We start from the raw sequence: 53,261 nt of genomic DNA, 5'->3' as shown, positions 1-53,261 counted from the left end.
CGCCGCCAAGCACTGGGTAATGGTTATAGTGAGGTGAGCGTTGGCCGCGATAGTCGCTTTGCCGAAGATGCCGAGGCAGCCATAGTATTAGACCAGCATATTATTCCGGCCAAGGGCACAAAACAAAACCTTGCGCTGGCAACATGCATGTCGCCTATTACCCTTAAGCAGATGTGCCAATGGCAACTAGGCGATGTTAGCTTAAAGAGAACATTCATCGAAAAAGGCAAAATATTAGTCGAAACAAAGCGCACCTATGCCGGCCGCGAAATAGAGCGCACGCAAAGCCCACCCAATAAAGCCCTACTGCCTTTTGCCCTAAGCGAATTAATATTGCGCAATAAAGTCTTCCCTAAAGTGGCCGCACAATTGCACGCCGACTTACACGCTTGGGCAATTTATTTAAACCTAGAAAAGCGCACCGACGAGGTACCCGAGCCCGGCACTTATTTGGCTAATAAACTCGTGAGCTTGGGGCTTGAAACCGTTGACGATATTCCCTTAATCGATGCCGATGATTTAGCCTTTGATGGCGTACCTGATTGGCAGCGGGCAGCGATAGATGAGCAATACCCTCAGCACCTAGCACTGGCTAATTTGCAATTAAAAATGGACTACCAGCTCGATAAAAAGACAGTCATTATGGAGCGCGTTGCCGGCCTACGCAAAACCGACCCCAAGCGTTGGGAGCTACCGAAATGGCAAGGTCTAAAAATTCGCTACAAAGTGGCGAGCCGAGTGGTCGATGTGCGCTGAGGGTCGTGTGGGTGAGTGACGCGAAAAGCCGGTTCAATAAATGCCTTAAATTTAGGGACGAGGAAAAAATACTGACTCTAGAAATCAATATGCCCGTGGCGTTAATCATTAAGGCAGGCTATTAGTTGTTGCTCAAGATTAGCCGGCAGGGCAGGTGTGATGATTTCTAAGCGGCTTTGTGCGGGTAGGTCGATGCTTGCTTCTTCGTGGGTGTCTTTTGTTAAGTTAAAACTAATACCTCCTTGCGTGCTAATAATCGTGGCTTTAATGCGCTCGGCGCTGGCTAGTTGCGCGAGTAAAAACGCTTTAATTTTTGCGTAATGAAATATTTTGCTGGGGGCAAAACGCCAACCAATACTATAAAACCCTTCGGCTTGATTACTGGCCGATAAATAACCGCATTCAGGGAATGCTTGTTGGTTGATGTCGGGTTTTGGGGTGCTTTTGTGATGGCTGGGGCTATTATTGTGTTTTACGTTACTATTATGCTGGTTGTACTTCGTGTGTCGCAGTTGTGTAGTGCCTTGCAGCCAATGATCTTGCAGTATGGCTTGCTCGGTAAAATACACTTTAGTTTCTACGCTGGCGTGCTCGCTAATATATTGCATTAATGCTGCTGGCTCAGCGGCACTGTATAAATCTTGTTTATTACCTACAATCACATCGGCAATCGCTATTTGCTCGTTAAAAGTACTGTGCTGGGTATAGCGTGTATCGCTGAGTTTACGGGCATCCACTAAGGTTACAATCTTTTGAATGTCTAGTACGTCGCTATAATGCTCTGCGCTGAGTGCCGCGATGATTTCTTTGGGGTGGCCAAGGCCGGTGGGCTCTATTAGTAGGCGGTCGGGTTTGGCACGTGCGAGTAATTGATTAAGTGCAATTTGCATAGGCAAGCCTGCTGCGCAGCACATACAGCCCCCGGGCACTTCCCGAATAAAGATATTCGAACTGTTGGTGTGAGTGTTTTTATTAATATTGCCGCTGTTATTAATATGGGTACTGGTACTGGTATTAGTCCAGCCTTCAAATAAGCTACCGTCAATACCTATCTCGCCAAATTCATTGACTAATACTGCCCAGCGTTCATGGCTGGGTTTGTTTTTGAGTAGGTTTAAAATAGCTGAGGTTTTACCTACACCTAAAAAGCCGGTAATAATATTACACGGTACTGCTTGAAGATGGCTCACAATGATTACCGAACTGTATAGAATGAATAATAGCAAAAATTATTTAATGCATGTATAAAATAAAAATGCTGGATCAATAGTAAAGTTAGAAAAAATAAAATATGTTTTTTGCTTTTAATGACTACTGCATGAGCAGTTTTGTTGCCGGCATAGCCGATGGTTTTTAATGTGCGCGAATATAATAAGCAGCGACCCTAGCACCGATAGTGTTTTTTCGATCAGGGCTGTGTGTGGTAATGACATATGTAACGGCAGTGTGTGTAATAGGGGTGAGTGAAAAATGGCATCAGCGCAAGCGGCAAGCACAATGATACTCACGCCTGCTGCCCCTGTTAATATCACCGAGAGCCTTTGGTGCTTACGGCATCCTAAATACAAACCAGTCATACTGATAGGCAGGGTGATAAACACCAAGGTTTTATGAAACGACTCATCAGCGAGTGCGAGGCTGCCAAGCATAGAACCAACTATTATAAATAGCGGTAATACCAAACAATGTAATGTGCATAAAAAGGCTAGCGTTACCGCAGAGATATCGGCTGCGCGCTGCAAATGTGTGTTGGTTATAGCGGTAAGGTATTTCATAAGTGTCGTTTGAAAGCGCAGGCTATTGAGTGCGCAATATTAAAGTAGAGTGAGAGACTTAATGACAGTACGGTATTCGATGACAGTACGGTATTACATTATAGAACTGAATAATTATACACAGCGTTAGGCCGCGCAGCGTTGGCAGTGGCAATCGAGCTCTAGTTGGGGCCTGATTAAGGTGTAGCCAGCGTTGCTCACTTGGGTGCTGAGCTCGTCGATAATGTGTTTTGAAATGGCAATTTCTTTAACACTTTGGCATTTACCACAAATTAAAAATTGCGGTACATTGTGGCCGTGTGAACACGTAATATGCGAGCATGCTACATATTTATTGGTCGAGCTAAGCTTGTGTGCAAGCTGCTCGGACTCGAGGAAATCTAATATTCGGTAAACTGACATTGGCGGCATTGAGGTGTTTGATGAGCGGTTGTAGGCATCGGCGACTTCGTAAGCCGACAGCGGTACTTCAGACATTAATAGCAGTTCTAAAATACGTTGCCGTTTATCGGTTAAGCGGCTACCAGATTGTGAGCACATGGCTTGTGCTTTGCTGAGGGTTTTGCTGAGCTGTTGTTCATTCATAATAATCGGCGTTTTTAAGGTTATTCGATAAAAGTGTTATGCAATCAAAATACTACCCCATAAAAATACCTGCACCGTATTGGCTGCGGTGCAGGTGCTGTATGGGTTAAAACTTGGCGCTGAAGCCGAGTTTTATATTGCGCCCAGGCAATGGAGCTTGTTTTTTGAGAAATGATGTATGCGCGCGCGCTTGTTTGTCGCTTAAATTATTACCCGCTAAATACACTTGGCTGTTATTGCCAAAAGGTAGAGTGTATTTGATGCGGGCATTCAGTAAGGTGTAACCCTCAGAGGAGGTTTCATTGATTGCAGTTTTGTTTTGTTCAAAATATTTAACGGCGTCTATTTCAATACCCCACGCGTTATAGTCAATATTGAGTTGGTTCGCTAAGCGTGTTGGTGAGGTGCGTGGCAAGTAACCCCCGTTATCGAGTTTGGCATTCACCGTATCCCCCCAAACAGTCCACTTGGCATTGCTGTGAAATTGCCAAGCGAGTTCTGCTTCAAGCCCGCGGATTGTGGCATCTTGTTGGCTAAATATGTGTATGGGTAATACGCTGGCGCCGTGGTCGTGCTCTTCTTCGGCTTCGGCCATACCGGCTGCGTGCTCGTCATGTTTATCGCTAAACAAATCTTCGGTGGTTAAACCTGTATGAGTCAGTGCGTAGTAATCGGTGATTTGGTTGTAAAACAAGTTAATTACAAAGCCGAAATCGCCTTCAAACTTGCGAATAGACAGGTCGATATTATTCGAGACCTCTTTTTTGGCTTCGCCGTGATAGTCTAGGTGGTACTCAGTTTCTCCCTCGTGCTCTTCTTCGTGGATGTCAAACAATGCGCCGACTTCAAAGGTACGTGTGGCAATATGCTCACCCGCTGAAAAAAGCTCTGCTGCGCTAGGTGCTCGCTCGGCATGCGCTAAAGAGATACCCATGTTATAGCCGTCAGCAAAATCCCAAACGACACCTGCCGATAGGCTAAAGGGGGTGAAGTCTAGGTCTTCAAAATGCACCGCTTCATTGTGCTCTTCACCGTGCTCGTCGTCATGCTCGTCTTCAAGCTCTTCTTCATGAGCGTGCTCTTGGTGTGCGAGGTGTAGATCATCAGCTTTTAAAGAGACGCGCTCGATACGGGCACCGAGTTGCCACAGTAATGAGCCTGCATGTTTTTCTTCGATAACAGCAAAACCAAACTCTTGCGTTTGTGAGTTAGGTGTAAAGGCTTCGGCGCCGCTGGCTTCAAAATCGATGTTTTTATTTTCGAGCGAAAAAGCCCCTTTCCAGCCGGCTATTTCATTATGGTGAAAGTTGACGCGCAGTTGCGTGGTGGTGCTGTTGAATACCGTACCTTCGTCGTGCTCGTCTTCATGTTCGTCTTCATCATGCTCTTCATGCTCTTCTTCATGAAGCTCGGCATGTGTATAGTCGGTGTAGCCGGCGCTGGCACTTATTTTATTTAAAAAATTTCCGTCAACTTGGTATTCACCGAGGAGTTGCCAGCGGTTTTGGCGATAGTCCGAAAGAATGTTTTCTTCTGCGTGTTCTTCGTGTGAGTCTTCTTCGTGTTCGTCGTTGTGATCCTCGTCCTCGGCATGCTCGTCTTCATGATCTTGCTCAACGTGACTATGGCCGGGAATGCCGTTTTGGCGCTCTAGATGGCCATAAGATAGACCGACAAAACCGTTATCTAATAACCAGCTGCCACCAAGGTTAATGCCTTTCCCCTCTGAACCGCTGTTAGCTAAAGTACCGCGGGCATGCTCTTCGTGCCCCTCTTCTTCGTGTTCGGCGTCGGTTTCGTGGTCTGCATCGTAATCGGCAAAGCCCGGAATATCATAGTCCTTACTGTTACGTGCAAACATATCAATATGTGCAGCAAATAGGTCGTTGCCTCCAGTCATGCCGGCGGCTATTAAACTTTCGTTATTGACCGAGTTATACTCGGTGGCGACAGCGGCTTTAAAATCGCTATTTTGAGGGACGCGATCATCAACAATATTGATGACACCACCAATAGCGCCAGAGCCATAAAAGAGTGTGGCGGGGCCGCGTAAAATTTCGATTTGCTGGGCGGTACTGGCTTCTGTTGTGACTGCGTGATCGGGCCCGATACGTGATACATCGCCAGTATCTAAGCCGTTTTGGGTGACCAGTACGCGAGGGCCGTCGAGGCTACGAATAATAGGGCTAGCCGCTACACCGCCATATGAGGTGCTTTGTACACCCACTTCATTTTTAAGGGTCTCGCCTAGGGTTGAGGCTTGCTTTTTAATGAGCTCTTCACCGCTCAATACCGAGATGGGCTGCGCTGACTCAATTTTAGAGGCATGAATGGGCAAGCCAATCACGTCGACAACTTCAATAATTGCCCGCGAGAGCTCAACAGTGAGTGCCCCTTGGTGCTTCCCGTGCAAGTGAAAAACTTTATGGCTAAAGCCAGGAGCCTCGATATGAATTTCATCAATGGTCTTTCCTGGTATATTAAACTCGCCGCGGGCATTGGTAAGGTATTTTTGGTGACTGCCAATCGCTTCAATTTGGGCGTTGGCAACAGCATCGCCGTTTTGATCAACAACTTTTCCGCTTAATGCGTGGGCGTTAGTCGATACCGTGGCTATGGCAGTTGTCAGTAGCGCAAGGGGCATCAAAGGGTATTTCATGGTGGCTCCGAAGGGTTAACTGAATGATATGTTGTATCTTTTTTCGGATGATACAGTATATCTTCTGTGTAGCAAGTGTCATTGCGGGCGCCGTGGTTTTTATTTATGGCTGTCTTTGTGTATGTTTATCAGTTACACATTGCCAGTATCGGCATTAGGCGCTAATCAATTAGAGTTTGGGTTGCGTACACTATTTACGATTTTGCGCTCTTTGGTTGTATGCTCGTGCAAAGTCTCATCTTGCCTGTCCTTATGCTGGTACAGTCCTTATGCTGGTACAACGTTATGCTGGTACAGCGTTTCAGTCCTCTTTATCTGCAAAGCCCAGTGCTTAAATATAGAAAATAACGGAATCTGCTCTGTTAGGGTGGTGTTTTCAGCTGGGCTGAAATAGTTGCGCTTTAAAGGGGGGATACAGAGGGGTTTGAATAGGTGGTTTTGAATAGAGGGTGATGCGCGATGATTTTATTAATAGTGACTGTTGTGTTGGTATTGTGCTCTTTATTGCCGCAATTTTGGGTGCGCTATACGTTGTATAAATACAGTACGCAGTTGCAGGGGATGCCCGGTACCGGTGGCGAGCTAGCACAGCACCTGATTGAGCGCTTTGAGTTAACCGGCGTGACACTTGAGCAGTGCACAGAAGGTGCCGATCATTTTGACCCACAAGCAAAAGCTGTGCGCTTAAGCCCTAGTTATTTTGAGGGCAAATCACTCACGGCAGTGGCGGTGGCGGCACACGAAGTGGGGCATGCTATTCAGTATCATCGGCATGAGCGAGTATCGCAGTTACGGGCCAAGTACATGCCGTTATCACTGAAACTGCAAAAAGCCGGTACTTGGGTGTTAATGGCTTTGCCTATCATTGTGGCTGTTGGCAAAGCGCCTGGGGTTTTTATGGCAGCGCTAGCGCTAAGTGTATTATTACAGTTGGCTGGTGCCTTGATGTACTGGGTCGTCTTGCCCGAAGAGTGGGATGCAAGTTTTAATAAGGCGCTGCCAATTTTGACTGAAGATGGCTACTTACCTAAAGAGTACCATGAGCCTGTACGCAAGATACTTAAGGCGGCTGCGCTCACGTATTTTGCTGCCGCGCTGGCCAGCTTACTCAATATAGGCCGCTGGCTTATGATTTTGCGTCGCTAGTTGTCGTATAGGACCCGATTTCTGGGGCTTTGAATAGTGACTAATTTTTTTACTAATCATCTACCCAAAAACTGATAGCGTATTATTATGATACAACAGATGATTAACCTGCCGTAATTGGCGTGAGTGAAGGGTAAGTAATTATGGATGCATTCAAAGATTTGCAGGTGCCAGTGGGGATATCGGCCTGCCTTATGGGGCAAGAGGTGCGTTATAACGGAGGGCATAAGCGCTCGGTATTTTGCATGCGGGAGCTAGCGACCTATTTTGATTTTAAAACGGTGTGCCCTGAGGTGGCTATTGGTATGAGTATACCGCGCCCAGCGATAAGGATGCAGGGCGATTTTAATGACCCGCGTATTGTTGGTAGCGATGGTGGTGATCTGGATGTGACCGATGCACTTAAAGACTATAGCGCCAAAGAGGCTGCCATGGCGCACACGCTCAGTGGTTTTATTTTCATGAAAAACTCGCCAAGCTGTGGCTTATATAGCTCTAAGGTATATACCGAAAAAGGAGTACATCCTAAAAAACGCGCAGGCGTATTTGCTAGCGCCATTGTGGCGGCTAACCCTAATCTGCCTGTTGAAGAAGAGGGGCGATTGAACGACCCTGTTTTAAGAGAAAGCTTTATTGCTCGCGTATTTGTTTATCATGAATTGCGCATGTTGGCGCAAAAGGGAAAAACGGCGGCTAAGTTGGTGGCCTTGCATTCTAGGCTTAAATATTTTGTGATGTCTTATGGGCAGTCGTTGTATAAAACGCTCGGGCAGTTAGTCGCGCGCGCGGGGGTGGGGAGTATTGATGAGGTGTGGGCTGAATACGAAACCACGTTAATGCAAGGTACTCAAAAGCCGCCCAATCACCGCGGCCACAGTAATGTACTCTATCATTTGTTAGGGTATGTTAATGATGAAGTGAAGGGGCCTTTGCGCCAAGAGCTGGTTGAGGCTATTGAAGAGTACCGCAAGCACCAGGTGCCATTGGCAGTACCGATGAAGTTATTGGGTCACTACTTAGATCATTACGCAAGTGACTATATCAAGCAACAAGTTTACTTGCGTCCGCACCCGCGAGAGCTGGGTTTGCGCAATGCACTGTAGTGTTTGGTTTTACCGGCGTGCGCTCACCGTTGATGTTATGTACGTTAAGTAAGCGTTGAGCGTGTATTTTGTGCGTTTGCTAAGTTATTGAAGTATATTAAGAAAATATTGCATAAAGAGGTTGACGAGGGAGCGCTTCCTCTCTAGAATGCGCGTCATCGGAAGGGGCAGCCACTAGGATCAAAGCGAAATGTTACATATCGCGGCGATGTAAAATAGCTTAACCGGATGTCTCAGGTGCGGGGTGGAGCAGTCTGGTAGCTCGTCGGGCTCATAACCCGAAGGTCGTTGGTTCAAATCCAGCCCCCGCTACCACTTGAGAGTAGGCGTTTTTAATTACGCTTAAGGGCTTGTTACCCTGGCTAATGCTATCCTTGGCCAAATCGGTATTTAAAATATCGTAAACTTCAAGAAAACCCAGAATAAGCGTTTTTTTGACGATTATTCTGGGTTTTTTTATGCCTAAAATTTGATGGTTGTCGTTGTGGTCTTGCTATCGCGTAGCAGGGTCACTATAATTTGCGCCGATCGTTGTTTGCATTTAACGATGTTGTATTTTTAACGTAGCATCTGTTGTATGTATTAAAAGGCCCCATTTTTGGGGTTTTTTGTTATCTGGAGGCCCTTTATTATCGACCAAGGCCCCGATAAATTCATGGGCTATAGGCCCATTTTTTGTTTGTTTCTTTTACTTATTAGAGAGTACCTATTAAATCTATGGCATCTATCCAGCAGCGTTTAGAAGACATGCTTGGCCCCGTTGTGGCCTCGTTGGGGTGTGAGTTGTGGGGGCTAGAGTATCTACCCCAAGGCAGTCACCGCGCATTATTGCGCATTTATATTGATAAAGCCGACGGTATTGGCGTTGACGACTGCGAAAAAGTCAGCCGCCAAGTCAGTAGTGTGTTGGATGTAGAAGACCCTGTCAGTAGCGAGTATACGCTAGAGGTGTCATCGCCTGGAATGGATCGCCCATTATTCAAACTAGAGCAATTTGTCGAGAGCATTGGTTTAAAAGCCAATGTACGACTGCGCATTGCTTTCGATGGTCGCCGAAACTTCAAAGGTCTATTAAAGGGTGTGGAAGGGGACGAAGTGGTATTGGAAGTCGATAGTGAAGAGTTCCTCCTTCCTTTCGAATTAATTGATAAGGCAAATATTATCCCTACGTTTTAGGGATTAATTAGAGGCTATCCATGAAGAATAAAGAAATTTTATTAGTTGCAGATGCGGTATCGCACGAGAAAGGCGTTGATCGTGAAGTGATTTTTCAAGCCATTGAACTGGCACTGGCATCGGCGGCTAAAAAACGTTTTGACGAAGAGTCAAATATTACTGTGACCATCGACCGCAGAACTGGCGATTACTTAACCGAGCGTAGCTGGGAAGTAATGGCTGATGACGTCATGGCGGAGTTGGGTACCCAGTTAACGACGGAAGAAGCGCACGAAAAAGATCCGTCACTGGTGGTGGGTGATATTTGTAAAGAAGTGATCGATAATGCTGAGTTTGGTCGTATTGCTGCACAAACGGCCAAGCAAGTTATTGTGCAAAAAGTACGCGAAGCCGAGCGAGCACAAATTGTTGATCAGTATCGCGACCAAGTGGGCGAATTAATTTCGGGCTCGGTCAAAAAAGTGACTCGCGATAATATTATTGTGGATTTGGGGAATAATGCCGAAGGCTTATTGCCACGCGATCAATTGGTTGGCCGTGAGATCTTTCGTATGAACGACCGGGTGCGAGCAGTTTTGCTCGAAATTCGATCGGAGACACGAGGCCCGCAGCTATTTTTAAGTCGCTCTTGCCCGCAAATGTTAGTGGAACTGTTTAAAATTGAAGTGCCAGAAATCGCCGAAGAAGTCATCGAGCTTCGCGGTGCTGCGCGTGACCCAGGTTCGCGTGCCAAAATAGCCGTATACACCAACGATGGTCGTATTGATCCGGTTGGAGCCTGTGTGGGTATGCGGGGGTCACGAGTACAAGCTGTCTCTAATGAATTGGCCAGCGAGCGTATCGATATTATTTTGTGGAATGATAATCCGGCGCAATTTGTAATCAACAGCATGGCGCCAGCCGAAATTGAATCGATTGTGATTGATGAAGACACCAACAGTATGGATGTCGCGGTTGTCGAAGAAGGCTTGGCGCAAGCCATTGGCCGAGGCGGCCAAAATGTGCGTTTAGCGTCTGAGCTAACCGGTTGGGAAATCAACGTCATGAGCGTTGACGCCTGGAACGAAAAGCAAAAATCGGAAACAGGCAGTGTTGTGGAAACCTTTATGGAGGCACTCGATATTGATGAAGAGGTTGCCGAGGTTTTAGTTGAGGAAGGGTTTACCACTTTAGAAGAAATTGCCTACGTACCGATGGAAGAATTTTTGGCTATTGATGGCTTTGATCAAGATGTGGCCGAAGAGTTACGCAGCCGTGCCAAAGACGCTTTATTGACTAAAGAGTTGGCCGCAGAAGAAGAAATTGATAAAGCCGAGCCGGCCGAAGACTTGTTGAATATGGAAGGCATTGATCGTGCGTTGGCCTTTACGTTGGCCCAACGTGGTGTGATTTGTATGGAAGACCTTGCCGAGCAATCTGTTGATGAATTGATGGATATTGACGGCATGGATGAAGAGCGCGCAGCCGCGTTAATTATGAAAGCGCGCGAACCCTGGTTTGCCCAAGAAACCGAATAAGTAACGACTGAGGATTTAAAATGGCAGAAGTAATCGTAAGTGAACTCGCCAAGTCTGTTGGCACCTCCGTCGAGCGTTTATTAACGCAAATGGGGCAAGCAGGTTTGTCACAACAGTCAGCCGATGATGTTGTATCGGATGATGAAAAACAAAAATTATTAGCGTTTTTGAAAACTATTCATGGTGGCGAGCAAGCTACTGAGCCTAAGAAGATCACGCTAAAACGCAAAACAACTTCTACATTAAAAACCGGTAGCGGCGCTAGTCGTAAAACGGTCAATGTCGAAGTGCGTAAAAAACGTACCTACGTTAAGCGCGATGAGGTCGAGAGTCAGCCTGAGACTGTTGAAGCCACTAATGCCGGCGAGACACCCAGTACTACAAAAACTGCAGCACCTAATTCTAATGTAGTGCCTAATGTAGTACCTAAGGTTGAAGAAAAAACCACACCCGATGTGGCAGTGCAAAAAAAACCAGAAGTTAAAGCACCAAAAACAGAGCCAAAAGTGGATGCTACACCTGTTGTAGAGCCGGCTGTAGAACCTGTTGTAGATGAGGTTGTTGATGCTAAGGTTGAGCCTGCTGAAGAGGTTGTTAAAGCGAAAGTAGAGCCTGTTGCCGTGAAAGCCGAGAAAAAACCAGACCCCGTTGTTGAGGCTGCTGTTGAGGCACCTAAAGTAGTCGAAAAAGCTGCTGAGCCAAAAACGGAAAAACCTGTAGAAGAGAAACCTAAGCCGGTTAAAAAACGCCAGCCTATTCGCTCAAGCTTCGTGGATGATGCAGAAATTCTGCGTCAACGCGCTTTGATTCGTCGTAAAGCGCGCGAAGAAGAGGAGCGCCTTGAAGAGGTGCGCAAGCGCGAAAAATTAGAAGCTGAAAAGCTTAAAGCGGCGGATAAAATCAAAAAAGCAGCCAAGCCTGTGCCTAAAAAGCCAGAGGCGCAAGTGGCAACGCCGGAAGAGTTGGCGGCTAAGGTCGAAGCTGAAAAACACAAGCACGGTAAAAAGAAGGTTAAACCAGAAGAGCCTATCGAAGAAGAGACCGTTAAAAAGCACAATAAAAAAGCCGGTAGAGCGATTAAGAAAACAGAAACGCCTCTGCCCAAAAAAGGCTCAGCGGTATTGAGCTACCTGGATGAAGTGAACGGTGATGAAGATGTGGGCCGTAAATCACGTGGCAAACGTCGTAAAACTATTAAAATTGCGAATAAACATGGCTTCCAAAAGCCTGCGAGTAAGTCTGTGCATGATATTAAAATCCCCGAAATGATCACGGTTTCTGAGCTTGCTCAGAGCATGAACGTTAAGGGTGGCGAAGTAGTTAAGCACCTTATGAAAATGGGTGTTATGGCGACCGTTAATCAGCCTATTGAGCAAGAAATTGCACAGCTGGTTGTTGAGGAGCTAGGCCATAACGCAGTTTTGGTCAGCTCTGACGCTGTCGAAGAAGCTTTCCAAGAAGAAATCATGAAAGCCAGTGTAGGCGAGGAAGTGACACGCTCGGCGATTGTGACTGTCATGGGTCATGTTGACCACGGCAAAACCTCATTGTTGGATTACATTCGTAAGGCAAAAGTTGCCTCTGGCGAAGCGGGCGGTATTACGCAGCATATTGGTGCTTACCGTGTGCCTACGAGCCATGGTGAGCTTGCTTTCTTGGATACGCCTGGCCATGCGGCGTTTACCTCGATGCGTGCTCGTGGTGCGCAGTGTACCGATGTTGTGATTTTGGTTGTGGCAGCTGATGATGGTGTGATGCCTCAAACAGAAGAAGCCATTCAGCATGCCAAAGCTGCGGGTGTCCCTATTGTTGTTGCGATTAACAAATGTGATAAGGAGTCTGCTGACCCTGATCGCGTTAAAAACGAGTTAGTAGCGAAAGATGTGATCCCCGATGACTGGGGTGGTGATACTCAGTTTATTCAGGTATCAGCGTTAACTGGCGAAGGTGTTGATCAGTTACTTGAAGCGGTTGCTTTACAGTCAGAAATGCTTGAGCTTAAAGCCGAGATTGGGGTACCCGCACGCGGTGTTGTAATTGAATCGCGGATGGAAAAAGGTCGCGGTGTTGTAGCTACTATGTTGGTGCAAAGTGGTACCTTGCGTACGAGTGATGTATTGCTTGCTGGCCAAAGCTTTGGCCGTGTACGTGCCATGAGTGACGAGCGTGGGCAAGTGGTCAAAGAAGCGGGTCCTTCGACACCGGTTGAAATTTTAGGCCTAGATTCTGTGCCGCAAGCGGGTGATGAATTTGGTGTTGTACCTGATGAGCGTAAAGCGCGTGAGGTGGCTGAATTCAGGACTGAAAAAGAACGTCAAGAGCGTTTGGCGCGTCAGCAAGCGGCTAAACTCGAAAATATGTTTGCGGGTATGGCCGACAATGGCGAGAAAAAAATCTTGCCTGTGGTACTTAAAACCGATGTGCGCGGCTCGTTAGAAGCGATTTCTGCAGCCTTATTAGACATGGGTAATGATGAAGTTCAGGTGAATATTGTAGGTGATGGCGTTGGGGGAATTACCGAAAACGACATCAATCTTGCATTGACTTCGGGCGCTATTGTTATTGGTTTTAACGTACGTGCTGATGCCAGTGGTCGTCGATTGGCTGAGCGTGAATCGATTGAATTGCGTTACTACAGCATCATTTATCAATTGATTGATGAGGTGAAATCTGCACTCAGTGGCATGTTGTCACCTGAGCGCGTTGAAGAGATTGTAGGTATTGCTGATGTTCGCGAAGTCTTCCGCTCGCCTAAGTTTGGCCAAGTGGCGGGTTGTATGGTGACAGAAGGTACCGTATACCGTAACAAGCCTATTCGTGTACTGCGCGATAACGTGGTTATTTTTGAGGGCGAGTTAGAGTCACTTCGTCGCTTTAAAGATGATGTTAACGAAGTGCGTAACGGTACCGAGTGTGGTATCGGTGTTAAGAACTACGACGTAAAAGTCGGAGATCAGATTGAAGTCTTTGATGTGAAGGAGGTGGCGCGCGAGCTTTAAGCGCGCCCGCTTTTTTTATGGCAAGAGAATTTACTCGCTCTGACCGTGTTGCTGATGCTGTGCAGCGTTTGCTGTCGCAGATGATCGCAGCTGAAATTCGTGATCCACGTGTTGGCATGGTCAATGTCAATGATGTTGATGTTGCGCGCGATTTGTCAATCGCAAAAGTCTATATCACTGTGGTGGGTGCTACTCAAGAAGAGTGTCAGCAAGCCGCAGCGGTTTTAAATAAAGCGGCGGGCTTTTTGCGCAGCTTAATCAGTAAAGAGCTCACTATGCGCTCTACGCCTAAATTGATGTTTTATTATGACAAAACAGCACATCAAGGCGGCATACTGAGCGGTCTTATTGATAAGGCTGTTGCTGCTGATAAGGCCAACCAGTCAAGTGAAGGGCCCAATGACTCTGATGACTCAAGCCCGAGCGAGCAATAGCCTTGGGACGTCGACGTAAAAATGGCCGTGCTGTGCACGGCGTTCTTGTTTTGTACAAGCCGCAGGGCTTAACATCCAACCAAGCCTTACAGCGCGCGCGCTACCAATTTGATGCGAACCGTGCGGGCCATACCGGTGCGCTCGATCCATTGGCTACGGGTGTTTTACCGTTGTGCTTTGGTGAGGCCACAAAATTCTCGCAACACCTCCTGGATGCTGATAAAGCCTATTTGAGTACTTTTACGTTAGGGGTGAATACCTCGACGCTTGACTCTGAAGGTGAGGCGCTTGAGGTACGCGATACGAGCGCCTTAACTGAGGCGAAGATACGTGAAGTCATAGCTACTTTTGTAGGCCCCATAGCGCAAGTGCCCCCAATGGTTTCTGCGTTAAAATACCAAGGTCAACCACTGTACAAGCTGGCGCGCGAAGGTATAGAGGTTGAGCGAAAAGCCCGCAATATCATCATTTATAGCATCGATGTTTTAGCAATACGCCTAGGCGATAGCGCTGAAGTGGATGTCAATGTTAAATGCAGTAAAGGCACTTACATTAGGAGCCTTGCGCAAGACGTTGGTGAAAAGCTCGGTGTTGGTGGGCATGTGAGCGCATTGCATCGCAGCCAAGCTGGCCCCTTTGTTGAAGAGGATATGGTAACTATTGAAGCTTTAGAGGCCAAGCGCGAAGGTGGCGGCCCGGAGCGACTAGATGAGCTGTTGGCACCTGTGGATGCGACTATTTCTGATATTCCTGAAACAATAATTGATGCCAATACAGCGCACTACTTTTGTATGGGGCAGGCGGTGATGGATAACAAGGTCTATCAAGTCGCTGAGCAAGGTGATAAAGTGCGTGTTCGCCATGAAAATGGCCAATTCCTAGGCGTTGCAGAAGTGACCGATGACGCGCGTTTAGCACCAAAGCGTTTGGTGGTTTATTAACTACTGCACTTGACTGACAGCTAAAATACTCGCGGGTACATCGCGGGTGCACTTTGTGGGCTGTATTGTTATGGCTGGGTGTTGTTGTGCTTAGGTATTGTTGTGCTTAGGTATTGTTATGGCGTTGTACTGCTATCATCCAGTGTTGTTATGGGCTCGTGCTGATAACTGTACTAAGCTTATATTTCGATGAGCCCTTGTATTGTGTTGGGCTTATCACGTTTTTGTTAGTTGCCTTAAACTGCCGTTATGCGGTGTGTAAGTCACGCTAGCAAACCGACCTGACTGTCGATATGCACGGTCAGGCCGCGTATTTCCTGCTGGCTTAACGCTGTTAAGCGGGTAGGTGCATATTCTACTTTAAATTAAGAGGAAATGACTATGGCACTCAGTGCTCAAGAAAAAGCAGCAATTGTTAAAGAACACCAACAAGCCGAAGGTGACACTGGTTCACCAGAAGTACAAGTGGCTCTTTTAACGGTCAATATCAATAAGCTTCAAGGTCACTTTGCTGACAACAAGCAAGATCACCATTCACGTCGTGGTTTGATCCGCATGGTAAACCAACGTCGTAAGTTGTTGGATTACTTGAAGTCTAAAGATACTAGCCGCTACTCAGCATTGATCAAGAAACTTGGTCTACGTCGCTAGGTTAGCAGCCATTAAAAGTGCCCGCATTGCGGGCACTTTTTTGTCTATTGATGGCTTATTTTGCTGTAATTGATTGAGGGCACGTTAGTGGTGTTGGAATGGTTTGATGAGTGAAACGCAGCTTGTAGCGCGTCAATCAAATCATTATCAGGTCTAATCACTCAGAGGTTGAGTGAACAAAATTGTAAAGGACGTTATAGGATAAGCGTGCAGCATTCTTCGCATGTCAGCCCGTTTTATCGCTGAAACCTAAATGATTAACATGACGTCTGAGCCTTTGAGGCTGGGTTTTAGACCAGTGTCTAGGTGCTGGTTGAAATGCTTGGCTGTAATATTGGGTTTGGGCTAAACGCATTTTACCAAAGTACGTTTTTAGTTAGAGTAAGTTTGTTATTGTAGTCAGTTCGGCTTGCCGACCAATATGTGTCATGCCGTAGGGCTAATAGGGTCAGGTTTTACGGTACATTACGCTGTAAACGATTATGAAAAATGACCACACAAAAAACCGTTTGATACGAATATATAAAGGATAAAAAAGTGAATCCTGTAATTAAGCAATTCCAATACGGTGACAGCACCGTAACATTAGAAACTGGCCGCATTGCACGTCAAGCTACGGGTGCGGTATTAGCAAGCATTGGCGAAACACGCGTTTTATGTACTGTCGTCGGCGCTAAAACAGCAAAAGCGGGCCAAGATTTTTTCCCGTTATCTGTCCATTATCAAGAAAAAGCCTATGCAGCGGGTAAGATCCCTGGTGGCTTTTTTAAACGAGAAGCACGCCCAAGCGAAAAAGAAACCTTAACGTCACGTTTAATTGACCGTCCTATCCGCCCATTATTCCCTAAAGGCTTCTTAAATGAAGTGCAGGTTATTTGTACGGTGATTTCGGCTGAAAAAAATGTAGACCCTGATATTTGCGCCATGATTGGTGTATCAGCTGCCTTATCTATATCAGGCATTCCGTTTAACGGTCCTATTGGTGCGGCGCGCGTTGCTTATACCCAAGACGGTGGCTATTCACTCAACCCCACTTATTCTGCATTGGCTGAATCAGAGCTGGATATGGTTGTTGCGGGTACTAAAGATGCTGTATTAATGGTGGAATCTGAAGCGAATGAGCTGCCAGAGGATATTATGTTAGGTGCTGTACTTTATGCGCACCAAGAAATGCAAGCGATTGTTAGTGCTGTGAGTGAGCTCGTTAAAGATGCGGGCAAGCCGCGTTGGGAGTGGGCCGCACAAGAGATCGATACCGCACTGTACGCTAAGATCGAAGAGGCTTTTGCCGAGCCCGTATCAGCCGCTTACCAAATTACCGACAAAGCTGAACGCTATAATCGTTTAGGTGAGTTGCGTAGCCAAGCGGTCAGCGAGTTAGCACCAGACGATAGCGATATTGATGCCGATGCGGTCAGTGGTTTATTTGCCAAATTAGAAAAAGTTACCGTTCGCAATGCTGTTGTTGAAGGTAAGCCGCGCATCGATGGCCGCGACAACAAAACGGTACGCGGTTTACAAGTCGAAGTCGGCGTATTGCCAACAGCGCATGGCTCAGCACTTTTTACCCGCGGTGAAACTCAGGCCTTGGTTGTGTCAACTTTAGGTTCAGCACGCGATGCGCAAACCATCGATGCCTTGGAAGGTGAGCGTAAAGACAACTTTATGTTGCATTACAACTTCCCTCCTTACTCGGTGGGTGAGTGTGGTCGTATGGGGGCTACTGGTCGCCGTGAAATTGGCCACGGTCGTTTAGCGCGCCGCGGTGTCGTAGCAATGTTGCCATCAGCCGATGCCTTCCCTTACACCATTCGTGTGGTCAGTGAAATCACTGAGTCTAATGGTTCTAGCTCGATGGCCTCTGTATGTGGTGCGAGCTTGGCATTGATGGATGCAGGTGTTCCGCTGAAAGCGCCTGTTGCCGGTATTGCTATGGGCTTGATCAAAGAAGGCGATAAGTTCGCTGTTCTTACTGATATTTTGGGTGATGAAGACCACCTTGGCGATATGGATTTCAAAGTTGCCGGTACTGCTGATGGTATTACTGCGTTACAAATGGATATCAAGATCGAAGGTATCACTGAAGAGATTATGGATATCGCACTTGAGCAAGCATTAAGTGCACGTTTGCATATTCTTGCTGAGATGAACAAGGTGATTGCTGCACCGCGTAAAGATCTTTCTGACTCTGCGCCGCAATACCACACCATGAAAATTGACTCTGACAAGATTCGCGACATCATCGGTAAAGGCGGCGCAACCATTCGCGCGCTCACCGAAGAAACCGGCGCAAGCATTGATATTGAAGATGACGGCACAGTTAAAATTTATGCTTCTGATGGCGAGGGGTTAAAAGCCGCTATTGAGCGCATTGAGGCGATTACAGCAGAGGCTGAAATTGGCGCCATTTACGAAGGTAAAGTAGTACGCATTGTAGATTTTGGTGCGTTTATTAACTTTTTACCCGGCAAAGATGGTCTTGTGCATATTTCACAAATTGCTCATGAGCGCGTTAACGCAGTCTCTGATTACCTAGAAGAAGGCCAAATGGTCAAGGTTAAATGTTTAGATGTGGATAACCGCGGCCGTATTAAGCTGTCTATTAAAGAGACTTTACCCGCGCCAGCGCCTAAAGAAGAAGCACCTGCTGAAAACGCCGGTGAATAAGCTTTTGAGTGATGAGTGATTTAAAAATCCCACGATTTAGTGGGATTTTTTTTGCCTAAAATTTAACACATACAGAGCTTGATTGTGGTTATGATCCAGTCATTTAACATTAAGGCTGTGCTTGTAGGCTTGAGCGGCCAGCCAATAATGCATGAGCGCCTAATGTTGATTATTGAATTGTTGCATTAGCCCATATCTTGCGGATCAACATCGATAGACCAGCGTACTCGCTTGCTCAGTGGCAGCTTGTCGATCTTTAATATCAACGCTTTCAAAAGTTGGGCGCGGACTTGGCGGTTGCTAAACTGCAGTTGTAATTGAAAGCGAAAGCGATCGTTTCGTCGCTCCATAAAGGCTGGAATAGGGCCTAAGTAGCGGCAGTTGTCGCTCGGCGGCATAATCTCACATGCCAGTTGCGCCGCTTGTGTCAATAGACCGCGTGCGCTATCGGGATGCTTTGCCTCTGCACGTAATAATGCCATAAAGCTAAAGGGCGGCATGAGGCTTTGTTGACGCTCGAGCAGTAAGCTTTGGGCGAAATTGTGGTAGTTTTCGGTGACAAGCTTTTCGAGCATTGGGTGCTCGGGGCGATAGCTTTGTATAAGTACGGTGCCGGGTTTTTCTTCGCGTCCTGCGCGCCCTGCCACCTGTACAATTAATTGCCCCATGCGCTCAATGCCGCGAAAATCCCCGCTCATCAAGCCCTGATCAGTATCAACAATGATCACCAGTGTCACATTCGGAAAGTGATGACCTTTGGCGAGCATTTGTGTACCGACCAATAAGCACGGTTTGCCTTCATTGAGTTGGGTGGTGAGCGCCGCCATGGCATTTTTGCGCTGCATAGAATCTTGGTCTACACGAATGACTTTGTATGACTTGAAGCTGGTTTGTAGAACGTCTTCGGCGCGCTCTGTGCCTTGACCGAGCGCGGTGAGTGTGGGGTTATAGCAACTGGGGCACTGGCTGGGGGTTTGGCTTTGATTGCCGCAGTGGTGGCAGTGCAGCTTACGTGGCTTGCTGTGTAATGTCATGCGAGCATCGCAAAATTTACACGCGGCAGACCAGCCACAACTTTGACAAATATACGAGGGGGCAAAACCTCGACGATTGATAAAGACAAGCACTTGCTCATCGCGTGCAAGGGTAGCGCCTATAGCATCGAGGCTGGCTTGCGCAATGCCACAGTGCAGGGTTTGTTTGCGCATATCGATACGCTGCATGGTAGGAGTACTAGCACTGCCGGCGCGCTCGGTGATGCGCAGGTGCTGGTAGCGACCGCTGAGCGCATTGTGTAGCGATTCGAGTGAGGGTGTGGCAGAGCCCATCAGCACAGGGATGTTATTGTGTTTTGCTCGTAAAATAGCAAGGTCGCGAGCGTTATAGCGTAGGCCCTCTTGCTGCTTAAATGAGCTATCGTGCTCTTCATCGACAATAATAATGCCTAAGCGCGGTGCTGGTGCAAATACGGCCAACCGCGTGCCAATGATAATGCGAGCTTGGCCGGTTTGTGCTGCATGCCAGTTTTCGAGTCGAGCACCTTTGGCCACGCTTGAATGCAATTGGGTAATAGGCACACCAAAGCGCGCAGCAAAACGCGCGACTGTTTGTGGTGTGAGGCCTATTTCGGGTACTAAGACTAAGGCCTGTTGGCCTGCGTGTAATACGCGCTCAATAGCATGTAGGTAAACCTCTGTTTTGCCGCTGCCGGTAATCCCTTCTAGCAGACTGCACTGAAAGCTATTAAAAGTGAGCGCATCAAATGCCGCTTGTTGCTCGGTATTGAGTATGCGGTGAGGCTCTTTCAAAATAGTGTATGTCGCGGGTGTACTAGCGCAGGTTGAGTGGGTTTGTTGAAAGCTCTCGGCAAGGCCCTTTTTATGCAGTTGCCGCAGAGTGGGCTTATCGATATTTAAAGCGCTGAGTGCGGGCTCACTGATTGGCGAGTGTGTGAGTAGCGCTTGCCAAGCACTTTGCTGCTTAGGGCTGCGTTTTAAGCTGTTGGCGCTGAGTCCTTTGCCTTCGGTGGTGAGCTGCCAGTAAGTCGTCTGCGGGAGCGTGCCGTCGCTTGTGCGCAACTTTTGAGGAAGAGCGCTTATCATGACATCGCCGAGTGGATGTTGATAATACTCGGCAGCAAATTGGCATAGCGCAAGTACATCGCCGGTAATGATGGGCGTGGTATCAAGTACCTTGTGGGCTGGCTTGAGCTTGTGAAGAGGATAGGTCGATTTATGACTAATGCTGAGCAACACACCGACCAAGGTTTGTTTGCCAAAAGGCACTTCTAGGCGCACGCCGGGGCGCAGCGCTTTACGCTCGTCAATATCGAGCTTAAGAGGTGCCAAGTACTCAAAGTGACGGTACAGTGGCGTGGGTAATGCCAAGGTTAAAACGAGGGGCGGTTCGGGCATTATCAAGGTTTTTAGTCCTAGTTGAATTTAAAGACTTTGCTTAGGGTGAGCGTTCTGCTAAGATTCGCCCTCGTTTTTAAGCCCCTTTCACTAATTGTGCGGTACTTGGCTTGGTGCGTTGGATACAATAATGCAATTTAAGATCAAGTGGCGGCACATAATATAACCGAGGCAATACCATGCAAGCAGATATTCAACCTAAATACGGCGTAATGGTCGCAACATGTAGTTGTGGCAATGTAATTAATACACGCTCTACCATGGCTAAAGAAATCACTTTAGACGTTTGTTCTGAGTGTCACCCTTTTTATACTGGTAAGCAAAAAACTGCTGACACCGGCGGCCGTATTGACAAGTTCAAGAAGCGTTTCGCAGGTCGTCGCGCTAACTAATAGCCAGCTCTTTGAGCTTTATCCTATTAGTTTCTTTGCTGCTTAGTCACTGTTTTTAATCAATTTTAAGGTAAGCTGTTAAAGTAAGTTATTAAAAATAAGTCTGATAAAACTAAAGCACCTAAACCCCAGTCTCGCTGGGGTTTTTTGTTTCTACCGTTGTAACTTTCAGAGATCCCAAAATTAGGGCACCGATGGTATTACCTAGGCTACTCAAGCCTTCTAGAGGTTCGATAAGGCGCTCTCGATGGTTTCTCTTGCATGTCTAATCCTTGTTTCCCCTACAAGGTTTGGTCTTTAAATGCCCAGAAAATAATCTATCAATACCCTATCAGGTAAAATGTGTCAGCTTGGCTAAATAGTTACCGGTAGTTTTTGTTTCTTTTATTCTGTTATTGTGGATTCGTTACTTGCCATATAAATGTTACTTCGTTCCTTGTTGTGGGCGAGTGTTTTTTGTACTATTGATTGTGATCTACTGCATAAAAATAAAGGTCATTAAGACTGAGTTATACACCTAATAATAAATAAAGAGCTTAAAGCTCATTGACTTACCGAGGGGCAATCTATGTTTAATTTTTCATTACACCAGGCGGTTTTACGTCATTGGCGCTTAGCGTTAATGGCTACCGCTTCTGTCGGGTTATCGGCGTGCGTGGGTAAAGGTAGTGGCGAGTCCAGCGCTACACAATCTTCTAGCGTTAGTGTCGAATCCAGTTCGGCGACTGTATCGTCTGAGGTGTCTTCAGAGGCATCGAGTGTTGTCGTTGTTAGTTCTTCTCAAGCTAGCAGTAGGTCTTCTGAAGCGAATAGTAGTTCTTTTGACAGTAGTTCTTCTGAGATTCAAAACAGCTCTTCGGTTGTTGCCAGTAGCTCTTCGGTTGTAATAAGTAGCTCAAGTGCTGCGGCTGATTGTGTTAATAAAGATCAGGCGGTATTTGATATTGGCGCCACATTGTATGCCGATAATTGTACCTTTTGCCATGGCGGGCCTCTCGAAACCGGCAAAACAGCAGGTGCTTTACAGGGGCCTATTGATGTGGCTAACCCACCTTATGGGGAAACAAACTCTGCCAGTCTAGCTGGCTATATCCAAACCGGTATGGGTGGGTTCTTAAATACCGGTTGCACCGATAAAGCCTTATGTTCCGACCAAATAGCGCACTACCTAAAAATGGCGACGAAAGCTGTCAATGAGTGCGCGACAGCGCCGGCCAGTTCTTCTGTTGCTAGTTCTTCGGTGGCCAGCTCTTCTGTTGTTAGCTCATCGAGCGCACCGACAGTGGGTAGCTGTTCAGATGCGATGCTGTGTGAGGACTTTGAGGGCGATTTAAGTGCATGGAAGGTGAGCGGTAATACCGAATTAACCTCTGAAAAAGTTTTTAGTGGCTCTAATGCGTTAAAAGTGATGGCTCGAGGTGGTGGTTACAACCGCAACTATTTGAGTTTGGATTTGGGTTCATTTACCAGCTTGCAAGATAAGATGTACGGCCGTCTGATGATGCATGTGAATACGCCAAGCGGTAATGGTGGCGATTTTGTGTTTGTGCAGGCTGAGGGTGCGCCCGATGCCGCCGATTCAAATGCGCCTGCTGGTACTAATGTTATGTACCGCTACCGCGTCAATGGTTCAAATGGCAACCTAATGGCCAACTACGATACCTACAATGGCTCCAATCCTTGGAGTACCGATTGCTGGGATCATTCAACGGTTAAGTTGCCTACCAACCAATGGTCGTGTTTGGAGTGGCATTTTGATGCCGATGCCAATGAGTTGAAATTTTGGTTAGATGGCTCTGAAATTACCGAATTGCATGTTCAAGGTTCAGGTGAAAACTGCATTGGCAATCAAGAAATGGGCGAATGGCAGGCACCAGGTAAATTCGAAACACTGCATTTGGGAGCTGAGCAATATCACGCTACTGCGCCTGCGCGTACGATGTATATCGATGATGTAAAATTAGATACTCAATATGTGGGGTGCCCTGAGATGACTGCGCCAACCTCGAGTAGTGCGTCTTCTCAGTCGTCGACACCTGCGATGGGTGGATCGTCTTCCGCAGCTTCTGGTGATGTAGCTTTGAGTTGTGATTTTACGATCGCACAAGACGGCGGCTATTACTTTGAAGTTGATCCTATTGCTGTCACCAACACAGGCGCTACGGCATTGGCGAGCTGGAGTGTTGATATTGACTTAGGTCATGCCGGTAGAAACTTTCAGGTATATGACAAGACAGGTATTGATACCGCTGAGGTTTCGGCTGCCGGTATACTGACTTTAACCGGTAGCGATTTGGCGCCCACGGCTACTGCCACGATTAAATTTGGTTTAGGTTTTGATAATCACAAAGTCGGGGCTTTATCGTGCGGTAGCGCTGCGGGTGATGGCGGTGTAGGCTCTTCAAGTTCGGCCCCATCAAACGGCGGCGGTGACCCATCTATCCCTGTGGGTGATGGTAATGAAATTGCTAATATTGATTTTGAAAATGTGGCTATAGATACGGTGCCTGCAGGCTGGGGAACATTTATCGGGTATGTCCCAAATGGCAATAACAACCGATCAGCCTCTGGCCCTTTTGCCTTAACCGATAATACGCGCGCTCATAGTGGAACCCAGTCTCTGTATGTCAAAGGCGGGCAACAGCCTTCTGAAATTGTCAAAAAACTACCCGTGGGTCTTGATCGAGTTTACACGCGTATGTGGGTCTACATGGATCAATCTTTAGGTGATGATGCTTCAGATAATCATGAGCACTTTAGCGGTCTTAAAGCTGACGAAGGTGGTGGTCGACCTTATTCGGCCGATAAAGAAATTCGCATTGGTACCGGTAAGGGGCATTTAGGTTTTAATATTGTACCTGATAGTGATGCTATTTCTCCAAACCAAGGAAAGTGGTACTCGGGTCCAACCACCCCAAAAAACCAGTGGTACTGCGTAGAGGTCGGCTACCATGCCGATACAGCGTATAACGAAACATTTTTTTGGCTCGATGGCGTACTGGTTAACTCGGTGACTAAAGCCAGTGATTGGCATGCCCCCGTGGATGCCGATTACTTAAAAGATAAAATGGGCTATGCAATGTTTGGCTGGCATAGCTTTAGCTCGACCGAGGTGAATATGTGGTTAGATGATATTGTAATATCGACCGAGCGTATTGGTTGTGAGTAGCTTGTAGTTAAAAACCCGCGCATTGCGCGGGTTTTTTTTCGGCTATGGGGGGCGCAGATACGGCCATTGTTGTTGCCGATTGACATGTGTATTAGGGGGGGCAAGATGCTGCTCAATATATTGACATGTATATTGTCAAGCTGCAATTATGGGTTTTATAGCTTGTTAGTCACTTATTATTGGTTAGAGGGATGGAGATGAATATATTGCTGGAGTATGCGCTAACATTTCAGTTTGCGTTTTTTGTACTTATTATTGTTGCGTTAAAAATGTCGATCAAGTTTGTGCCGCAAAATAGAGCGTATGTGATCGAGCGTTTTGGTAAGTATCAGTCAACCAAAGAGGCGGGGTTAAATTTTATTCTACCGATTGTCGATAAGGTAGCGGCTGATCGCTCGTTAAAAGAGCAGGCGTATGATATTCCGAGTCAGGCGGCGATTACGAAAGATAATATTTCGCTGACCGTTGATGGTGTGTTGTATTTTCGGGTATTGGATCCTTATAAAGCGACCTACGGCGTTGAGGATTATACCTTTGCGGTAACGCAGTTAGCGCAGACTACGATGCGTTCGGAATTAGGTAAAATTGAGCTCGATAAAACCTTCGAAGATCGCGATGCCTTAAACGCACAAATTGTGACAGCCATTAATGAGGCTGCGGCCACGTGGGGGGTTGCGGTGTTGCGCTATGAAATTAAAGATATTGTGCCTCCAGCCTCTATCATGGATGCGATGGAGTCGCAAATGCGTGCTGAGCGCGAGCGCAGAGCTAAAATTTTAGAGTCAGAAGGTGAGCGTCAAGCCGCGATTAATATCGCCGAAGGTGAAAAACAATCGCGTGTACTGGCTGCAGAGGCCGAGCGTACCGAGCAGGTGTTTGCCGCCCAAGGTGAAGCCGAAGCTATTAAAGCGGTGGCCGATGCCCAAGCACAGGCGTTGACGGTAGTGGGGGATGCTGCTGCAACAGATGAGGGGCAAAAGGCTGTGCAGCTTGATCTGGCGATAAAGGCGATCGAAGCTAAGCGTGCTATTGCTAAAAACTCTAGTGTTGTATTACTGCCCGATAGCACCACCGAGGCGTCTTCGGTGGTGGCACAAGCAACGAGTATCATTAGTGCCTTAAATGGAGGTAAATAGTGGAGGCCTTTGTTAATTATATCCCTCAGTTAATGATAACAGCCGGTCTTTTACTGCTGATTGTAGAGGTGGTTGTACTGGGGTTTGCTACGTTTATATTGCTTTTTTTGGGGCTTGCGTTGGTGCTTACTGGGGTTATGGCTTGGATGGGTGTGATACCAGTGAGTTGGCCGATGCTTATGCTGACTAGCGGCGTATTCACAGCTGTACTAGCTGCTGTGTTATGGCGACCATTACTCCGTTTGCAAGGTGATACCGATGATAAGTGCACTAAAAGCGACTTTGAAGGTTACCGCTTTGTGTTAGAGGCTGATATTGACGGAAGGGGTCAGTACAAGCATCGTTACTCAGGTATCGAATGGGCGTTAAAAAGTGAGCGCCCACTTATCGCTGGCTGCCATGTTGAGGTGGTTAAGGCTGAAGTGGGGATTTTGTGGATAAAGGAAGTTGCTGATTGAGTATGACTGACCTGCGCTTTTAGCATAATGCATTTTTAAAAACCCGGCATTGGTAACTCCAATACCGGTTTTTTTGTCACTATTCAGCGGCAGCGAAATTGGGCGCTAACGTATCACTGTCTGGGTCGCTCAAGCCTTACACCTCTCTAAAACTTATCCTCGCCTCAAATGCCCAGAAAACAACTCATCAGCATCTTATCAGGTGAGTTTTTTCAGCTTGGCTGAAGGGTTTCGTTTTTTTATCTTTAAGTCGATATTTTATTGCCAAGTTAAAATTTGGTGTTATAGTTATGTATATCACTGGTTGGGTGTGCATGCCTGCGAAGTGAAATACATTTTTTTGGGCGTTATTAGAGGCGAGGAAAGAAATCATGAAGTATTTATCGGTTGTTATTGGTGTTTTGTTGGCTTGGGTTATGGTGGTTTGTACGCAAACGGTCGTTGCGCAAGAAGGGGTGGGTGCTGAGGTACTTATTGAGCGTACTTATGCTATTGCTGATGTGGATGCGCTATCTATTGGGGGGCGTGGCACTATGGAGATTACTTTTGGTGATCAGGAACGGTTAGAAATTACGGCCGGTAAGCGGGTCTTAGAGCGTATAAAAGTTGATGCGAAAGGGAATGAGTTACGCATTCATCACAAGGCTAAGTTCTGGGGTGGCAATGACTACGGCCGTCTAAGTGACAAAACGCATTATCGCTTAGTGCTTAAGCGTTTGCATAAAATTAATGTGTCGGGTGTGATGAGTGTAGCTGTTGCAGCAGGCATAAAGTCGCGTCATGTTACGCTTAATATGTCTGGGTCTTCAGTGATTAATATCGCTGATTTAGCGCATGTAGAGCATTTGAGTGTCAATACTTCGGGTCCTAGCGAGTTATCGATTGGAGGTGCAAGCTTGAATGTCTTAAGTCTTCAAATGTCGGGCCCAACACGTGTTGAGCTGGCTGGTAAAACTGCGCAAGCGAAGATCAATATGAGTGGCCCATCGAAGTTGCTCGCAGCGGCATTCAAAGCCAGCCAGGCTAGCGTAGGGATGTCTGGCCCTAGTAATGCGACGCTTACCGTGGAGCAAGCACTGAATGCTTCATTAAGCGGTTTGGCGAAACTTGATTATTATGGTGAGGCTAAAGTGCAATCCAATGTTACAGGTTCAAGTCATGTTCGGCATTTAAGTGCTGAATCCGCCATGGTGAATAAAGCACAAAAAGACTATTAAGCGAGAGTATTTATGCCAGAACAGTGGAATGACAGTCAGCCTATTTACCGGCAGTTGCGGGATAAAATGGTAGGTTTGATTTTGGAGGGGGCTTTGATTGAAGGTGAGTCGATACCCTCGGTCAGAACGGTATCTAGCGAATACAAAATTAATCATTTAACCGTTTCGAAAGCTTATCAATCTTTGGTTGATGAAGGTTTGTTAGAGAAGCGAAGAGGCTTGGGTATGTTTGTACTAACCGGTGCAAGACAAAGGATTTTGCAGGCAGAAAAAACACAGTTTTTAACCGTTGAGTTACCGCAATTGGTCATGCGTCTTAGCCAGTTAGGTATTAGTCCCAATGAGTTGATTACGCATTTGCAATCTTTGGGTGCGCAAGCCACAAGTGGTGAAAAGGAGTAAATTATGATGATGGAAAAACCGATAATAAAGGCCGAGTCATTAAACAAAAGCTATGGCGCTTTTAAGGCGCTGGATAATGTGAGTTTTACTGTGGGTGCCGGTAAAATAGTTGGCTTAATCGGTCCTAATGGTGCAGGTAAAACAACACTACTGAAAAGTATTTTGGGCTTGACTGCGGTTGAAGGCTCGCTTGAAGTGTTGGGCTTAAACCCTAAAGTACAGCGTACAGCTCTTATTGAGCAGGTGAGTTTTATTGCTGATACCGCCATTTTGCCGCGCTGGCTTAAAGTGAGTCAGGCCGTCGAGTATGTTGATGGTGTACATCCGCGTTTTAATCGTGAAAAAGCGCAGCAGTTTTTAAATAAAACAACCATTAAGCCCAATAGTAAAATTGGTCAATTATCTAAGGGGATGATTACGCAGTTGCACTTGGCGTTAGTTATGGCAATAGATAGCCAGATACTGGTGCTCGATGAGCCGACGCTGGGGTTGGATATTATTTATCGCAAGCAGTTTTACAGTAGCTTACTGGCCGATTATTTTGACGGGCAAAAAACCATTGTGATTACAACGCATCAAGTTGAAGAGGTCGAAAATATTTTGACCGATTTAATATTTATTGATCGTGGTCAGCTGGTTTTAAATACGCCTATCGACACAGTGGGTGAGCAATTTTGTGAGCTTGCTGTGACCACGGCGGCCAAAGAGGCCGTTAGAGCTGCAGGCTTTAAGCCGCTCTATGAGCAAATGCGTTTGGGCGGGGCGAGTTTGATTTTTGAGGGGGTTTCAGCGGCGCAATTGGCGGTATATGGTGAGGTGAGCGTGCCGAGTATTGCTGATTTATTTGTCGCTAAAATGTCGAGTGGTTTGGACGGGGTTGGTGCGGGTGGATTAGGCCGAGGTGCAGTGTCATGAATATGAGTCAAAAGTATATTGCGTCGATAAAGCGTGAAATATGGGAGCATCAAGGAGCTTTTATCAAGGTGCCTATTATTGTGATGGTCATATTGGCGGTGGTCTTAATTGTGGGGGGAATAATCGGTAGTCATTATGCAAAAATTGCTCAGTATGATTACGCCTTTTCGAGCTATGAGCAAATTGAAGATGGTGGTGATGCACGGGTGTTTGAATACGCCGATAAAGTCGTCGGTGAGGTTAATGATACTTGGGATGCAGTACCAGATGATGAGCTGTCTTTGTCGTTGGATACGCAGAGGGAGTTTGGTGGGGTTTCGCGTGTTCCTTTTATTGTATTTGATCATTTAATGGCGATTGTTGTTTTTATGTATTTATTATCGTGTTTGTACGATGATCGTAAAAATAGCAGTATTTTATTTTGGAAGTCACTGCCAGTGAGCGAGGCGCAAAATGTATTCACTAAAGTCATGATGGCTACTTTGGTGGTCCCTTTTATTGCGTGGTGTGCGGCACTCGTCTTTGGGGTGTTTTTACTGCTTTATGCTGTGTTGGGCGCGGCTTTGAGTGGCCATGAGGGAGCTGTGGGTTTTGTGTTGCGTGAGCAGATGCTTATGGGAGTTGCGATACAATATGTGGGCACTCTTTTGGCGACAGCTTTGTGGCTGCTGCCTTTGATTGCATGGCTTTTATTGGTGTCGGCATATGCTAAAAATGCTGTTTTTTTGCATGCCACTTTGCCTTTAGTTGGTGTTGTGATGATTGAGTCTATTGTATTTGGCAGCAATGGTTTTGCGCGCTTATTTGGTTGTTACATATTGAATACTGGCCCCAATGGCAGTAGTAATATGATGTACGATCCTAGTTGGTGGTATTTGCGAGATATTTTGTTGAGTGCGCAGTTTTGGGTGGGCTTGATCGCTGCAGGGGGAATGCTGTGGGGTGCCGTTTATCTGCGTGAAAATCGCTTCGAAATCTAGTCGTAGGCGCCTGCTTACATTAACACCTCAATCGCTTTTGTGTTTGGGGTGTTGTTTGATTTATGCTTGAGGTGAATCGATAGCGTTGGGGGATGAGCCGATAATACTGGGGATGAGTCGATAGTGCTGAGTGGGGTTTTCATTGGGTGCTTATCAGATAAATGCGGGTATTGCTTTTGGAGTAGGCGCTTTGGGTGGCAACTCTAGCCACACCTCGGCACATAATTATACTGCTACCGTTGCTCCCTTCCGGGCCTGGCGGAGTTTACAGCGAATTATTGCGAAGGGACCAGAGTTACCATAATGCGACCAATAGTTTGGTCATAAACGCAAAGATGGTGGCTAGGGGGAGACTTGAACTCCCGACCCCAGCATTATGAGTGCTGTGCTCTAACCAACTGAGCTACCTAGCCATCTTGCTAGCGAGGCTGCTGCCCCGCTGAGGGCGCACATTCTCTTCATTTGCTTATGTAATGTCAAGCGCCATGTGTGTTTTTTTTTATTTAGTATTTGTCTTGCACAAAAAACATTCGGCTTTGCCTGAAAAGTATTCAGCTTGGTTGTGTGATGGCTATTTGCTGAGTTTGATTGTGGTGCGATCTCCCTTATTTTGAGGATCTCTGGTAAGATTACCGACCTTTTTTGTTGTAGCAGTGTGCGTGAGCTGTGTGTGTTTTGACGGTATGAAATAGGTGTGATGCAAATGCGAACACGCATTAAAATTTGTGGTATTACCTCGGTTGAGGATGCCCGTAAAGCCAGTGATGCCGGTGCTGATGCTATTGGCTTGGTTTTTTATCCACCAAGCCCTAGGCATTTAGACGATTTGGCTTTGGCGCGTGATATTGCGTTAGCGGCGGGGCCTTTTGTTACTGTGGTGGGCTTGTTTGTTAATCCGGCGCCGACTGAGCTCGCGCAGGTGTTAAGTCAGGTGCCGATTAATCTGGTGCAGTTTCATGGTGATGAAACGCCCGCGTTTTGTGAGCAGGCTGGGCGTCCATACATTAAAGCGCTACGTATGAAGCCCGATACCGATATTGCGGCTCTGGCTAATCAATATATGGGTGCGCGAGGTATTTTATTAGATGCTTACCGCAAAGGCGTGCCCGGTGGCACTGGTGAAACGTTTGACTGGAGCGCCATTCCTCACAATATAGCAAGCCCGTTGATATTAGCAGGTGGCTTAACACCCGATAACATAATTAAGGCGGTGGCTGGTGTGAGGCCTTGGGCTGTGGATGTGAGCGGTGGGGTTGAGCAGGCCCCTGGTATTAAATCATCACATAAAATGAAAAATTTTATTATCAATACGCTAAGCGTAAAGCCCTAAAGCTTGCTGGCGTGTTATAACAATGAGCAAATAAAACCAGATTGAGGGATACCGTGAGTACAATTGAGCAATCAAAAGATCATAATATAGACTTTAATGCCATGCCTGATCTCAAAGGCCACTTTGGGCAATTTGGTGGTCGCTTTGTGTCGGAGACACTGATTCACGCCTTGGATGATTTAAGTGAGATGTATGAAAGCCTTAAAAATACCGAAGGTTTTCGCAAGGCGTTTGATCATGACATGACACACTATGTTGGTCGCCCTTCGCCGTTGTATTTTGCCGAGCGATGGACGCAAAAAATAGGTGGCGCACAGTTATATTTGAAGCGTGAAGATTTAAATCATACCGGCTCACATAAAGTTAATAACACCATCGGTCAGGCTTTGTTGGCTAAACACTCGGGTAAGCGACGAGTGATTGCCGAGACGGGTGCAGGCCAGCATGGTGTGGCAACGGCCACTATCGCGGCTCGCTTAGGCTTGGAGTGTGTAGTCTATATGGGGGCTGAAGACGTGAAGCGCCAAGCGTTAAATGTTTATCGCATGAAGCTGCTAGGTGCTACAGTTGTGCCGGTTGAGTCGGGCTCTAAAACATTGAAAGATGCGATGAATGAAGCTATGCGCGACTGGGTGACCAATGTTGATGATACTTTTTATATTATTGGTACAGTTGCAGGCCCGCACCCTTACCCTAAGCTTGTGCGTGACTTCCAAAGTATTATTGGTCGTGAGGCCCGTAGTCAGTGTCTAGCGCAAACAGGGCGCTTGCCTGATGCCTTAGTGGCTTGTGTGGGTGGCGGTTCTAATGCAATCGGTTTGTTTCACCCGTTTTTAAGCGACAAAAACGTGAAAATGTACGGCGTAGAAGCCGGTGGTGATGGCGTCGAAACCGGTCGCCACGCCGCACCGCTCACAGAGGGTATACCCGGCGTATTGCATGGGAACCGCACTTATTTAATGGAAGACGAAAATGGCCAAATTATTGAAACACACTCGGTATCAGCGGGTTTAGATTATCCGGGTGTTGGCCCTGAACATGCCTGGTTAAAAGACATTGGCCGTGTACAATATGCACCTATTAATGACGATGAAGCAATGGCGGGTTTTCGTAGCTTAACGCGCGTAGAGGGTATTATGCCTGCACTTGAATCCAGTCATGCCATTGCTTATGCCGAACAGTTGGCCGTGCAAATGAATAAAGACGACATTATTATTGTGAATTTATCGGGCCGTGGTGATAAAGATATTTTGACTGTAGCCGAAATCGACGGCATTAAGGTTTAGTATGAATCGTATAACAGCAACGCTTGAACGCTTAAAAAGTGAAAATCGCAAAGCTCTTGTGACTTACCTTGTCAATGGTGACCCCGTGCCTGATGTGACATTGCCAGCGATGCACGCCATGGTTGAAGGTGGCGCCGATATTATTGAAGTGGGCGTGCCTTTTTCTGACCCTATGGCCGAGGGTCCGACTATTCAGCGCGCTCATGAGCGCGCCTTGGTGCACGGCATTAGCCTTAAAGGCACAATGGAGTTGGTGGCGCAATTTCGACAAACTAATCAGCATACACCTATTGTGTTAATGGGTTATGCAAACCCTGTTGTGCGTATGGGCTATGCAGAATTTGCCAAGCAAGCCTGTGCCGCGGGTGTTGACGGCTTACTAACGGTTGACTTGCCACCAGAAGAGTCAGCCGATTTAGATAAAGAGCTACAAGCGGTCAATATTCACAATATCTTTTTGATTGCGCCAACAACGTCTTCGGCGCGCATTGCGCATGTTACCGCTAATGCCTCTGGCTTTATCTATTATGTATCACTCAAAGGTGTGACAGGCGCGGCGAATATTGATGTTGAGTCGGTTGCTGAAAAGGTCGATGCGATTCGCGCAACAACAGGCTTGTCTGTCATGGTGGGCTTTGGCATTAAAGATGGTTCCAGTGCTAAGGCTGCTAGTCACAACGCCGACGGAGCTGTTGTCGGGAGTGCGTTAGTGTCATTGATGGCCGAGGGTGATGCGGCTGTTATCACAAAGCGTGTCGGTGAGTGTGTAGCAGAAATACGTCAAGGTTTAGATGCATAGGGTTTAGACGCATAAAGTTTAATGTTACTGTGCCGCTTTGTATTGTTATGTGTTAAAGGTGATGACATTAAGGGTCATGGCGTAAAATGCCACACAATACAGTGTGTTAAAATCCAGTAGTGATTCAACAGTAATCATAGAGATAATGAGTTTAAGCCCCTAAAATGATGGGCAGAGGCAAAAAAAGCATGAGTTGGTTCGACAAAATTGTTCCTAAGGTTGTTCGCTCTGAAGGACGCAAAAACGCAAGTAGTGTCCCTGAAGGTTTATGGATTAACTGTCCAAAATGTAGCTCTGTATTATACGGTCCTGAGCTCGATAAAAACTTAAAAGTCTGCCCAAAGTGCGATCATTACATGCGCTTAACAGCACGTTTGCGTTTAGATACCTTTTTGGATGAAGGCTCGCGTGAAGAGTTTACTCAAGAAGTAGAGCCTATCGATCGTTTAAAATTTAAAGATATCAAAAAATATAAAGATCGCTTGTCGGCTGCTCAAAAAGATACCGGCGAGAAAGATGCCCTTGTTGTGATGAGAGGCGAGCTCAAGGGCATGCCTGTTGTGGCAGTTGCTTTTGAGTTTAAGTTTATGGGTGGCTCTATGGGTTATGCGGTCGGTGAGCGCTTTACCCGTGCGGCTAATCGAGCACTAGAAGAAGGCATTCCCTTGGTCTGTTTTTCGGCGACCGGCGGCGCGCGTATGCAAGAGGCTTTAATTTCATTGATGCAAATGGCTAAAACCAGTGCAGTGATTGAGCGAATGAAGCAAAAAGGCTTGCCATACATTTCGGTTATGACTGATCCTGTATACGGTGGTGTTTCAGCAAGTTTGGCATTATTGGGTGATATTAATGCGGCTGAGCCGGGTTCACGAGCAGGCTTTGCAGGTCCAAATATTATCGAGCAAACGATCCGTCAAAAATTACCTAAAGGCTTTCAGCGTGCTGAATTTTTACTAGAGCACGGCGCGATTGATATGATTATTGAACGCAAAGATATGCGCGATACGTTAGCGCGCTTGTTGGCCAAAATGACCGGCCGCAGCCCTGTAGAGCGTGAGAGCGCTGTACCCGAGCAGCCTGCTGCTTGATGGTTGCGCGTTGTCATACACTCGCCGAGTGGTTAACTTGGCAAGAGTCGCATCACCCGAATGCCATTGACCTAGGCTTGGATCGGGTTAAAACAGTGGCCGAGCGCCTGGGAGTACTGAATCCTAAGGCGCGTATTATTACGATTGCAGGCACCAACGGCAAAGGCAGCTGTGTTGCGGCCTTGGAAGCTTTGCTGGCGGCTAGCGGTAAAACTTTTGGGGCTTATACTTCGCCACATTTTTTGCATTACAACGAACGTATACGTTTAGCGGGTCAGCCCGTGAGCGATGCGAAGTTGTGCGAGGCATTTACGCGTATTGATCATGCCAGAGGTGATATTTCGTTAACGTATTTTGAATTTGGTACGCTAGCGGCAATGGATATTTTTCATCGCGAGCCACTTGATTATTGGCTAATGGAAATTGGCTTGGGTGGGCGTTTAGATGCGGTGAATATTATCGCCCCGCATGTGGCGGTGCTTACCTCGATTGCGATTGATCATGAAGCTTGGCTGGGTCATACCCGTGAGCAAATTGGTCGTGAAAAAGTGGGTATTTGCCGATCAGGTATTGACTTTGTGTGCGCCGAACCCGATCCGCCACACAGCGTTGTGGCACATGCGAATGCGCTTAATTGTAATAGTGTGTGGTTGGGGCAAGATTATAGACTTGACGATGTCAGTGTGAACGGTGAGAGCCAGCAGCATGTGGTTACTAGTCGAGCTCAGACGTTTAATCTGCACTCGGTGAGTCTACCAAAGGCGAGTGTGGCGGCGGCTATCGAAGTCTGTTTACTTGAACGGTGTTTGCCACAAGACCCTGTTGGTATATTGGCGCAAGCGACCTTAACCGGTCGCATGCAGTTTGTTTCTTTGCCGCGTGGGCGCTTGTTGTTGGATGTTGCTCATAATCCGGCTTCGGCACAGCTGCTAGCGGATGAGCTTAAGCGCAAACACTTTGATGCGTTGCCAGCAACCGTGGCTATGATGGCAGATAAAGATATTGCTGAAATTTTAGCGCCACTGCAAGGGCAAGTGAGTCATTGGTATTGCGCTGATTTAGTTAATAACGCGCGTGCGGCCAAAGCGACTGATATTGCCGACGTTTTAGCTACTTTAGGCGTACCTACTAGCGCCATTACCTGTGTTGAGTCAGTCGAGCATTCGGTGATGCAATGGCAGTCAAGCAGCGAGGCTGATGAGTGCTTATTGGTTTTCGGCTCATTTTTTACCGTTGCTGCAGCACTAGAGCATTACGGCTAGTGCAGCGGTGCTCTTCACATTAATCAATAATAGGCACGGCAATGATGGATGATGGTTTAAAGCAGCGGCTTATTGGGGCCATTGTGTTGTTGGCAATTGCAATAATTTTCATTCCCGCTTTATTTGACCGCCAAACACTGACACCTGTCGATACAGTGACTCAAATACCGCCGATGCCAGTCATTACTATTGAGCCTATTGAGGTTGCTGAGCCTCCGGTTGTTGAGTCGCCCGCGCCGATACCTGAGAAAATGTTTGTTCCTGATGCGGATCAACCCGAACCAGCGACTCCCGAGCCGCCATCACTCAATGAGCATGGGGTGCCTAAAGGTTGGTTGTTGCAGGTGATTAGTTACGTTGATGTTAAAAAGGCAGAGCATTTTCGCGATACACTCATTACTGATGGTTACACGGCTTATTCACGCAAGGTGAAAACGAGTAAAGGCATTCGTTATCGCGTGTATGTAGGTCCTAAACTGGATAAAAATGCGATTTTAGCAATGCAAGAGGCCATTGATAAAAACTATAAAGTACAAAGTATTTTGTTAGATATCACGCCTAAGCAATAGTCAGCAATAGCGCGAGTGTTTAAGCATGGCTCAGCGCCTCGACAAACTCGACTAAAAACTCATTGAGCTTTTGCGCTTGTGCTTCCAGTTGCAGAGCGTTTTTTTGTGGGTCATCGGCGAGTAAATCCTCCATAAGAGCGCACTGGCGCTGTAATGCGATACCCCCTAAATTAGCGCACACCCCTTTAACGCTGTGTATTTCGGCTTTTGCTTGAGCGTATTTTTGCTGTTGAAGATAAAGCGCAATTTGGGTTACTTTAGGAGGGACATCTTCTATAAACATTTCAATAAGCTGAGTCAGGCGGTGGGCTTTATGCTTAACCCGCTTTAATACCCCGGCTTTATCCCAAACATCAGGGTGAATGGCTGTCAAGTTAGCGCCTTGGGTATGAGGCCCTGCTGATGTTTGTAGGTGCGTACCTTGTGGTGTATTCACGGGTGCCTCTGGTTGTGTGATGACAGTTTGTTGTGAGGTGTGTGTGTTTTGTGTTGGGTTTAACGGGGTTTGCGGGGCCTCTAGTGTGATGTTTGCGCGTAGTGCTTTTTCTAGTACGTCGGGGTCGATAGGCTTGCTCACATAATCGTTCATGCCCGCTTCTAGGCATTTTTCTTTGTCACCGGTCATCGCATTGGCAGTCATCGCAATAATAGGGATATGCATATATTTTTGGCCAGCGGCTTTAGTACGAATTTGTCGTGTCGCCTCATAGCCATCCATGACAGGCATTTGGCAATCCATTAAAACAGCTTTAAAGGGCGGGATGTTGGCGGGTGAGGAGCTTAAAACCCTGATGGCTTCGTTGCCATTATTTGCGAGCGAGACGGTCAAGCCTAAGTCTTGCAGTAAGCCTTGAGCAACCTCTTGATTAATGGGATTATCCTCGACCAATAAAACGCGGCAGGTTTGAGAGGTTAAGCGTTCGGGCTTAAACGGGAGTGGTTCTGGGATATTAGAAATAAACCCATTGTGGGCATCATTACCGGTGAGCAATCGCAGTAACGTATTAAATAAACTCGAAGGCGATAGTGGTTTGGTGATGCTAGCATTAAAGCCAAAGTCAATAAATTCGTTATCGTCACCCCCTTGGCCTTGGCTGGTGAGTAGTATGCGATGTTGTGGTTGGCAATGGGGCATCTGGGTAATTTTGAGTGCTAGCTGTGTTCCACTCGCATCGGGTAGCTGCATGTTAATAATTAAGATGTCGATACCATAAGATGTATTTAATAAGGCTAACGCTGTTTCGCTGCTATCGGCTTCGTAGGTGTTAGCCTGCCAGCTTTGCAACATAGAAACCGTTTGCTCTCTTTGTGGGATGCAGCTGTCTACGACTAAAACATGGTGCTTTTTTAAATCTAGCCAAGGTAGGGGTTTAGGGGGTTCATGGCAGCTGTTGAGGTGCGCATAGAAGGTAAAGTCTGAGCCTTCATCGATTTGGCTAGAGGCTATAATCTTGCCACCCATTAATTCGCAAAGACGCTGGCAAATGGCTAAGCCTAAACCGGTGCCGCCATATTTACGCGTGGTGCTGGCATCAACTTGTGTAAAGCTCTCAAATAAAACACTAAGCTTATCGTTGGGTATACCTATGCCTGTATCTGAAATTGTACATTTTAAATGCGCGTCGTTATTGTCAATGCTGAGTACTGGAGTGATTTTAATAAAACCGCTTTCGGTAAATTTAATGCTATTACCGACTAAGTTAATAATCACCTGCCTAAGCCTGCCGGGGTCGCCAACGAGTTTACAGCGTGCAATACCGGTGTAGTCAACGACAAGTTCTATGCCTTTTTCTTGGGCGCGCAGGGCTAAGGGGGCGCTCACTTCTTTAAAGAAGTTATGGATATCAAAAAGGGTTGCCTCTAACTCCATTTTGCCTGCTTCAATTTTAGAAAAATCTAGAATGTCATTGATCAGTGTTAACAGTGACTTGGCACTATTGAGTGCTAGCGTTGAGAAATGATTTTGTTTTTCGGTGAGCTCTTCACGCATTAACAGGCTAAGCATACCAATAATACCATTCATGGGTGTGCGAATTTCGTGGCTCATGCTCGCTAAAAATTCACTTTTTGCCTTGTTGGCTATAGCGGCCTCTGTTGCCATACTGTGGGCATTGATAAAAGCAGATTGCAGATCTTGATTAGCCATTTGTAAGGCTTGAGCGGTTGCTTTGCGGGCGCTAATATCGGTGTGTGTACCGTACATCATTAAGGGATTATCCTCGGTATCACGGGTAATCACTTGACCAATGTCTTGAATCCAAACCCATTCGCCGTTTTTGTGTTGCATACGCACTTCCACCTCGTAAACGGGGCTTTTACCCTCAAGGTGCTCTTGCAGTTTGACGAGTGACTTTTGATAGTCCTCAGGGTGCGTTAATTGCTCCCAGCTATTGAGTGTGATGGGTTGTAATTCGGCTAAGGTGTAACCAATTAATTGTGCCCAGGTTTCATTGACCGAAGCTTCTCGGGTTTGTAAGTTCCACTCCCAAGTACCTGCATTTATCCCTTGAATAATACTTGCGAGTCGTTGCTTCTCGTTTTGGAGCTCTAGTTTTGAGTGTCTAATACGAATAATGTTGGCGGAGGTGTGTTGTACTAGATAAGTAATACCGGCCAACAATAAAGAAAATGTAATGCCGGTGAATAAAAACATGATCGATGTTTGATCGATGAAAGCGGTATACGCGGCGCGTGGCTGGCTTAGGGTTATAGTAAAGAGTTTGTTGTATATCTCGCGTTGTGTACTGGCTTGAATTAAAGGCTGCTCGCTCGTATCCTGCGCATCGTTATACAATACGGTGTTTTGAAGGCTAATCGTGCTCTGTATAGGTGTTAATGCATGATCCTTATTAGCTTGTCGAACAAGCTGCTCTAGCCAAGTTTGAGCCTTGTAAACCGCCACGACAAAACCGGCAAAGCTGTCAGGTGTTAAAATAGGGAAGTACACAACAAGTCCGGGCTCGCCTTGGGCTAAGGTCACCGGTGGTGTCATAGTTGTAATCGCGTGCTTGTAGGCACGCTCTAGGGCCACTTTTTTAGCGGGCTCATTGTTAAGGTCAAGACCAATAATCGCTTTGTTGCCCTCAAGTGGTACTGCCCAGCGAATGACTAAATTGGCATCGATCCACTCGATAGCATGATAGCCTTTTTCGTCTTGCATAATATTTGTAGCGTCGGCTTCAAATTCGTACTGCGATAAGCCGTTATGTGTTGCCCAGCGTTTTGCCAGGCGTTCAAGTGATCGAGAGCGCTGGTTGAGGTCAGTAATCATGCTATCGGCTAAATTATTGGTATAGTAGTTGAGTCTATTTTTTTGCTCTTTTTTGTTTTGCTCAATTAATAAACCAAAAAGCAGCAATGACAAAAAACACGCTGTTGCGCCAATAATAAAGGGCAAAAAGCGTGTGCTTAAATGAGAGTGCACAATGGATTGAATATTAGGCATTGCCTTTAACTATCTCCTAACTATCTCCGGTTAATCGTTAGCTACAGCTCATAGCAAAAATCTAAAATCAAATTGTGCCTTGCTATTGTTAACGGGGCTGTTCTCGCCCCACTGTATACCTCTCTACACCATACCTCTCTACACCGTTTAGCTGTTCCTCTGTGCTGGCTAACTCATGAGGACTCTCACTTTAGGCTCAGTGCTTAACTCCAGAGTTTTCATTAGCATCTATTGGGTTAGCTATTTAACGTGTAGGCGATGCTTTTATTTTGGTACAGGGGTAATATTTTTATTCTTTGTCTGTTCTTTGTATATTAGCTCTATTAAGCTCAAGCGCCACTGGCAGTAAAAAGTCCATCATTCATCACCTGTAATGACCAAGTCTGTGCTTTGGGTGCGGGGTTTTTAAACAATGGCGTTATTATGTAATGATCTTGTGCTCTATTTGGTAAGTGTGTTTTGCGATGATGCATTGGTATATTTTAGGTGTGGGAATAAGATGAGTGGCGATGGCTAAAAGGTGTGTTTTGGTTGATTCACTACAGTTAACGCCTAAATAAAGGGCGGCAATACTCCCCGGCGCTAACACTTTTTCTTCTTGATAGGGGTGCGCTGTTTTTTGGAAACTGCTGTCTCTTGGGGTTAAGGCACGCCATTCACGCTCGGCTTGTAAATGCTTGGGCTTATGCAATAGGTTTTGCGTAAAGCGCTGATGGACTTGATTGTTATGGTTGTACAGTAAATCGGCCACTTGCTCTTTGACGGTGGTGAGCTGAATGCGCTCGGGGCTATAAGTCACCGGTTGCGCATGGTGAAGCTCATTTTCTGCATTAGGCGTGAGACTGATCGCTATACCTTGATGATGATCGGCAAATTGTGTCCATGCGCTGGCAACATGAGCCTCACTACAAAAGCAGCACACCCGAATAGACTCAGCAAATTGCTGCCACTGTTGTAGTGTGCTGTAGAGCTGCTCTTCTTGTTGTTCTACCCGTTTTCTGAGCAAGCCTTTTAATACCGCTTTGGCCTCTTCCGGAGTGTCGAAGCGCTTTTCATCGCGCCAACGGTTGATGGCGGAGATGAGTGGTGTATCGCCGATGGCTCTGTCATTATTAAAAATGAGCGAGCTAGCAACTTTGACTGTAGTGTCTAAAAGCTCATGATTATTGAAGGGCATTTCATATCGCCCGTTCATCTCAAACGGTGACCGGAAGCGGTTGGGGCTACTCCAGAGTAAACTGTGAGATTCTAGCGCTTGAATACCTGCGGCGGCATCCAGATATTTAATAAGGTGCTTGGGGCTTGTGGGTTGGCGGGAATCCTTTGAGGGCTCTGAAGTCACAGTCTTCTCTTATCAAAAAATCAATGTATGTCTACTTATCTTAGACTAGGCGGTTATGTTTGCGCTGTTTTTGATAAAATCTTGCGCAAATGCGGCGTGTCGTTAAAATACCGCCCATTCGATCTAGCCGTTGCCCACCCGAGGAGTCTTCAATGCAGCTATTAGGTGCACATATACTGTCTGTTAATCAATTTGAGCGTGGTGATATAGAAGGCGTCTTTAACGTTGCCGATGCTATGGCACCTTATGCCGCTCGTCAAAAAGTAACCCGTGTGCTAGAGGGTGCTATTTTAGGTAATATGTTTTTTGAGCCCAGTACTCGAACCCGTGTCAGCTTTGGCTGCGCTTTTAATTTACTTGGGGGAGATGTACGAGAAACCACCGGTTTTCAGAGCTCAGCGATTGCGAAGGGTGAATCGTTATACGATACGGCTAGAGTGCTGTCGGGCTACAGTGACGTGATTTGTATGCGCCACCCGGAGCCAGGTTCGGTGGCAGAGTTTGCTGAGGCGAGCCGAGTACCGGTTGTCAATGGTGGTGATGGTGCAAACGAGCATCCCAGCCAGGCACTCTTAGACCTTTACACGATACGCAAAGAGTTAGAGCATAAAGGCCGCGCTTTAGATGGCTTAAGAATCGCGATGATTGGTGATTTAAAACATGGTCGTACAGTCCATTCGCTCAGTACATTGCTGACGCTTTACCGCAATGTGCAAGTGACGTTGATTGCGCCTGATGAGCTGGCTATGCCGGAGAAGTATGTTGAAGCGTTACGTCAAGCTGGCCATCGAGTGACGATTTCATCGGAGCTTTCGAGCAGTATTGGCGAAGTGGATATTGTCTACTCGACACGCATTCAAGAAGAGCGCTTCACCTCAAAAGAAGAAGCTGACATGTACCGTGGCCGCTTTCGGTTAAATCAAGCTATTTATACCCAGTACTGCGAGCCGAATACGGTCATTATGCACCCGCTACCCAGAGATTCGCGCGCCGATGCTAACGAACTGGATAACGATCTAAATCAAAACCCTAATTTGGCGATTTTTAGACAAGCCGACAACGGAGTGCTGGTACGTATGGCATTATTTGCCCTCATACTCGGCGTTGAAAAAACAGTCGATGACTATGCCAAGCCGGTTAATTGGTACCATCGTCGCAGTGCGCCTTAATAGACCAGCCTCTTATAGACCAATGACCCTTAGGTCCAGGCTTGCGGGTCGCTTTCTAACTACTGGCCCACGGTAAATGCGGTTTTGCGCGGTTTGTGCTTGTTGTGCTGGCGCCTTGGTGACGGCAGTATCCTGGTCAACGAAAACCGTACCTAGTCTATGCGGTACTAGTGGTGGCGAGTCGGTAAAGCATGAGCGCCTTACATGAAGCGCTTGGCAAGTATCTAAAGCGCGATTAACTCGCTACAATGCTCAGCTTTACTTGATTGGCGCACTGTATCTTCATGTCTGCATCTTTTGTTCATCTTCGGGTTCGTACCGAGTTCTCCCTCGTCGATAGTATTGTTCGTATCAAACCTTTGGTTAGCACCGTGGCGAGTATGGGCATGCCGGCGTGTGCTATTTCTGATTTGACGAACTTTTTTGGTCTTATTAAGTTTTATAAAGCGGCGCAAAATGCCGGTGTTAAGCCGATTGGCGGGTGTGATTTTTTGCTGCGTGGCGAAGATGACGCTCCGCCTACGCTTTTCACCCTTTATGCAATGAATAATGAAGGCTATAAAAACATTATCGAGCTGATCTCGCGCGGCTATCAAAAAGGCCAGTATGGCGGTCAAGCACTTGTTTCTAAAGAATGGGTGACTGAGTGCAGCGATAATGTCATTGCCTTGTCGGGTGGCCGTGATGGTGAAATAGGCATGGCGCTAGTGGGCGACCGAGGCTCACAAGCGCAAGAGTATTGCCGTTGGTGGCGCGATACTTTTCCTAACCGATTTTATTTAGAGCTACAGCGTACTGGCCGCGCGAATGAAGAGTTTTATTTGCATGCGGCGGTGAATTTAGCCAGCGTGATGCAAGTGCCGGTTGTGGCAACTAATGATGTTCGCTTTTTAACGGCAGATCAATTTGATGTGCATGAAGCCCGTGTATGTATTGGTGAGGGGCGGGCATTGGATGACCCCAGACGTGAGCACCGCTATAGCTCTGAGCAGTTTTTACGTACCCCCGAACAGATGGCCGAGCTGTTTAGTGATATTCCTGAGGCATTACAAAATACGGTCGAAATCGCCAAACGTTGCAATTTAGATATTGAATTAGGGTCTTACTTTTTACCAGAATATCCAGTGCCTGAAGGCTCGACGGAGAATGACTTTTTTAGAGAGTTGTGCGCCAATGGTCTGAATCAACGCTTGGCGAAGTTAATGGATATCAGCGCCCCAGACTTTGCCCAAAAGCGCATTCCTTATGATGAGCGCTTAACATTTGAGCTGGATATTATTATTCAGATGGGGTTTCCTGGCTACTTTTTGATTGTCATGGACTTTATTCGCTGGGCGAAAGAGCATGATATTCCGGTAGGGCCTGGTCGAGGGTCGGGTGCGGGGTCGCTGGTCGCTTATGTGCTGGATATTACCGACCTTGATCCACTGGAGTACGACTTACTATTTGAGCGGTTTCTTAACCCTGAGCGGGTATCGATGCCGGATTTCGATGTCGATTTTTGCATGGATAATCGCGATAAAGTCATTGGTTATGTCGCTGATAATTATGGCCGCGACGCGGTCAGCCAAATTATTACCTTTGGTACCATGGCGGCCAAGGCGGTAGTGCGCGATGTGGCGCGGGCGCAAGGCAAGTCATACGGTTTAGCCGATAAACTGTCTAAGATGATTCCTGCCGACCCAGGTACCACCTTGAACAAAGCGTTTGATCAAGAGGAGCCTTTACGCGAGTTTTTAAAGGTTGACGAAGAAGCCCAAGAAATTTGGGAAATGGCGCTTCAGCTCGAAGGTATTACCCGTAACGTCGGTAAGCATGCTGGCGGTGTAGTGATTGCACCGACTAAGCTGGTTGACTTTGCGCCTTTATATTGCGATGAAGTCGGTGCAGGCTTGGTGACTCAATATGATAAAAATGATGTTGAAGATGCTGGTCTTGTTAAGTTTGACTTTTTGGGTTTGCGAACGCTAACAATCATTGATTGGGCCAAAAAGATGATTGATACGCGATTGGCAGCTAAAGGCGAGCCGCTACTCGATATTACGACGATTGACCTTAAAGATGCTGCCACCTTTCAGTTGTTAAAGCGCGCCGAAACGACGGCGGTTTTTCAGTTGGAGTCACGCGGGATGAAAGACCTCATTAAGCGTCTTCAGCCCGAAAACCTCGAAGAAATTATTGCGTTGGTGGCACTGTTTAGGCCTGGGCCTTTGCAATCGGGCATGGTTGATGACTTTATTAACCGTAAGCATGGCCGGGCCCCAGTAGCTTATCCCGATGCTAAATATCAACATGAGTGTCTTAAACCTATATTGGAGCCAACCTATGGCGTGATTGTTTACCAAGAGCAGGTGATGCAAATTGCGCAGGTATTGGCGGGCTACTCGCTCGGTGGCGCTGATATGTTGCGCCGAGCAATGGGTAAGAAAAAACCCGAAGAAATGGCCAAGCAACGCTCAACGTTCCAAGATGGCGCAAAAGATAATGGCATTGACCCCGAGTTAGCCATTAAAATTTTTGACTTGGTAGAGAAGTTTGCCGGTTACGGATTTAACAAGTCGCATTCGGCCGCTTATGCGTTAGTGAGCTATCAAACAGCCTGGCTTAAAGCGCATTACCCGTCACAGTTTATGGCAGCGACAATGTCATCGGATATGGATAAAACCGATAAGGTCGTAACCTTTATTGAAGAGGTACGCAACATGGGAATTACCCTGTTGCCACCCGATGTGAACAACGGCGATTTTCATTTTACGGTAGATGCCGACGATAATATTATTTATGGCTTAGGTGCTATTAAAGGCTTGGGTGAAGGCCCCGTAGAAGCGATTATCACTGCGCGTGCTGCTGGGCCCTTTAAAGATCTTTTTGACTTTTGCGAGCGCGTTGATGCCCGTAAAGTCAATAAGCGTGCATTAGAGGCCCTAGTGCGCTCGGGAGCCCTTGATAACATTGGCCCAAACGTAGATTACGATTATGACCGTGCAGTCCTGTGGGCTGCCATTAGCGAGGCGGTAAAAACCGCTGAGCAAAGTGCCAAAAATGCCAGTGCCGGAATGACCGACCTCTTTGGCTCGGTGGTGCCCGAGGATCAAAGTCGCGAAGATGCGTACCGCGACTTTAGGCAAGTTCGCAGGCAATCGATTAAAGAGCGTTTAAACGGCGAAAAAGACACGTTAGGTTTGTATTTGACCGGTCATCCTATCGACGAATACGACAAAGAGCTCAAGCATTTGGTGGGTACGCGTATTGTAAATGTTGTGCCCGATAAGAGTAAGCAAACACTTGCGGGTATGGTGGTGGCATTTAGGGTAATGAAAACCAAACGCGGTGACACCATGTGCTTTATTACCCTTGATGATCGTACAGGCCGTATTGATATTGCTATTTTTGCTGATACTTACAATAACTACCGCGATATTGTTGTAAAAGATGCCCTGCTGGTGGTAGAGGGGCAAGTTAGCAATGATGACTATAGTGGAGGCTTAAAAATGCGCGCTGATAGCATTCGCGGTTTTGAACAGGCGCGTGCAGCCAAGGCGCAAGGTGTACGCTTAAACCTTCATAAAACTGAGCTGCTCGAGCTAGGCGTCAAACCCATTACAGAGCTAAAAGAGGCATTGACGGGCTATAGTGGAGGCTCTTGCCCCGTACATATTCGTTACCATACGGGTTATGCAATGGGCGATATTACCTTAGGCACTCAGTGGCGTATTGAGCCTACAGACGATCTACTGCAGAAGTTACGAGGAGCCTTTGGCGCGCCAGTGGTTGAGGTTGTTTATCGCTAGCGTAATATCTGTTTCTAATCATGTATAATGCGCGCCCTTAAAGAGGCCGATTTAATTAATTTTTGTTATGAGGTAAACCTGTGGATTGGATGAGTTTTGTTACTGAACAATGGCTGCTAGTGTCATTATTGCTGGCGCTTGTCGCTGCATTTGTCACTGTTGAAAGCAAAAAGGGAGGTAAAACGGTGACTTATCATGAGGTGTCTCGTTTACTCAATAGCGATGCGGCTGTATTAGTTGATGTACGCGATAGTGCCGATTACAAAGCGGGCCACATTACTGGGGCTATTCATATCCCACACGCCTCGATGGCTACACGTACCGGTGAGCTGGCTAAATATAAAGCAAAGCAAATTATACTGGCTGATAAAATGGGCCAGCACGCCGGCCATGCCGGTAAAATATTGCGTGACGCAGGCTTTGATGTTGTGCGCTTACAAGGCGGTATGAGTGAGTGGTTAATGCAAAAGCTCCCCGTTGTTAAACCCGGTAAAAGTAAAGGGAAAAAATCATGAGTGTTGTAATGTATAGCAAGCAATATTGCCCCTTTTGCGTTATGGCTAAGCGCTTACTGGACAGTAAAGGCGTTGAGTTTAAAGAAATCAGTGTTGATAATGACCCCGTTATGATGAAAAAAATGATGGCCGACAGCGGGCAGCGAACTGTACCGCAAATCTGGATTGGCAGTACCCATGTTGGGGGTTACGATGATTTGGCTGCGCTGCACCAGCAAGGCAAATTAGATGCGCTTTTGGCTAGCGCGCAATAATCGCGAGTGTATTCGCGCGGTTGTTAAGGGTTGATACTTTATTAAGCTACCCCATATAGGGTTAACCTAATTGATTGAAAGCCTGATAAGCCGGCTTTCTTTTATGAACTAAAACCATTTTGAACTAAGATAGTAGGCAGTATCATGGCAGACGAAAATAACGCACAGGCGCAAGCACCGGCGCAAGGCCCGCAATTCATGCTTCAACGTATTTACTTGAAGGATATGTCTTTTGAAGCGCCACAAGGCGTAGAGGCATTTAAGCAGCAGTGGAACCCTAAAATTGGTCAAGACATCAATACAACCTCTACCAAAGTAGATGACAATCACTTTGAAGTCGTATTGAAACTCACCATCAATGTGACCATGGAAGATAAAACCGTATTCTTAGTTGAAGTTCAGCAAGCCGGCTTATTCTTAGTAAAAGACATTGAAGGCCAACAGTTAGCACAATTGCTTAACACTATGTGCCCACAAATCTTATTCCCTTATGCGCGTGAAGCGGTAGATAACTGCGCACTGAAAGGCAGTTTCCCCGCATTGGCTTTACCGCCTATTAACTTTGATGCATTGTTTGCCCGTGCTGTAGCACAGCAACAAGCCCAGCAAGAAGCCGCGTCTGAAACCACAAACTAATTATGCTAATAAAGCCCTTATTGATCGGGCTTTATTATAGTAGTACTAAAAACCACTTAAGGTCACTTGAGTGGTTTTTTTTCGTCTTGGGCTTATCTTGTCATGCACGATATACGAAGACTCAATACATGAGCGCGAAGTGAAAGGCCTATGGATTTTTTGGGAGGCAGGTGTAGTGGTAAACAACGACGTTACAATGTTAAAAGCCAACATGGCTTTGCAATTTCCCTTTAGATGATTAAAGTAGTGCGACCTTTTCACTTTAATATAAAACTATGACAACAATCGATTCGCTTTTAATACAGGCTAAGCAGGGGGCTCTGATGAGTGTGCCTGCGAGTTGGGGCCAGGGCCGTACGGTGTTTGGTGGCTTAAGTGCGGCACTGCTGAATCACGCGATGGTGAGCGAGCAAGCTGATGCTCGACCAATGCGTGTCCAAAATATTCAATTTATCGGGCCGCTGGCGGTCGATGAGCCTTTTAATGTACAGGTTGTGCATCTAAGGGCGGGTAAAAACGTTACGCAGCTTCAGGCTCAGCTAGTGCAAAAAGGTAAAATAGCGGTACAAGCTATGGCGGCCTTTGGTGCCGATCGCGAGTCAAAAGCCTGTTACCAGGCTGCGGCAGTAACTGCGCATTCGCCACCTAAAAAGCCCAATTGGATACCGCAAATCCCAAAGGTGACACCCAAATTCCATCGCTATATTGATTTGCGCATTGATGAAGGCGGTTACCCGTTTACGGGTAAGTCTGACCCTTATTACCGTGGTTGGATGCGTTTTTCGCAGCCGCCCCAGCACATGACTGATGCTCATATTTTGGCTTTAATTGATGTGTGGCCACCTGCAACATTACAATTATTAAAATGGCCGGCACCCGCGAGTACGTTGAGTTGGAATGTCGAGTTGACGCGCCCGCACCCTGTCATTAACCCTTCAGATTGGTTAGCTTACGAATGTAAAACTCGGCAAGCCGGGGGTGGATACACCCACGCCGAAGCCAGTATTTATGCACCTGACGGCCAATTATTAGGCCTTAGTCGCCAAACCATTACAGTCTTTGATTAAAGGTAGATACGACGTTATGAGTTTTAAAAGTACCGACAACTATATTGCCTCTAGCGAGTTGAGCACAGCCGTTAATGCGGCAGTGACACTTGAGCGACCTTTATTAATTAAAGGTGAGCCTGGCACCGGAAAAACACGCTTGGCCGAAGAGGTCGCTAAGTCTTTGGGTTTGGAATTGATTCAATGGCATGTAAAGTCGACCACCAAAGCACAGCAGGGTTTATATGAATACGACGCCGTGACGCGCCTGCGTGATAGCCAGCTAGGCGTGGACGGCGTTAATGATGTAGGCAATTATATTCGCCAAGGTAAGCTTTGGCAGGCGTTTAGTCGCGAACAGCGCTGTGTGTTGCTTATTGATGAAATCGATAAAGCCGATATCGAATTTCCGAATGATTTATTGGTTGAATTAGATCGCATGGAGTTTCATGTTTACGAAACAGGCGAAACGATCAAAGCCATTGAGCGCCCGATTGTGATTATTACCTCGAATAATGAAAAAGAATTACCTGATGCCTTCTTAAGGCGTTGCTTTTTTCATTATATTAACTTTCCCGATGCACAAACATTAAAAGCCATTGTCGACGTACATTACCCCAATGCTCAAAGTGCATTGGTTAAGCAGGCCTTAGAAATATTTTTTGATATTCGTAAGGTTAACGGGCTTAACAAGCGGCCTTCTACTTCGGAGTTAATCGATTGGCTTAAGTTATTAATTAGCGATGAACTCAGTGCCGAGCAATTAAAAAGCGGCCAATTAAAATCGGCATTGCCGCCGCTATTTGGGGCTTTGTTAAAAAATGAAAAAGACATACACTTGCTAGAGCGTTTAGCTTTTATGTCGCGAAGAGACAGCTAATATGCTTGTTCAGTTTTTATTGCATATGAAGCATTCCGGCATGAAAATCAGCACGACAGAGTGGCTTGATTTAATAGCGGCCTTGCAGGCGGGCGTTAGTGCAACGACAGTCGATGACTTTTATTTGTTGGCGCGTACCTGTACGGTGAAAGATGAAAGCCTATACGATAAATACGATCAAACTTTTAGTGCATTTTTTGACGGCGTGCGCGCCATGCCAGATCCTTTTAATTTTGATCTACCAAAAGACTGGCTCAATAATCCGACATTAAAAAATTTGAGCGAAGCACAAAAGGCCGCCATCGAAGCGTTAGGGGGTATTGAAAAGCTCATGGAAGTACTGAATGAGCGCTTAAAAGAGCAAAAAAAGCGTCATCAAGGCGGCTCTAAATGGATTGGTACCGGCGGTACAAGCCCCTTTGGCCACTCAGGTTATAACCCCGAAGGTATTAGAATCGGCGGCCCTGGTCGGCAGGGTAAAGCGGTGAAAGTGTGGGAAAAGCGTCATTATAAAAATCTCGATGGCGGTGTTGAGCTGGGTACACGCAATATTAAAATAGCCTTACGAGCACTGAGAAACTTTGCCCGTACAGGGAGCTCTGAAGAACTCGATTTAGAGGCTACAATTGGCTCGACAGCAAAAAATGCAGGCTTGCTCGACGTTAAGATGCGGCCTGAGCGCCATAATGCCGTTAAGGTATTATTGCTACTTGATGTCGGCGGCTCGATGGATTACCACGTGAAAGCGAGCGAGGAGTTGTTCTCTGCCTGTCAAAGCGAATTTAAACATCTTAAGCACCTTTATTTTCATAATTTTATTTATGATCATCTTTGGCAAGATAATCATATGCATCGCGATAACTTAACCGCTTTGAGTGATATTATTCATACTTACGGCAGAGATTATAAATTAATTTTTGTGGGCGATGCCGCAATGTCACCCTACGAAATCGCCGCGCCGTTTGGCAGTATTGATTTTTATAATGAGCACCCTGGTGCTTATTATTTTAAGCAGCTAACCGAGCATTTTGAAAAAACGATTTGGCTTAATCCTACCGCGCAAGAGCAGTGGCGTTATGTGCAAAGCATTGGCATGATTCAAAAAATGATGGATGATAAAATGTTTCCACTAACGGTTGAAGGCATTGCGCAAGGCATTAAGACTTTAACTTAGTCATAACATTTTTCGATAATACTCGAATAAATTTTTCAAAATAGAAACCCACTGTTAATAGCGCCCCGCGTATATTATATCTTGATGTATATCCCCCTAATGCCTTACCTGAATGATTCAAGATATCTAGGGTAAGGCTATTTTTTATGCCTATTCAATGTATAGATTTTAGTCTACAGCCCTCAATAATAATGCACCCCTCTTTTCTTATGGCTTTTAGAGCGCCTGCAAGCTTGCTGGCGAATCCATTTTAATGGCATTGAAATAATTTCATTATAAGTTAGCTAATGGCATATAAAGCCGCTTAATATTTTTAGCGGTATGGCACACTGTTTGTGTTTTTGGGCACATTTCTTGATTGTGACGCTTTTATTTTTTGTAAATATCGCATTGAAATTTATAGTTACTATTGAGTAGCTAGTTATTTTTAATGTTGTCCCTATAAAATTTATTTCTTAATTTTTTAGGTGAATAATATATTGGGGCTCTACCTATAGTTAGATTGCCTTGGTTAGATGATTAATCATTAATATGATAATAAAGGTGTTAAATATGGATGGTGAAGATGAAGAAAAGCGTCGTTTCAAGCAATCAGAAAAATCCGGTGACGTAAGAACTCCCTTTGATCGTGATGAGGCTCGGTTGATTCATTCGGCCGCATTTAGGCGGTTACAGTCAAAAACTCAGGTGTTAGGTTTAGGTGAAGGTGATTTTTATCGTACTCGATTAACCCATTCCATGGAGGTGGCTCAAATTGGGCGGGGGATAGTTCAATATATTAATAAAAGTGGGGAGGATAGATTTGAAAAATATAAAGAGGAGATGCCAAAGATTGAACTTATTACGGCTATTTGTTTGGCTCATGATATCGGCCACCCTCCTTTTGGTCATGGTGGCGAAGTAGCTTTAAATTATTGCATGAAAGAGCACGGAGGGTTTGAAGGTAATGCGCAAACATTAAGAATTTTGGGGTGTCTGGGTAAGTACACTGAAAAGCATGGTTTAAATCCTACAAGACGGATGTTATTAGGAGTACTAAAATATCCGGCGTCATATAATGATTTGGTTAATGAGCGCGCCTACCGAAAAGATGATGATTTGAATGCGCCGTATTGGTTGTTTAAGGCCGATACTCAAAAACCTCCGAAGTGTTATTATAATTGCGATCAAGAAATTGTCGACTTTATTTTCGAAACTGTTGATAATAAAGATTCTTCTAGATTTAAACAGCATAAAGCTAATGAAAATAATCATAGAAAAACATTGTATAAATCGTTAGATTCTTCGATTATGAATCTCGCTGATAATATATCTTATACCTTGCATGATCTTGAAGATGCGTTGTCATTAGGGATGATTAATCGTAAACAATGGGGAGGGCATTTTGAAAGCCATAAATATCTTTTTAATGATTTAAAGGATAAAAATCTATCTTATGATAATGCTACTGATGGGTTATTTGGTGATGAGAGTTATAAAAGAAAAGAATTTATCGGGATCTTAGTGCATTTAATGATTTCTAGTGTTGTCGTTAAACCCAATGGTTCGGGTTGTGAGGATCCATTACTAAACTTAGTGGTTGAGCTGGCGCCTGAAGTTGAAAAGCTAAGAGAGCATATTTTTAAATTGGTTTATGCTGTTGTGATTAAAAGTGATAGTGTTCAGCACCTTGAATTTAAAGGTCAAAAACTTATCGTTGAGTTATTTCAAGTTTTAACGAAAGATCCTGAGCGGTTTTTACCTGAATCCACTAAAAGAAGGTGGGAAAATGCTGCTTCAAATATACCTACTGGTGATGTTGAATCTGCGCAGATGAGAGTTATTTGTGATTTTATATCAGGTATGACAGATGATTATGCTGTTAAATTTTATGAGAAGTTATTTGTGCCTACTAAAGGTTCTATCTTTGATAGAATATAAAAATCTATCAACTTATATTGTAGCTATTCAGCTGAGCTGACAGGCATCGCATTGTAGGCTGCTTTTTTCTGGGTGTTAAACCGCCTGTAACGCTTATGTAGCGCACATAAATGGCTTGATCGGCCCAGCTAATGACCTGTTAGTGCCCAATTCGGTACCTATGAATAGTCACTTTATATTGTTTTTTAGTTTTCTGATTGCGGGTTGTAAGCCTGTGTGGCCACTTAATTTTAAGTTTATCGCTATGTTTGGTATTTTATCAAAAAATAAATTGCACATTAAATAGGTAGCCATTTAAAAAGGAATAGGTGATGCCAGATTTAAGTATGATGGGCGATAGGGTATCGATACTTAAAAGGAATGGAGTGCGTATTGATGAGGTAAACGCTTGCGTGCTGCGCGATATGATCATTATTAAGCGATCAGATATGATTATTGAGATGGGTGATTTGATCATAAGGCAGGCGTCAAATAAAGATAATGAGATTTATGAGGTGTTAAAGCCTGTTTTTTTTAAAGAAAGTCAGTTTTTTACTGCGAGTTATCACATTGAAATCAAAAGATTGAGTGTTTTTGAGGGTGAAAATATAATTCAAGATATTACTCAAAATATTTATGCTATTAGCGCCGGCGTTAACCCTGTTTGAGTGGTCGGTTAAAAAGTGATTTTGCGAATAATGGGGCTCAGACTGACACATTTCTTGGTTGGACTATTGGCTTTTTGATATTGATGGTAATTAGGATTTAGCAATGCGCTTTATCAGTTTTGCTGGGTAGCTGGTTACTGGTTGTCGATGTTATCGTGATTAGCCGACGGTCCTTTATATACCTTACCCCTGTATAAGAATATGCAATATGAGATGTAACTATTCAGTCGTATTTAAAAAATACTGGGTCGTTGCCCAGAGAATAGCTACGCTAATGCGTAGGTAGCGGTGACCTTTTTTAACAGGCTAAAAACAAGCCCCTGTCCCGGCAAAACGTTTTTGACATGGCGCCGCCGCGTATCGATTTCTCTGGCACGTTCAAGTCATCTTTGGGCACTCCATACGCGTTCCCGACGCATAAGGGCCTGAGAAATCAATCCCCGTCGGCTTTAAGCGCGCGTGCTGGTAAATTTGTTAAAACCAAATGATATTAGCTTTGAGTGTTTATGTCTGGAGGTTATTAAAAAGAGTGCCTGTCCTTGCAAGTGTTAGGCATCAATGACAAAGGTGGTTTGAACGACGTTATAGAACAAAATTATTCAAACCCACACCAATT

Annotated in this window: 41 protein-coding genes, 2 tRNA genes and 1 other RNA gene; 35 read left to right on the top strand and 9 right to left on the bottom strand. The window is 46.0% G+C overall.

Features of this window, described 5'->3' with window-relative positions; genetic code table 11:
- The coding region (locus tag AC438_RS16980) for a hypothetical protein (RefSeq protein ID WP_202904761.1) at positions 1-756 on the top strand (756 nt) is incomplete at its 5' end.
- A 101-nt stretch (positions 757-857) separates the two neighbouring features.
- Here AC438_RS16980 and AC438_RS12565 read toward each other — a convergent pair.
- From AC438_RS12565 to AC438_RS12550, 4 genes are all read right to left on the bottom strand, one after another.
- Entirely contained in the window at positions 858-1,946 is a 1,089-nt protein-coding gene (locus AC438_RS12565) for a CobW family GTP-binding protein (RefSeq protein WP_238376389.1), read from the bottom strand.
- A gap of 114 nt (positions 1,947-2,060) precedes the next feature.
- Positions 2,061-2,531: a MerC domain-containing protein gene (locus tag AC438_RS17440; RefSeq protein ID WP_053981607.1), complete on the bottom strand. Its 471-nt coding sequence runs from the start codon at positions 2,529-2,531 to the stop codon at positions 2,061-2,063.
- Positions 2,532-2,657: 126 nt separating this feature from the next.
- Entirely contained in the window at positions 2,658-3,116 is a 459-nt protein-coding gene (locus AC438_RS12555) for a Fur family transcriptional regulator (protein ID WP_053981606.1), read from the bottom strand.
- A 106-nt stretch (positions 3,117-3,222) separates the two neighbouring features.
- On the bottom strand, positions 3,223-5,775 hold the full coding sequence (locus AC438_RS12550) for a TonB-dependent receptor (RefSeq protein WP_238376388.1): 2,553 nt from the start codon (positions 5,773-5,775) through the stop codon (positions 3,223-3,225).
- A gap of 459 nt (positions 5,776-6,234) precedes the next feature.
- Between AC438_RS12550 and AC438_RS12545 the strand changes: the two genes are divergently transcribed.
- The 10 genes from AC438_RS12545 to pnp all read left to right on the top strand — a co-directional run bounded on the left by AC438_RS12545 (position 6,235) and on the right by pnp (position 18,409).
- Positions 6,235-6,921 carry a zinc metallopeptidase gene (locus AC438_RS12545; RefSeq protein WP_053981605.1) on the top strand — a complete coding sequence of 229 codons (687 nt, stop codon included), beginning with the start codon at positions 6,235-6,237 and terminating at the stop codon, positions 6,919-6,921.
- A gap of 143 nt (positions 6,922-7,064) precedes the next feature.
- Positions 7,065-8,024: a YbgA family protein gene (locus tag AC438_RS12540; RefSeq protein ID WP_053981604.1), complete on the top strand. Its 960-nt coding sequence runs from the start codon at positions 7,065-7,067 to the stop codon at positions 8,022-8,024.
- Positions 8,025-8,262: 238 nt separating this feature from the next.
- Positions 8,263-8,339, top strand: a tRNA-Met gene (locus AC438_RS12535).
- Between the two features lie 402 nt (positions 8,340-8,741).
- Positions 8,742-9,200 (top strand): ribosome maturation factor RimP, encoded by a 459-nt coding sequence (rimP, locus tag AC438_RS12530; RefSeq protein ID WP_053981603.1) that lies wholly within the window; start codon positions 8,742-8,744, stop codon positions 9,198-9,200.
- Between the two features lie 20 nt (positions 9,201-9,220).
- Positions 9,221-10,717 (top strand): transcription termination factor NusA, encoded by a 1,497-nt coding sequence (gene nusA, locus AC438_RS12525; RefSeq protein WP_053981602.1) that lies wholly within the window; start codon positions 9,221-9,223, stop codon positions 10,715-10,717.
- A gap of 20 nt (positions 10,718-10,737) precedes the next feature.
- On the top strand, positions 10,738-13,716 hold the full coding sequence (gene infB / locus AC438_RS12520) for a translation initiation factor IF-2 (RefSeq protein WP_053981601.1): 2,979 nt from the start codon (positions 10,738-10,740) through the stop codon (positions 13,714-13,716).
- 17 nt (positions 13,717-13,733) lie between these two features.
- Positions 13,734-14,150 (top strand): 30S ribosome-binding factor RbfA, encoded by a 417-nt coding sequence (rbfA, locus tag AC438_RS12515; RefSeq protein WP_053981600.1) that lies wholly within the window; start codon positions 13,734-13,736, stop codon positions 14,148-14,150.
- 2 nt (positions 14,151-14,152) lie between these two features.
- Entirely contained in the window at positions 14,153-15,091 is a 939-nt protein-coding gene (gene truB, locus AC438_RS12510; RefSeq protein WP_053981599.1) for a tRNA pseudouridine(55) synthase TruB, read from the top strand.
- A 381-nt stretch (positions 15,092-15,472) separates the two neighbouring features.
- Entirely contained in the window at positions 15,473-15,742 is a 270-nt protein-coding gene (gene rpsO / locus AC438_RS12505; protein ID WP_053981598.1) for a 30S ribosomal protein S15, read from the top strand.
- Between the two features lie 537 nt (positions 15,743-16,279).
- Positions 16,280-18,409 (top strand): polyribonucleotide nucleotidyltransferase, encoded by a 2,130-nt coding sequence (gene pnp, locus AC438_RS12500; protein WP_053981597.1) that lies wholly within the window; start codon positions 16,280-16,282, stop codon positions 18,407-18,409.
- Between the two features lie 185 nt (positions 18,410-18,594).
- On the opposite strand, the gene AC438_RS12495 is transcribed toward pnp, so the two are convergent.
- Positions 18,595-20,823: a primosomal protein N' gene (locus AC438_RS12495; RefSeq protein ID WP_053981596.1), complete on the bottom strand. Its 2,229-nt coding sequence runs from the start codon at positions 20,821-20,823 to the stop codon at positions 18,595-18,597.
- 179 nt (positions 20,824-21,002) lie between these two features.
- Here AC438_RS12495 and rpmE point away from each other — a divergent pair, with 179 nt between their 5' ends.
- From rpmE to AC438_RS12450, 8 genes are all read left to right on the top strand, one after another.
- Complete coding sequence (gene rpmE / locus AC438_RS12490; protein WP_053981595.1) at positions 21,003-21,215, top strand: 50S ribosomal protein L31; 213 nt, start codon at positions 21,003-21,005, stop codon at positions 21,213-21,215.
- Positions 21,216-21,783: 568 nt separating this feature from the next.
- On the top strand, positions 21,784-24,384 hold the full coding sequence (locus AC438_RS12485; protein WP_053981594.1) for a hypothetical protein: 2,601 nt from the start codon (positions 21,784-21,786) through the stop codon (positions 24,382-24,384).
- 197 nt (positions 24,385-24,581) lie between these two features.
- Positions 24,582-25,520 (top strand): SPFH domain-containing protein, encoded by a 939-nt coding sequence (locus tag AC438_RS12480; protein ID WP_053981593.1) that lies wholly within the window; start codon positions 24,582-24,584, stop codon positions 25,518-25,520.
- Complete coding sequence (locus tag AC438_RS12475) at positions 25,520-25,978, top strand: NfeD family protein (RefSeq protein ID WP_202904760.1); 459 nt, start codon at positions 25,520-25,522, stop codon at positions 25,976-25,978. Before AC438_RS12480 ends, AC438_RS12475 begins: the two co-directional genes overlap by 1 nt.
- A 371-nt stretch (positions 25,979-26,349) precedes the next feature.
- Complete coding sequence (locus AC438_RS12465) at positions 26,350-27,195, top strand: GIN domain-containing protein (RefSeq protein WP_053981590.1); 846 nt, start codon at positions 26,350-26,352, stop codon at positions 27,193-27,195.
- A 12-nt stretch (positions 27,196-27,207) separates the two neighbouring features.
- On the top strand, positions 27,208-27,597 hold the full coding sequence (locus tag AC438_RS12460; RefSeq protein ID WP_053981589.1) for a GntR family transcriptional regulator: 390 nt from the start codon (positions 27,208-27,210) through the stop codon (positions 27,595-27,597).
- Positions 27,598-27,600: 3 nt separating this feature from the next.
- Positions 27,601-28,512 carry an ATP-binding cassette domain-containing protein gene (locus AC438_RS12455; protein ID WP_082354144.1) on the top strand — a complete coding sequence of 304 codons (912 nt, stop codon included), beginning with the start codon at positions 27,601-27,603 and terminating at the stop codon, positions 28,510-28,512.
- On the top strand, positions 28,509-29,492 hold the full coding sequence (locus tag AC438_RS12450) for a hypothetical protein (RefSeq protein WP_053981588.1): 984 nt from the start codon (positions 28,509-28,511) through the stop codon (positions 29,490-29,492). Before AC438_RS12455 ends, AC438_RS12450 begins: the two co-directional genes overlap by 4 nt.
- 198 nt (positions 29,493-29,690) lie before the next feature.
- Here AC438_RS12450 and ffs read toward each other — a convergent pair.
- Together ffs and AC438_RS12445 are read right to left on the bottom strand one after the other, a co-directional pair.
- Positions 29,691-29,787, bottom strand: an RNA gene (gene ffs, locus AC438_RS16630) — signal recognition particle sRNA small type.
- Between the two features lie 41 nt (positions 29,788-29,828).
- Positions 29,829-29,905, bottom strand: a tRNA-Met gene (locus tag AC438_RS12445).
- Positions 29,906-30,195: 290 nt separating this feature from the next.
- Here AC438_RS12445 and AC438_RS12440 point away from each other — a divergent pair.
- The 6 genes from AC438_RS12440 to AC438_RS12415 all read left to right on the top strand — a co-directional run bounded on the left by AC438_RS12440 (position 30,196) and on the right by AC438_RS12415 (position 35,826).
- The gene (locus AC438_RS12440) at positions 30,196-30,822 is read left to right on the top strand and encodes a phosphoribosylanthranilate isomerase (protein ID WP_053981612.1); all 627 of its coding nucleotides are present in this window, start codon (positions 30,196-30,198) and stop codon (positions 30,820-30,822) included.
- Between the two features lie 101 nt (positions 30,823-30,923).
- Positions 30,924-32,108, top strand: coding sequence for a tryptophan synthase subunit beta (gene trpB, locus AC438_RS12435; protein WP_053981611.1), 1,185 nt, complete (start codon positions 30,924-30,926; stop codon positions 32,106-32,108).
- 1 nt (position 32,109) lies between these two features.
- Entirely contained in the window at positions 32,110-32,907 is a 798-nt protein-coding gene (gene trpA / locus AC438_RS12430; protein ID WP_053981587.1) for a tryptophan synthase subunit alpha, read from the top strand.
- Between the two features lie 188 nt (positions 32,908-33,095).
- Positions 33,096-33,995 carry an acetyl-CoA carboxylase, carboxyltransferase subunit beta gene (gene accD, locus AC438_RS12425; protein WP_053981610.1) on the top strand — a complete coding sequence of 300 codons (900 nt, stop codon included), beginning with the start codon at positions 33,096-33,098 and terminating at the stop codon, positions 33,993-33,995.
- Positions 33,995-35,257 (top strand): bifunctional folylpolyglutamate synthase/dihydrofolate synthase, encoded by a 1,263-nt coding sequence (locus AC438_RS12420; RefSeq protein WP_053981586.1) that lies wholly within the window; start codon positions 33,995-33,997, stop codon positions 35,255-35,257. Before accD ends, AC438_RS12420 begins: the two co-directional genes overlap by 1 nt.
- A 41-nt stretch (positions 35,258-35,298) precedes the next feature.
- A complete protein-coding gene (locus AC438_RS12415) occupies positions 35,299-35,826 on the top strand; it encodes an SPOR domain-containing protein (RefSeq protein WP_238376387.1) in 528 nt (175 codons plus the stop codon).
- Positions 35,827-35,845: 19 nt separating this feature from the next.
- Here AC438_RS12415 and AC438_RS12410 read toward each other — a convergent pair whose 3' ends face one another.
- Together AC438_RS12410 and AC438_RS12405 are read right to left on the bottom strand one after the other, a co-directional pair.
- Entirely contained in the window at positions 35,846-39,271 is a 3,426-nt protein-coding gene (locus tag AC438_RS12410) for a response regulator (RefSeq protein WP_053981585.1), read from the bottom strand.
- Between the two features lie 421 nt (positions 39,272-39,692).
- Positions 39,693-40,613: a DUF2971 domain-containing protein gene (locus AC438_RS12405; RefSeq protein ID WP_053981584.1), complete on the bottom strand. Its 921-nt coding sequence runs from the start codon at positions 40,611-40,613 to the stop codon at positions 39,693-39,695.
- A gap of 152 nt (positions 40,614-40,765) precedes the next feature.
- On the opposite strand from AC438_RS12405, the gene AC438_RS12400 reads away from it, so the two are divergent.
- From AC438_RS12400 to AC438_RS12355, 10 genes are all read left to right on the top strand, one after another.
- Positions 40,766-41,782, top strand: coding sequence for an aspartate carbamoyltransferase (locus AC438_RS12400; RefSeq protein WP_053981583.1), 1,017 nt, complete (start codon positions 40,766-40,768; stop codon positions 41,780-41,782).
- Between the two features lie 284 nt (positions 41,783-42,066).
- Positions 42,067-45,573, top strand: coding sequence for a DNA polymerase III subunit alpha (dnaE, locus tag AC438_RS12395; RefSeq protein ID WP_053981582.1), 3,507 nt, complete (start codon positions 42,067-42,069; stop codon positions 45,571-45,573).
- Positions 45,574-45,662: 89 nt separating this feature from the next.
- Positions 45,663-46,088, top strand: a complete 426-nt coding sequence (locus AC438_RS12390; protein WP_053981608.1) for a rhodanese-like domain-containing protein — start codon at positions 45,663-45,665, stop codon at positions 46,086-46,088.
- Entirely contained in the window at positions 46,085-46,342 is a 258-nt protein-coding gene (gene grxC / locus AC438_RS12385; RefSeq protein ID WP_053981581.1) for a glutaredoxin 3, read from the top strand. Before AC438_RS12390 ends, grxC begins: the two co-directional genes overlap by 4 nt.
- 144 nt (positions 46,343-46,486) lie before the next feature.
- Complete coding sequence (gene secB, locus AC438_RS12380) at positions 46,487-46,978, top strand: protein-export chaperone SecB (protein WP_053981580.1); 492 nt, start codon at positions 46,487-46,489, stop codon at positions 46,976-46,978.
- Positions 46,979-47,253: 275 nt separating this feature from the next.
- Positions 47,254-48,045: an acyl-CoA thioesterase gene (locus AC438_RS12375; RefSeq protein WP_053981579.1), complete on the top strand. Its 792-nt coding sequence runs from the start codon at positions 47,254-47,256 to the stop codon at positions 48,043-48,045.
- 16 nt (positions 48,046-48,061) lie between these two features.
- Positions 48,062-48,904, top strand: coding sequence for an AAA family ATPase (locus AC438_RS12370; RefSeq protein ID WP_053981578.1), 843 nt, complete (start codon positions 48,062-48,064; stop codon positions 48,902-48,904).
- Between the two features lies 1 nt (position 48,905).
- Positions 48,906-50,078: a vWA domain-containing protein gene (locus tag AC438_RS12365; protein WP_053981577.1), complete on the top strand. Its 1,173-nt coding sequence runs from the start codon at positions 48,906-48,908 to the stop codon at positions 50,076-50,078.
- A 552-nt stretch (positions 50,079-50,630) separates the two neighbouring features.
- Complete coding sequence (locus tag AC438_RS12360) at positions 50,631-51,998, top strand: anti-phage deoxyguanosine triphosphatase (RefSeq protein ID WP_053981576.1); 1,368 nt, start codon at positions 50,631-50,633, stop codon at positions 51,996-51,998.
- A 311-nt stretch (positions 51,999-52,309) separates the two neighbouring features.
- Positions 52,310-52,645: a hypothetical protein gene (locus tag AC438_RS12355; protein ID WP_053981575.1), complete on the top strand. Its 336-nt coding sequence runs from the start codon at positions 52,310-52,312 to the stop codon at positions 52,643-52,645.
- Positions 52,646-53,261 lie beyond the last annotated feature (616 nt).

This window comes from Marinagarivorans algicola (assembly GCF_001292705.1).
Lineage (GTDB): Bacteria > Pseudomonadota > Gammaproteobacteria > Pseudomonadales > Cellvibrionaceae > Marinagarivorans > Marinagarivorans algicola.
The sequence above is the reverse complement of the archived record's forward strand: the minus strand, read 5'-3'. Positions and strand labels throughout refer to the sequence as shown.

Excerpts from the sequence above, each read along its gene's own strand:
- AC438_RS17440 (WP_053981607.1), bottom strand. The coding sequence starts at position 2,531 with ATGAAATACCTTACCGCTATAACCAACACACATTTGCAGCGCGCAGCC.
- AC438_RS12555 (WP_053981606.1), bottom strand. The coding sequence starts at position 3,116 with ATGAATGAACAACAGCTCAGCAAAACCCTCAGCAAAGCACAAGCCATG.
- AC438_RS12550 (WP_238376388.1), bottom strand. The coding sequence starts at position 5,775 with ATGAAATACCCTTTGATGCCCCTTGCGCTACTGACAACTGCCATAGCC.
- AC438_RS12545 (WP_053981605.1), top strand. The coding sequence starts at position 6,235 with ATGATTTTATTAATAGTGACTGTTGTGTTGGTATTGTGCTCTTTATTG.
- AC438_RS12540 (WP_053981604.1), top strand. The coding sequence starts at position 7,065 with ATGGATGCATTCAAAGATTTGCAGGTGCCAGTGGGGATATCGGCCTGC.
- rimP (WP_053981603.1), top strand. The coding sequence starts at position 8,742 with ATGGCATCTATCCAGCAGCGTTTAGAAGACATGCTTGGCCCCGTTGTG.
- nusA (WP_053981602.1), top strand. The coding sequence starts at position 9,221 with ATGAAGAATAAAGAAATTTTATTAGTTGCAGATGCGGTATCGCACGAG.
- infB (WP_053981601.1), top strand. The coding sequence starts at position 10,738 with ATGGCAGAAGTAATCGTAAGTGAACTCGCCAAGTCTGTTGGCACCTCC.
- rbfA (WP_053981600.1), top strand. The coding sequence starts at position 13,734 with ATGGCAAGAGAATTTACTCGCTCTGACCGTGTTGCTGATGCTGTGCAG.
- rpsO (WP_053981598.1), top strand. The coding sequence starts at position 15,473 with ATGGCACTCAGTGCTCAAGAAAAAGCAGCAATTGTTAAAGAACACCAA.
- AC438_RS12495 (WP_053981596.1), bottom strand. The coding sequence starts at position 20,823 with ATGCCCGAACCGCCCCTCGTTTTAACCTTGGCATTACCCACGCCACTG.
- rpmE (WP_053981595.1), top strand. The coding sequence starts at position 21,003 with ATGCAAGCAGATATTCAACCTAAATACGGCGTAATGGTCGCAACATGT.
- AC438_RS12485 (WP_053981594.1), top strand. The coding sequence starts at position 21,784 with ATGTTTAATTTTTCATTACACCAGGCGGTTTTACGTCATTGGCGCTTA.
- AC438_RS12480 (WP_053981593.1), top strand. The coding sequence starts at position 24,582 with ATGAATATATTGCTGGAGTATGCGCTAACATTTCAGTTTGCGTTTTTT.
- AC438_RS12465 (WP_053981590.1), top strand. The coding sequence starts at position 26,350 with ATGAAGTATTTATCGGTTGTTATTGGTGTTTTGTTGGCTTGGGTTATG.
- AC438_RS12460 (WP_053981589.1), top strand. The coding sequence starts at position 27,208 with ATGCCAGAACAGTGGAATGACAGTCAGCCTATTTACCGGCAGTTGCGG.
- AC438_RS12455 (WP_082354144.1), top strand. The coding sequence starts at position 27,601 with ATGATGATGGAAAAACCGATAATAAAGGCCGAGTCATTAAACAAAAGC.
- AC438_RS12450 (WP_053981588.1), top strand. The coding sequence starts at position 28,509 with ATGAATATGAGTCAAAAGTATATTGCGTCGATAAAGCGTGAAATATGG.
- AC438_RS12440 (WP_053981612.1), top strand. The coding sequence starts at position 30,196 with ATGCGAACACGCATTAAAATTTGTGGTATTACCTCGGTTGAGGATGCC.
- trpB (WP_053981611.1), top strand. The coding sequence starts at position 30,924 with ATGCCTGATCTCAAAGGCCACTTTGGGCAATTTGGTGGTCGCTTTGTG.
- trpA (WP_053981587.1), top strand. The coding sequence starts at position 32,110 with ATGAATCGTATAACAGCAACGCTTGAACGCTTAAAAAGTGAAAATCGC.
- accD (WP_053981610.1), top strand. The coding sequence starts at position 33,096 with ATGAGTTGGTTCGACAAAATTGTTCCTAAGGTTGTTCGCTCTGAAGGA.
- AC438_RS12420 (WP_053981586.1), top strand. The coding sequence starts at position 33,995 with ATGGTTGCGCGTTGTCATACACTCGCCGAGTGGTTAACTTGGCAAGAG.
- AC438_RS12415 (WP_238376387.1), top strand. The coding sequence starts at position 35,299 with ATGATGGATGATGGTTTAAAGCAGCGGCTTATTGGGGCCATTGTGTTG.
- AC438_RS12410 (WP_053981585.1), bottom strand. The coding sequence starts at position 39,271 with ATGCCTAATATTCAATCCATTGTGCACTCTCATTTAAGCACACGCTTT.
- AC438_RS12400 (WP_053981583.1), top strand. The coding sequence starts at position 40,766 with ATGCAGCTATTAGGTGCACATATACTGTCTGTTAATCAATTTGAGCGT.
- dnaE (WP_053981582.1), top strand. The coding sequence starts at position 42,067 with ATGTCTGCATCTTTTGTTCATCTTCGGGTTCGTACCGAGTTCTCCCTC.
- AC438_RS12390 (WP_053981608.1), top strand. The coding sequence starts at position 45,663 with ATGAGTTTTGTTACTGAACAATGGCTGCTAGTGTCATTATTGCTGGCG.
- grxC (WP_053981581.1), top strand. The coding sequence starts at position 46,085 with ATGAGTGTTGTAATGTATAGCAAGCAATATTGCCCCTTTTGCGTTATG.
- secB (WP_053981580.1), top strand. The coding sequence starts at position 46,487 with ATGGCAGACGAAAATAACGCACAGGCGCAAGCACCGGCGCAAGGCCCG.
- AC438_RS12375 (WP_053981579.1), top strand. The coding sequence starts at position 47,254 with ATGACAACAATCGATTCGCTTTTAATACAGGCTAAGCAGGGGGCTCTG.
- AC438_RS12370 (WP_053981578.1), top strand. The coding sequence starts at position 48,062 with ATGAGTTTTAAAAGTACCGACAACTATATTGCCTCTAGCGAGTTGAGC.
- AC438_RS12365 (WP_053981577.1), top strand. The coding sequence starts at position 48,906 with ATGCTTGTTCAGTTTTTATTGCATATGAAGCATTCCGGCATGAAAATC.
- AC438_RS12360 (WP_053981576.1), top strand. The coding sequence starts at position 50,631 with ATGGATGGTGAAGATGAAGAAAAGCGTCGTTTCAAGCAATCAGAAAAA.
- AC438_RS12355 (WP_053981575.1), top strand. The coding sequence starts at position 52,310 with ATGCCAGATTTAAGTATGATGGGCGATAGGGTATCGATACTTAAAAGG.